This window comes from Pseudarthrobacter sp. B4EP4b, assembly GCF_006680095.1.
Classification (GTDB): domain Bacteria; phylum Actinomycetota; class Actinomycetes; order Actinomycetales; family Micrococcaceae; genus Arthrobacter.
In genome coordinates this window covers 28,472-83,243 of record NZ_VHIJ01000009.1, presented here as the reverse complement: position 1 = coordinate 83,243, position 54,772 = coordinate 28,472, and the positions used below count along the sequence as shown (strand labels likewise).

Here is a 54,772-nt window from a genome sequence, read left to right as displayed (position 1 = left end):
GATGTCACCCGAGGAGAAGCCTGATATGTCGGTCCTGAATGAGTTCGTCGATCAATTAGGACGGGCTGAGGGGCTTAAGGAAGTGGCAGACTCGTTGCGCACCACACAGTTTGCCAGCCGGCGGCCGAGTGTCCCACTGGCGCGGCTTTCGGAAGAGTCCATTCGCCAAGCCTTCATTGCCTTGAGTGTGATCACCAGCTAATGGCCTAGTTGTAAAGGCAACTGCTGGGACACGGACCAAGCGGAGAACCAGGACACCCCGATCAACCCGCCTTCCCGCCGTCGAGCAACTCGACGGAGAGCAGGTCCCCGGTAGCGGTGCCGGGCAGGGCATGGACGGCGAACACGAGCGCCCCGGACGCTTCAGTCCGTGCCTCTGCCGGAACGGCGTACTCGATAACCTCGGCGACCTGCTCGACGCGGGAGCGCAAAGCCTCGGTCAGGGGCACACCGTTGAGGCTGATCCGTTGCCCGCTTCCGCTGTCGGGCCGCATCCTGACCCGCACGGCGGCGGCACTGCCGCTGGGATCCCTGAGGACATAGGAGAACCAGCCCGTTGCGTTGCGCCAGTGCACACCGTCCTGACCGCCCGCCCGGGTGGCTTCGCCGGCGAAGAAGTGGTCAGACTCGGGCTGCTGCTCACCGGCGGTCACGGCGTCGATCACACCACCCCTCGTGGCCGCGGCAGCATCAGCTGCGGCAAGCTCGGCCGTCCGCACCTCGGCGGATGCACCCGTGGGCCAGTACACGGTGTAGCGCTCGTCGTGGATCCCCACGAACGGCTCGAGCGTGAGCCGCACGGTTGCGCCGTCCCGGACGGCCGTCAGTTCCGCGGTGATGGCCGCCCGGTTGGACAGTTCGACGGCGGCCACCGGGTCTGCTGCAACCACCACCGGGGTACCGGCCAAGGGATCCTGGGGACCGGAGGCAACATGGCCCATGCGCTCATCCGGCGCCTCGAAAGATCCCACACCGGCGGTTCCCTCCCGCGCGGCGAGGACCACGGGCCCGTAGAGGAAGGAAACCCAGGGAGAGCCGTCAGGCAGGGCTTCGGCCGTGATGTCGGCCTGCAGCCGGACGGAGACGGTGGTGGTTCCCTCCCACACGCGATGGAGGAAGCCAGCGTCCCCCTCCACTGCCTGTGCCTGCGGCCGTCCGCCGGCAGCGTCTTGGACACGAGTCTCCATGGCCGTCGCCCATTCCGGGCGGCGGAGCCGCAGGGTGAAGGCAGTGGGGTTGTCCGCGGTGACGGTCAGCCGGACGGTGTCCGAGTGCGGGAAATCCGTCTCCATCCGGACCGTCACGCCGCGTATGGCCCAGTCGAGCTCGGAGGCGATGTAGAGGTTCACCGCCAGGTCGCCGCCGCTGTGGCTGTAGATCAGTTCCCCGTAGCGGGCATGGTTTTCCAGGCCGGAGCCCACACAGCACCACATGGACTCATGGACGGTGGAGTACACCCGGTAGTGGGACGGGCGCATCGGTGTGAAGTACACGAACCCGCCGCGCTCCGGGTGCTGGGAGGAGAGGATGTGGTTGAAGGTGGCCCGTTCGTAGAACGCTACCGCTGCGGGGTCGCCAGTCCGCCCGAAGCGCAGCTTGGCGAGCTTCAGCATGTTGTAGGTGTTGCAGGTCTCCGGCCCCTGGACGTCCAGGATCATGGGCCTGAAATCGCGCGACGGGTGGAAATGCTCCCGGACGCTGTTGCCCCCGATCGATACAGTGCGCTCAAGGGTGACGGTGTCCCAGAAGTAGTCGGCAGCCTTGAGGTGCTCACCGCTGCCCGTGGCCTGCGCGTACCGTTCGTACCCCACCACCTTGGGTATCTGCGTGTTCGCGTGCAGCCCGTCCAGCCGGTCCTGTCCCTCGGCCAGGGGCTTCAGGATGGCGCGGTGCGAAAAACGGTCAGCCTCGCGCAGGTAGTCCTCCCGCCCCGTCAGCTGGGCAAGGGACGTCAGGGTGTCGTTCATGCCGCCGAACTCAGTGGTAAGGACTTCCTCGAACAAGGCGTCGTCCAGGCCGGCCGAAACCGTAAGCCACCAGTCCGCCAAGCGGGTCAGCATCCGCAGGGCGGATGCCGCCCCGGCATACGTATAGGCATCGAGAAGCCCGGCAAAGGTCTTGTGCAGGTTGTACAGCGGGACCCAGCGCCCGTTCAGCGTGAAAATGTCCGCATCAATGTCTCCTGCCCGGAGTTCGTCGCCGAGGCGCCGGCCGCCGGGAACCCCGCCCAGGTACCCGGTGCCGGCCGCGGCCTGGCACTGTTCGAACACGTCCAGGACGTATTGCAGCCGCTTGAGCAAACGAGCATCGCCCGTTGCCGCAAACAGCTGCGAGCAGGCAGAGAGGTAGTGCCCGCCGATGTGTCCTCCCATGCCGTCGGATTCCCACCCGCCGTAAGCAGCCGCCGTCGTCGCAAGTCCTGCTTCCCTCCGGTAGGGCGCACAGAGGCGGTCGGCGTCCAGTGCCAGGACATAGCGGATGCTGGTGTCCTGCGCGGCCTTGAAGTCGCCTGGCAGCAGCCGGACGCTGCTCAAGGAAAAGGACGACGGCGGCAGAGTAGTTTCCGCGAAGGCGGTGGTGGGGTGCATGGGAAGTGCGGCTTTCTTGGCTTGGGTGTGTGAGGAGCGGGACGGCGGGTTCTTAGCCCTTGACGGCCCCCGCGACGAGGCCCCGCACGTAGTAGCGCTGGACGGCTGCGTAGAGGATGAGGCAGGGGAGCATCAGCAACACCGCGCCTGCGATGACGTAGCCGTAATTCACCGTTCCGAACGCGCCGGAGGCCACATTCTCCACCGCCACGGGCAGGGTGAAGAGTTCCTGCCGGGTGAGGAAAGTCAGCGCACCCAGGAAGTCTCCCCAGGCGCCGAGGAACGCGAAGAGGAATACGGTCACGGCCCCGGGGACAATCATTGGCCTCAGCACGGAGAACAGGATCCGGAGGGGACCGGCGCCGTCGATCCGTGCCGCTTCCACAACCTCTGCCGGAATCTGCGCGAAGGAGTTCCTCATCAGGAAGACGCCGAAGGGGAGGTTGAAGGTGAGGTGGAAAACGATGATCCCGGCCAGCGAGTCCGTCAGGCCCAGGGCGTTCATCTCCAGGAAGAGCGGCGTCAGAATGGCCTGGAAGGGGACCATCATGGTCAGCAGGATGAGCGCGAACGCCAGGTTCGAGCCACGGAACGGGTAGTTGACGAGGGCGTACGCGGCAAGTGTAGTGATGACCACGCTCAGCACAGCGGAGCCAAGCGCAATGGTCAGGCTGTTCCAGATATAGGAGCCGGCGCCGATGTTGTTGATGAGGCCGATGTAGTTGTCCAGGGACAGGTCTGTGAACGACTGCCCCGCCGCCGGGCCCGCAATCTGGTCTCCGGGCTGAAGGGAACGGAGGATTGACCAGAGGACCGGGGCAACGAAGAGTAGCGAAACCACGGTGCCGATCACGGCGTACAGCACCGTCCTGAACCGTGCCGATGCAGTGGCTTTTTTGGCGTGTGGGGCGTTAGGGGGAGTGCCGGCCAGCCGCGATGTAACCCGCGGCGGCGCTTGGATGGAAGTTGTCACGATATCTCCTTTGATCGGACCCGGACGAAGAGTGTGTTTGTCAGTCCTCGCGCATGACGCGGAACTGGATCAGCGTGAGGCCTGCTGCGATGACGACGACGACGAAGGACAGGGCGGTTGCGTAACCCACCTGCAGGTCGCCGAAGGCCTTGTTGTAGACGTAGAGCATGGTGGTGAGGGTGTCTGTCCCCGGGCCTCCGCCGGTGATGATGAAGAACTGGGTGAAAGCGAGGATGGCGCCGATGAAGCCCATCACTGTCAGCAACCCGAGGTACCGCTTGAGCAGCGGCATAGTGACCAGCAATTCCTGCTTCCACCGTCCGGCGCCGTCTATCTGGGCGGACTCGTAGAGTTCGTCCGGGATGCTCTGCATGCCCGACATGAGGATGATCATGGTGAAGCCGGAGCCTACGTAGGCGCCTAGGAGGACTATCAGCACTGTGGCGCTCGTGCCGTCCAGGAGCCAGGCGGTGGGCGCCGAGGTGATGCCGAGGTTAAGGAGCAGTTGGTCCAGCGCGCCGCTGTCCGGCCGGAACTCCAGGATGGCCACGAAGCTTAAGGAGGTGATGCCGATGACGTAGGGCAGGAACACTGCAGTGCGGATGAGCCCGGCGCCCCGGCGGTTGGAGCGGACAAGCATGGCGAGCAGGTAGCCCACGGTGATCCCTAAAGCCGTGGCGACCACGGCGAAACCCAGCGTGTAGAGGATGGATCCCCAGAACACTGTGTCGGCGAACGCGGTGACGTAGTTTTCGATCCCGTTGAACTCCACTTGGCCCACAAGCGGCCAGTTGGTCAGGGAGATGACCACGGCAAACACCAGCGGAACGATGACGAAAACAGCTACGAGGAGCACGGCCGGGGCGAGCATCAGCATGCCGGTGTAGGATGCGCGCCGGGGTGCCTTCGTCCCAGTCCGGGGTTGGGTCTGGTACGGGGTTGCGGTTGTCATGCCTGATTCACCTTCAGAACTCGGGCAGTCTCTTCGTGCGCTCGCTGTAGAACGTCGTCGAGGGCGTCGTTGCTGAAGACTGCTTCGCGGAACATCGCAAGCCAAGGCGACTGCACGGTGTTGGTGAGCTGTGTGTAGAGCGTGGTGGGAGCGGCGAAGCCTTCGTTCATGCGCTCCATGCCCGGGACCATAAGTGGGAATTTCTCGGCGAAGCCTGTTCTGAGTATGTCGCTGCGGACCGGATACCAGCCCAAGGCGGCCAGTTCCTGCTGCTGTTCGTGCTCGCCCACGAAGCGGATGAAATCCCAGGCGGCACCCGGATTCGCGGCGCCGCGGGGGATGGACAACACCGCTCCGCCGGAAAACTGGGAAAAGTTTCCGTCAGGTCCCGGGAAGGCGCTGACACCGAGCTTGTCCAGAAAATCCGGTGTTGCACCTCCTACCACCAGATCGTAGGACCCCGGAAAGAGCCCGACGGTTCCTTTCAGGAAGTCTTTCCCCCAAGCCGCACCGGAATCTGCCTCGGCCCCTGGCTGGGCAAGTCCTTCCGTGTAAAAGTTGCGGTACAGCTCAAGCGTCCTGCGGAGCGGCTCGTTGCCCAGCACCGCCGCCTGCTGGCGGCCCAGCGGCCCCTTGTAGAACGGGCTCTGGTCTGCCCAGAAATGCGGCTGAATCACGTAGCCAAGGATCCCGGCGGAGTTACCGGTGAAGGTCACCCCGGAAACCCCGTTTATGGACTGAACCGCCGCGGCGTGCTCCAGGTATTCCGTGTAGTTGCTGGGGCCCTTCTCCGGGTCCAGCCCAGCTTTTTCGTAAAGTTCCTTGTTCCAGAACAGTTGGGAGACGTTGGAAAGGGCCGGGAGCCCGTAGATTTTGCCGTCGAAGGAGGCAACGTCAAGGAGCGGCTTGTTCAGGTACTCGGCGTAGGGGAGCCCGTTGATCAGCGGGGTGAGGTCCGTGAAGGCGTCCCGGGTGGTGAAAACGGGAGTTGTCACCGAGTCAGGGGCTACGACGTCCGGCACGGAGCCGCCCCGGATCGCGGTGGCGAGCTTTGTGGTCATCTGGCCCTCCGGCAGGACGGTGAGCTGTATCCTCACTGCCTGCTGGGCCCGGTGGTATTTGTCCACGATGAGCTGGGCGGGCTTGAAGGCTGTGGCTCGGCACCAGAAGCGGATGGTGCCCGACGGGTTCTTCCCGAAGTTCACTGCAGCCACATCGGTTTCGGGCAGGACAGCCGAGCATCCTGACAGGCCGAACGCCGCTGCCGCGGCTGCGGCTCCGAACGTAAGTACTGAGCGGCGGCTGAAGTCCCGGCTGCCGCCGTCGGGGGAATTTTGGGCGCGGCGAAGGCCGGCCGGTGGGGAGTGCATCATTGGTCCCTCGTGGTCGTTGACGTTGGTGGAGCGGATGGGGGTTTAGGTGGAATCGCGGACGATGAGCTGGCAGGGCTGTGCGTCCACGCCGGGCCTGCTGTTTCCGCCGATGGCTTCAAGGACGCGGGTTCCTGCGGCGCGTCCCAGTTCCTCAAGGTTCATGTCGATGGTTGTCAGGGAGGGCCTGCAGTTCACGGCCGCTGCTGCCCAGTTGTCGAAGCCGATGATCGCGACGTCATGAGGCACCACAATGTTTGCCTCCCGGAGTCCGTCGGCTACGCCACGGGCGATTTCGTCACTGCCGCACAGCACGATGTCCACAGGTTCCACCCGCTGGCGCAGCATCTGTGCGGCTTGCCTGCCCCAGGCCTCGGACCAGTTCCCGTAGAGGGGACGGTCGCCCACCAGGGTCAGTCCGAAGGTTCCGGCATGTTCCTGTACGGCCTGGGCGCGGATGCGGGCCGAGTAGTCCTGGCGCGGCCCCGCTACGTAGGCGACGTTCTGGTGGCCCAGGTTGGCGGCATGCTCGAGGGCCAGGAGCATTCCCTGCACTTGGTCAACCACCACGGACATGTCTTCGGGGTCTGAAGAATGTCCCATGACATAGACGATCGGAACTGATGTCGGGGGCAGGGGGGTGCGCGGGCCGGTGAGGTTTGTCATCACTACGATTGCATCGACATTGCGGGAAGCCAGCGTCTCCACGCAGTGGCGCTCGCGGACCAGATCGCCCCGGGAGTTGCTGATAAGCACCGATGCATGGTCCGGGCCGAACGAGTCCTCCAGCCCGTACATCACGGGAATGCTGAAGCGCCCAATGTCGTCCGAGGTCACCAGGCCGATAGTGAGCACATCATTGCTGTTGCCTTCCGCTGCAGGGGCCTCGAAACCGAGTTCCCTTGCTGCGGCGAGGACACGGTCCCGCGTATCTTCACGCAACTGGCCCCGCTTGTTGAGCGCCTTGGAGACCGTGCCGATGGAAACGCCGGAAGCGTTGGCGACGTCGGCCATGGTGACCCTGCGGGACGTGAAGCTCACGGATCCTCCTGGAAGTGATGAGATGTGCAACACACTCACCATAGGTTCCGGAAACTTTTCCTGTCAATAGGAAACTTTTCTGCAAGCACTTTTCCTGGCGTATGTCTGCCCTCTTATGGCTGGTGCACTCGTAGGGGCGGGACGACGGCGGGAGGTGGTCCCGCCGTCGTCCGCACTGCCACGCGGAAGTACGATGGCGGCGCTCGCCGCCCGTGCGGCGGCTGCGGGACATGAGGGTATTTCCCCCTATCCAGCACGTGCCCGTGCACGGAAGATGACCGTATGAAAAAACTCGTGCTGGCCGGTCTCACCGCTCTTGTTATGGTTGTTGGCACCCTGCTGGGCGCCGTCGTCCCGGGCAATGCCACGCCCGGCCCCTCGATCACGGCGGGGCAGATCATCGTAAAGTTCCGCGACAACGCCGCGGCCCCGGGAGTCCTCCGCCCGCACGGGCTCAGTGACGGGCCCGGTGTCGGCAGCACGGGCGCGCACCTCATCACGGTGCCGGCCGGAAAGGAGCTGCAGCTCGTTGAAGCACTCAGCCGGAACCCGGCCATTGAATATGCGGAACCGGACTATGTGGTCACTCCGGCCACAAACGACACCTACTTTGACCGTCAGTATGCCCTGGAAAACACTGCCCAATCGTTCCAGAACACAGACCGCAAGATCACGATAGACGCTGGCACGAAGGATGCCGATGTGGACGCCGTCGAAGCTTGGAACGTCACGAGGGGCGGCGGGATCAAAGTTGCCGTCCTCGATTCCGGCGTCGCAACCGACAACCCCGACATCAACCCGAAGGTGGTTGCACGGGCCAACTTCACCACATCGAGAAACAACGAGGACAACTACGGCCACGGCACGCACGTCGCCGGCATCGTCGCTGCCTTCGCCGAGAACGGCATCGGCGTTGCCGGTGTGTGCCGGGAATGCACCATCCTGGCTGGAAAAATCCTCAGCGACACGGGGATGGGATCCAGCGCAGGACTGGCGAACGGCATCAACTGGGCAGTCCAGAATGGTGCGCGGGTCATCAACATGAGCTTGGTCGTTGGGGCGTCAACCACCCTGGAAACTGCGGTGAACAACGCCTGGAATGCTGGCGTGGTGCTCGTTGCTGCAGCCGGCAACGGTGGAAACACCAGCATGAATTACCCCGCCGCCTACGCCAACGTCATTGCCGTGGGGGCAACGGACAACAACGACAACAAAGCATCGTTCTCCAGTTATGGCCCCTGGGTAGATGTCGCAGCGCCAGGGGTCAGCGTCTACTCCACCTTCCCCAACCACAGATTTGTCCTGGCGAGGGAGTACAACCGTTCCCAAGGGTATGACATCGGCAGCGGCACGTCGATGTCCTCACCAATCGTCGCCGCCGCCGTTGCGCTCGCCTGGAGTGCCAACCCCACCGCGAGCAATTCGGCAGTCCGCGCCAAGGTCGAAGCGAGCACAAACACCATTGAGGGCGTCGGGACTTTTTGGACGCATGGCCGGGTGAACGCAGACCTCGCCGTCCATTGGTGAGAAGGCACGCTCTGTTACAGTCGGGCACCATGACCGAACTTAGACCCGATGCCGCCGGTAAGGTCGGCTTCCTCCACACGGCGGAGGTCCACGTGGCGACATTCGACGCCCTCTCCCGAAAGCATCTGCCGTCCGCCTCCACGGTCCACCGTGTGGATCCTGAAGCCCTGGAGCTTGCCCGGCAGGACGGGATGGCGGAGAGGGTACGTGCCGTCGTCGCCGCCCATCTGGCGGAACTTCGAGACGCAGGATGCGGAGTCGTCTTGTGCACCTGCTCCACGCTGGGCAAGGTAGCGGAGGACCTGTCGGGTGACGGACTGGCCGTTATCAGGATCGACCGGCCGATGCTTCGCCGTGCCGTGACCCTCGGCCCGCGAATCGGAGTCCTCGTCGCTCTCACGAGCACCATCGAGCCAACCACGCGTGTCCTCGCCGAGGAGGCCGCGGACGCGGGAACTGACATCACCGTTGAGGTCAGCGTGGTGGACGATGCCTGGGATGCCTTCCTGGCCGGCGACGCGGAGGCTTACCACTCAAGCATCGCCCAGGCGGCACGTGTGCTCGCAAGCCGCTGCGACGTCGTCGTCCTCGCCCAGGCGAGCATGGAACCTGCTGCCGCCCAGCTGGCCGGCCTCGAAACACCTGTCCTCACCAGCCCCCGCTCCGCCGTCGAAGCCGTCGCGGCAGTACAACGTGGCTTCAAGAATGACCCGGCAGGGCACCTGCCCAAGGAAGCGGCTGCCGTTCGCCGGCACTGACGGAGGACGACGGCGGAACGTAGTCCCGCCGTCGTCGTTCCATCCGTTGCTGCTGGCCCCGGGAGGGAATCCCGGCTACCGGCCTTCCTCCGAGTGGCTCGGGGTCTGTTGCTGGCTGCTGGTCCACTTCGCGTGTTCCTGGGAGATCAGGCCCTCGATCCGCTCTGCCAGCTGCTGGTGCCGGTCCGACCGCAGATACGGCCCCGCCTTGGCAAGGTACAGGTAGCGTTCGTGTTTGAGGGCCTCAGCGGTGGAACGGTAGGTAATCCAGCGCTCCTGGAACTGGTAGAGGTGCTGGGCGCCCTCCAGGACCACGATGACGGCGGCCAGTGCGCCAGTCACCAGGACAGGACTGCCGATGCCGGCCACCACGGGCAGCACCGCGGCGACCGCGAGTTCCAGCAGCTTGAGCCACTTGTATTGGCGCTGGTTGTCCGCGCTCTTGCCGTCATACCAGCTGATTTGGTCCTCCAGCCGGTCCCATGTGGCATCCTCAGCGGCGGGAGTGCGTACGGCCGTGATAGGCCGTGCGGGTTCCTGTTCATCCTCGCGGCGGGCCATGGGCTTTCCCTTCCCTTGAAGTCAGCTACTCGGCCAGGACAAAGAACACCTGCCATTTATCGGGGCAGAAGCGGTCCCCGGTCAGCACGTAGCAGGGCCACATCTCCCAGCTGCCGGCGCTGGTAATCAGGACCCTGCCCTGGGCGGTGATGGTTTCTCCGGGCTCGAGGGCTTTTCCTTCGTTCATGTCCTCGGCATCGTGGTGTTCCCCTTCCGCATCCCGGGCTCCAACAAACGTGTACTCCAGTTGCAGGGGCTGGTCCGTGGTGTTGGTCAAGGAGTAGCTCACCGTGATGGTGTCGCCGACGCGGGGAGGATCGGGGTCCCGCCGGCTGGCCGCCTGCAGCTCCGCCAGCTCAATCCCGTCTTCACTGGTGACGGGGGAGGAGTCGACGTCGATTCCGCCGCCTCCCTGGACAGGCCCCTGCCGGTCAACAGGGTTGGCATTCGGCGACGTCCTCGTCTGGAGATTGGCGACCAAGAGAACCACCAGCAGGATTACGACGGCGGCGGCGGCCCCGCCTAGAAGAAGCATCCGCTTGGAGAGTCGTTGGTGGCGCGATGTTTCGGTGCTGCCATTTTGCTGGGCGCGGAGGGGCGTGCGGTCCGGTGCACGGGCTGGAGGAGGTGCTGCCGCTGCCGGGATCCCGCCGTCGTCCTGGGTTCTCCGCACCTCGGCGAGGGTGTTGTCCAGGACCTTAAAGAGCCGGCTGGTGTCGAACTCGAAGCGGGCCGGGCTGAATTCCAGGGCCTGCCGGCGCACCAGCCTGACCAGGCTCTCGGGCAATTCGTCGGCGCGGGGCATCCTGGCCGTGTCCACCAGGATGGGGATGACCCTGACGTTCCGGGTCAGGGCAGCCTGGACCTCAAGGCGTACAAAGTCGTCAGGGTCGTCAAGCCGGCGCCGGCCATGCTCGTCAGCGATGGTCAGCCACTCATCGCCTATCAGCACGAGCACCACGTCGCACGAGCCCACGGCCCTGGTGATGGATTCAACAAAGTCGTCGCCCAGTTGGATCGAGTCCACGTCCTTGAAGACCTGGCCGCCGCCGTAACGGTCCGCGAGCCGGTCGTACAGCCAGCCGGCCGGGTAGGCGGTCTCTTCCCGCCGGTAACTGATGAAGATCCGGCCCGTAGCGTTCGGGAGGGAACTAGTCATTGCCCACGACCTTTTGCGACCGAGCCCAGACCCTGCGGGCATTACACCCCCGGAGGCGTTACTGGCGCGTTACTGCCGAGGGGAACGGTCTGTCGATGAAACAGGTAGTTCCAAGCGAAAGGACCTAGGGAAGCGGCTGCCGTTCGCCGACACTGACGGAGGACGACGACGGAACGTAGTCCCGCCGTCGTCGTTCCATCCGTTGCTTCTGGGCTGGCGACGGGATCCTGGCACGCTTGGCGCGGTTGCACCGGGCGCACGCGGCGACGAAGTTCTGCAGGCTGGTGGAACCGCCCTTGGACCAGGGGTAGAAGTGGTCGCCGTGCTCGGCCAGGCGGCCACAGCGCCTCCCGAAGCCGGCTTCCAGCTCGCACAAGCCACCGGCGCGGGCCATTCCTTCGCGCCGCTGCTGGCGGGTGAAGCGGCGGACCGGGTCGCGGCGCCGGACGTCCCGGTTCGTCATGACGGCGGCGGCAATGCCGAGCACGACGGCGGCCACGCCGGGGAGAGTTACCGCGGCGACGACGCCATCGAACAGGCCGCGCAACACCCCGGCGGCGGCGGATGGACCCGCTCCGGCAGCCGGTGTTGCCTTCGCCATGAGCGCTGACATCACCGCGACAGCGAGCCAGATCAGCACCGCCGAGTAGGCGAGGCGAAGGCCTTGTCGTGTCCAATAGATGCGGCCCAGTTCCTGCATCAATTCCCCCATTTACTTGCGCCGAACGATCACGGCCCCGGATGTCCAGGGAAATCGTATAGTCGGGCCGCAGGCTGCTGTCCAAGGTTTAGCTCAGTTTCTGCCGAGGTTCCGGGCCCCCTTTGCAGGCCAGGTCTGGATATGCGGCTCCCCTCTGGGCAGCCTCGCCCGCGATTACCCCTCGCTGGGTGAAGCGGCTGGAGCACGCGCGGGGCTGGTGCGGGAATAAGGGACCGGGGCCGCCATGTTGGTCTCCGGTGTGAAGAACATCGGATTTTTGTCCTTTGGTCATTGGACTGACCACCCCCAGTCCGGCACGCGGAGTGCATCGGACGCGCTGTTGCAAGCGATCGAACTTGCAGTCGCAGCAGAGGAACTGGGTGCGGACGGTGCCTACTTCCGCGTACACCACTTTGCGCAGCAATACGCGTCCCCCTTCCCGTTGCTTGCTGCGATCGGAGCACGGACAAACCGCATTGAGATCGGTACCGGCGTGATCGACATGCGCTATGAGAACCCGCTCTACATGGCCGAGGACGCGGGCGCGGCCGACCTGATCTCAGGTGGCCGGCTTCAGCTGGGCATCAGCAGGGGTTCACCCGAACAGGTGGTCGACGGGTGGCGCCACTTCGGCTTCGTCCCCGCCGAGGGCGAGTCGGATGCGGACATGGGCCGCAGGCACACCGAGCGCCTGCTTGAGGTGCTCACCGGCGAGGGGTTCGCGCAACCGAGCCCGCGCCCGATGTTCCCGAACCCTCCGGGCCTGCTGCGCATCGAGCCTCACTCCGAGGGCTTGCGCGACCGCATCTGGTGGGGTTCCGGCTCCAACGCCACGGCTGTCTGGGCGGCCAAGCTCGGCATGAACCTGCAAAGCTCCACGCTCAAGGACGACGAGAGCGGCAAGCCGTTCCACGTCCAGCAGGCCGAGCAGATTGAGCTCTACCGGCAGGCGTGGAAGGAAGCAGGGCACCAGCGGGAGCCGCGCGTTTCGGTCAGCCGCAGCATCTTCGCCCTGACGGACGAGCGCGACTGGCAATACTTCGGCCGCGACCGCTACAGCTCAGACCAGGTAGGCAACATTGACGAGAAAACGCGTGCCGTTTTTGGCCGGTCCTACGCGGGTGCCCCGGACGAGCTGGCTGCCAAGCTGGCCGAGGACGAGGCAATCGCCGCGGCAGACACCCTGCTGCTCACGGTCCCGAACCAGCTGGGCGTTGACTACAACGCGCACGTTATCGAGTCGATCCTGAAGGATGTGGCCCCGCAGCTCGGCTGGCGCTGATCGCGCCTGCCGACTTTATCTGTCCGGTAAGAGGTTCGCCGCCAATGTCCTGGCCATGAACGTCCCGAAGCGCTCCGCCCTCCAGCCGCGCTTGAGGACCAGGGTCTCGTAGAGCTCGGGCGAGGTGCACATGAAGAAGACGTCGGCCACCTCCTCCACCGTCAGGCCCGGCCGCAGGAATCCCCTTCCGAGCACCTGGCGCGCGTTGTGCAGCATGCGCTGGTACCGCTCGTCATCCACGTCACGCAGGAGCCCGAGCATATCCTGGTCCCCGCTCGCCGCGGCGTCCCTGATGAGGAGGTAGACGGGCGAGCCCAGCGGGCTGATCTCTGCGATGAACCGGCCGAATTGCTCCATGAGTTCGCGGGGATCGGTGGCCGTGGCCTGCGCATGGTCCGACCGCTCTTCCGCCGGCGGGCCCCCGGCTCCAAGCAGGCTTTGCTCGAAGATCGCACGGACCAGCCCGGGCTTCCCACCGAACCCCTTGTAGATAAATTCCTTGGAGACGCCGGCCGCGTGGGCGATGGCGGCGATGGTGGTCCGGCCGTACCCGCGGGCCAGGAACAGCGCGCGCGAGGAGGCGAGCACCCGCTTCCTGGCCTCCTCGGCCGCCTCCTGCCGGCCCCGGGCGTCGTAGCTGCGGGAGCGGGGTGGCGCACCGTTGACCGCGGGTCCCATCGGGCTTAAGCTCCTTGTATCAGTTTGATACAGCTCACTGTATCAGATACGGCTTACCAGCCACTCCGCCTCCCGGGACGGAGGCTAAGGAGCACATCATGGACGCTTCAGGAATCGAGCGCGTCCCCGAAGGCCCGGTGCGGCGCATGCTGGCTGCGGCCAACCGCCATGACCTTGAGGCACTGGTGTCCGAGTTCGCGGAGGACTACAGGAACACCACCCCCGTCCACCCGGCCCGCAGTTTCACGGGCTCGGCGCAGGTCCGGAAGAACTGGACGGCGCTCTTCGCCGGCCTGCCGGACCTCACCCTTACCGTCCACGACGCGGCCACCGGCCCGAACGGCAAACTCTGGATGGAATGGAGCAACCGGGGCACCCGGCCGGACGGATCCGTCCAGCGCGCCGCAGGGGTGGCCATCTTCACGCTCCGCGACGACAAAATCGGCGCGGCCCAGTTCTACCTCGAACCCGTGGATCACGACTCCGGTGACGTGAACGAAGCCGTCCGGGAGGCAGTCCAGGGGGCAGCCGGAGGTGACCGGCCATGATCCTGGTGGTCGGCGGCACAGGCCGCCTGGGCCGCGCGGTGGTTCCCCTGCTCCTCGCCGCCGGGCACCAGGTCCGCATCATGGCCCGGGGCAAGTCCCAGCCTTTCCCCCAAAAGATGGGCGACGGCGTCGAACTCCTCCGCGGGGACCTCGGTTCCGACGCAGACTGCCGGCAAGCGGTGGCCGGCTGCACGGAAGTGGTGTTCACGGCCTCGGGATTTGGGATCAAGGACTCCAACCCGCGGGCGGTTGACCGCGACGGCGCCATCCGGCTGGTCCGCGCCGCAGCCGCCGCCGGAGTGCGGCACGTGGTGATGATGTCCATGCCCGGTGCCGCCGCGGACGGGCCCATTGATTTTCTGCGCTGCAAGGCGGCGGCGGAGGACGCGGTCCGCTCATCCGGCATGGACTGGACGATTGTCCGGATCGGCGCGCTCCTGGAACAGCGGCTGGAGATCATGAGGCCGCCGCTTGAGTCGAAGGGCAAGCTGCCCGTGTTTGGCTCGGGGTCCGCCGCGGTGACCTATACCTCGGTCCGGGACGCGGCCGCCATCGTGGTCCGTGCCCTCCGAGACCCGGCGCTGCGGAACCGCGTCATCGAGTGGGGTTCGCAGACGCTCACTGCAAATGAGGTGACGGAGGCTCTGCTCGCCCAGGCCGGCCACGGATCCGTTCAACGCATTCCAGTCGCCGCCATTTGGTTGTTGTCCGTGGCCGCGCGCCCGGTTTCGCCGTTCCTTGCCAGGATTGCAGGGGCGGCCGTCTGGGAAGACTCGGGGGCAGCCGCGTTCCAGTTTGGGCCGGGGCGCGCAGAGTTCCCGGACATGCCCATCACCGGGCTGCAGCAGGTCCTTGAGGCGTCCGGCGCATCGGGGCGTCCGGCATAGAGGATGGGCAGGATCAGGGCCAGAGCCACCATCCCGACGCCGAGCAGCAGGTGCAGGATGTTGCCGAAGCCGTTCAGCCGTTTGCTTCTATGCGGCGGGAGTGCCAGCTTCCACCGACGCCCAGTGCCGCCGGAGCCCCTCTGCCAGCCGGTCGGGCTCGATCCGGTGCGGCGGATCGAAATGGTGGCGGTGGGGAAACACCTCCAGGTGGAAGTCCGGGAAGAAGACCCTGGCCAGCCGGGCTGCAATTTCCCCGTAGTCGTCCGGATGGCTCAAGCCGCCCAGGGCGAAGAACACCGGCCGGTCGAAAGCGGCCAGCCGTGCCCTGTCCAGGTCATATTCTTTGAAGCTGCGCAGGAACGCCCTGATCCCAGCGGGCCGCTTGGCCATCCACGGCGGCGGCGGACCGGGCTCCTGCGGCGGAAGGACGACGTCGGGCCTCACCTGCAGACGCATGAAGGCGGGCATGAACTGCTCGGGAGGAAGGGCCTCCAGCTCCTGGTACTGCTTCCAGTGGCGCGTGTACGCAGGGCTCCAGTCCCAGTTGCCCGCCCAGGCGGGCTCCAGCAGGGCCAGGCTTTGCAGCCTATCGGGATGTTTGGCGGCGAACGCAAGTGCGACGGCGCCGCCACCGGAGTAGCCGACGAGGTGGAATGTTTGCCAGCCCCGTTCGTCGGCTTCGCGCTGGACGCCGTCCACCTCGGTGTCCAGGGTCCAGTCCGCAGGCGGCTCATCGGTCTTGTAGAGCTCGAGGTCTTTGGCGACGGCCTGCACCTCCGGTCCCAGGGCTTGAATCAGGGCTCTATAAGCCAAGTCCGCGGGGAGCACTGAGCCGGGAAGCAGGATGACCCGATACGGTTCCATGGCAGTACCCTACGCCCGAACTGTACAGGCACAAGGGGGAGTGGAGCACCCCTCCTGGCTCGCCGTCGGCTGTGCCTTCGGGATGGTCATCTGCCGCCGCAAGATCAGGTGTGGCGGGCTGGACTTAGGGGCGAACGGGTGCGGCCGCTTCGTTTCCGAGCACTGTTGTCCATGGGCGGGCGGTCCACGAGGTCACGACGCCGTTGATCACGTAGGGGTCAGCGGCTGCAAAAGCTTGGGCGGCCTCGACTGGGTTCTCGCCGGTGAAGATGAGCAGCCCGGTGAAGGGACCTTCGCCAACTGCCCCGCCCAGCAGAAGCTCGCCGCGTTCGACTGCTTCCCACCCTGCCCTGAGGTGGTCCGGGCGGTATTGTTCGCGGGACTCAAGGTAGTTGTCTGCGTAGGTGTATTCGAGCACGGCGTGCAAGCGCGTCTCCATTCTGGTTGGGGGTTTCAATCGTTGTAGCAGCAGCGTACCCAGTGGCTCTGGTTTCGCTCCCCGCCCGCGCCCTAACCTCGCAAGCTCGGACAGGGACCCTGCGGGCGTATGCCCAAGCTCAACCACCGACGGAGGCCACCTCAACCTGTACGCCGGCCTCACGGAACTTCTGCACCTGGGCGGGGTCGGCGCCGTCGTCCGTCACCAGGGTCCAGGGGAGTGCCAGCCGTGCCCACGCGTGGAAGGGCCGGAGCCCAAGCTTCGACGAGTCCGCCAGCACGTACACGTCCCGGCCGCGGCGGGCCATGAGCTCCTTGAGGCGGGTCTGGGCGTGGTCGGCCTCGCAGATGCCGTCCTCTGCGGTGACGGCGTCGGCGCCGAGGAACACCCGGTCGAAGCTCATCCGCTCCAGCGCCACCTCGGCAAGGGGTCCGACAAAACTCTGCGAAACACTGCGCAGCCGGCCGCCCAGGCAGTCCACCTCGATGCCCTCAGACTCGGCCAGCTCCTGCATCGTATTGATGCCCGGCGTCGTTACGGACAGCTTCTCAAACCCGCGCAGTTCGTGGGCCAGGGCACCCACGGTGGAGCCGGCGTCGAGCAGGATGTTCTCCCCGGGGCGGATCACGGACGCCGCCCACCGGGCGATCGCGTGCTTCTGCTCGAACGCCTCACCGGTGCGCTGCCGCAGGGACGCCTCCGGGTGCGCGCCCAGGGCCATGGCGCCGCCGTAGGTGCGGGCCAGCCGGCCCTGCCCGTTCAGCAACGCGAGATCGCGGCGGATGGTGGAAGCTGTCACTTCGAACCGGGCGGAGAGCTCCTCCACGGAAGCCAAACCGGTGGTGACGGCAAGGTGGTAAATCTCCTCGCGCCGCGCGTTTGCGCTCAGCATTCCCGGTCTCCTTCCCGTGGGCATGGCGGTGGCAGTGGTACCCATGCTAGTTCCGGCTTGGGGTTTCGACGTGTTTGGTTTCGACAAGCTCAACCAACGGCAACGGCCGGTCAGCAATACTACGCTGACCGGCCGTTTTGTCTCTTGCAGGGTGGTTAGAGTGCCTCGTCCCGGGCCGGCGCCAGGTCTACTGCCTGCCGCAGTGCCTCAAGGAGCGACTCGTGGTCGGCGATGTTCTTGCCGGCGATGTCGAAGGCGGTGCCGTGGTCCACGGACGTGCGCACCACGGGCAGGCCCACGGTGATGTTCACGCCGTTTTCCAGGCCCAGGACCTTCACCGGGCCGTGGCCCTGGTCGTGGTACTGGGCCACCACCAGGTCGAAGTCGCCGCGGCCGGCGAGGAAGAACAGGGTATCCGCCGGGAGCGGGCCGAAGGCGTTGATGCCATCAGCCTGGGCCTTCTCGATGCCCGGCTGGATCTTCTCGGCTTCTTCGCCATAGCCGAACAGTCCGTTTTCGCCGGCGTGCGGGTTGATGGCGCACACGGCGATCTTCGGGTTTTCGATGCCGGAGGCCTGCAGCAGCTCGTGTCCGCGCTTGATGGTCCGGTACACAAGGTCACCGTTGATCTTTGCGATCGCATCGATCAGGCCGATGTGGGTGGTCACGTGGATGACGCGCATCTTCGGGGCGGTCAGCATCATGGAAACTTCCTCGGTGCCGGTCAGTTCGGCGAGGAGTTCGGTGTGGCCCGGGTACTTGTGGCCGGCGGCGTGCAGGGCGGCCTTGTTCAGCGGGCCCGTGCAGATCGCATCCACCTTCTTGTGCATGGCCAGCTGAACGGCCTTCTCAATGAACAGGTAGGAGCCGTGGCCGGCCGCGGCGGACAGCTCGCCCCACGCGAGGTCCTCCGGGATGCAGTCGATATCCAGCACGTCGATGGTGCCCTCGTCGAACAGGGCCTCCGACGGTTCGGCGACCTTGCGCAGGGTCAGCGGGCTGGCGACGATATCCGCGGCAAGCTGCAGCCGGCGGAGGTCGCCGATGACGAGCATGCGGGCCTTTGACCGCAGTTCGTTGTCAGCCAGGGCCTTGACGATGATCTCCGGACCGATGCCGGCCGCATCGCCCATGGTGATGGCAACAATCGGGCGTCCCATTATTTGATACTCATTTCAGTCGTTGTGCCAGTAAGGAATTGTTTGGTCCGGGCCAGCGTACCGGCGTCCCCGAATGCGCCGGCCTTAGTGACCAGCAAGGGGAGTGGCTCGGGCAGCTCGCTCATGACGACGCCGGGTTCGATCTCCCCGACGACCGTGAAGCTGCCGGCGCCGAGGGCCTTCAGGACAGCGGTGGCGGTTTCCCCGCCGGTCATGACGAGGGCGTCGCAGTGCCCGATGCCGGCAGCGGTGGCGCGGGCCAGAGCTTCTGCCACCACAAGAGCCTGCGACTTGTCCACGGTGCCCATCGGATCCGGCGTCAGCACCACGTCCGTGCGGGCCATCGCCTGGGCAACGAGGCGGGGGATTGCCGTATCGTCCAGCGCGGCGTGGTCCAGCGTGATGTGTTCCGCGCCGGCCTCCACGAGTGCCTGGGTTTGCTGCCGGGCAAGGCTGGAGTAGCTGCCGATCACCGTTAGGGTGCGGCTTATGTGCCGTTCCTGCGCATTCCGCGCAGCCGTTCCGCCCTCACGCGCAGCAATGTGCCCCGCCAGTCCGCCGGAGCCCACGAGGAGCGTCCGGAAGTCGAGCAGTTCCGCAGCCGCCGCGATCGTTTTCAGGTCGTCATCGGAAGCCGCGTCCAGTACGACGGCGTCAGTCCCGCGTTCCTGCACCTCGCGGAGGTGCCGCGCCAGTTCCTCGGGGTTGCGTCCGGCCACGCCGGTTGCCTCGACGGTCAACCCACCGGCAGCCAGTGCTCCGGCGACGTCACCGCCAAAGTTCCCTTCGGAGTTCCGGACGCCGTTGACGTGGACCACGCCGCCCTGGGTGGTTCTTCCCGTGCCCGGGAAGGCGGGAGCTACAACGGCGAGGCCAATGCCCCGACGACCGGTCAGCTGCGCCAGTGTTGCCGCGACTTCCACACCCACATTGCCCCGCAGCAGGGAGTCGATCTTCTTGAAGACCTGGCGCTGCTGCCCAAGGGCCCGCCGTGCCGCCGTCGTGACGGCCGCGGCGGCTTCCGCGGGAGCCAGGTAACGGCTCTCGGTATTGATTGAAAGGATCTCAGCGTCGGGCCAGGCAGACTCGACGTCCAGGATGACGCAACTGCTGTGCGTGGTACCGTAGGCGGCGGCCGCATCGGCCGCCCCCGTCAGGTCATCGGCGATGATTGCCCACCGCGTGGCTGCGTTGGTGTTCATACTGCGTGTGAAACCTCTTTTGATGCTGCGGCTTCCTTGTTCTTGAGGCGCTTGGCGTACCAGGCAACCACAAGGGGGCAGCCGATGGCCGTGACCACCACGGAGGCGGCAACCAGCACGGTGGCAGGTCCGGCGGCGGGAGCGTAGGCAGGGTTGGCTGCCGCTACCAGCATGGGAACCGTGGCGGCGTTGCCCGCGGTGGTGGCCGCTGCCAGGCCGGCAATGCCGGAGCCTCCCGTCAGCTTGTCAGCGAAGAAGAGGACAGCTCCGCCGGCGATCAGCACGAACAGGCCAAGTGCGACACCCAGCAGCCCTGCGTTGACTACCTGTCCCAGGTTCAGGCCGAAGCCCAATGCGAGGGCGAAGAACGGAATCAGGACCGGGGCCGCGGAGGAGAGGAACTTGCGCATGGCCGGGTCAAGCGCGCCAAGGATGGCTCCGAGGAGCAGGGGGATGATGGCACCCACCAGGGCCTGCCACGGGAAGGCAGAGAGGCCGGCGACGCCGAGGGTGACCATGGTCAGGAAGGGGCCCGATTCCAGTGTCATGACGGAGTAGGCGGCCACGTCCTTGGGCTTGCCGTACTGGCCCATGAGGGCCATGTACATGCCGCCGTTGGTGTCATTCAGGGCGGCCAGGATGGCCAGGACCGACAGGCCGCTGAGGATTCCGCCGTCGATGGGAAGTTCACCCATGAACCGGCCGGCGATGACGCCGATGATGACGGCGAACAGGACCTTGCTGCCGAACAGGACGCCGCCCTTTTTCAGGATGTACGGGGTGGCCTTGATGTCGATGCTGGCACCCATGCAGACGTAGAACACGGCCAGGATAGTGGTGCCGCCGGTGAACAGCGCGCCGGTGAACGAGCCGAAGAATTTGGCGGAGTCCGGTGCGAAGGTGCCCAGGATGGCACCGATGAGCAGGGGGATCAACATCATGCCGCCGGGGACTTTTTCCATGGTGGCCTTGATGGGGACAGACATGTTGCAACCTCATTGTTGTTGGGGGAGAGGGGTCGAGCGCTCGGCTCGAAGCATGATTAAGATCATAAACAGTGATGCGCGTTTAGCGCAAGCCTCAATGCGCACAACGCGCAGAGAGTTTGTGAAGGCGCCCGATGTCCTGAGCGGCCCGACGGCGTGTCGGAAGCCCGGCGGAAGCTTCCAAGCGGGTGCTTTTTCATTGCTTCGTGCGGCCCATTTCTTTCGCAACCAACCGATGTTGACGGTGCAGGTAGGCGAGCGTAAAACAACGAATAGGGGCAGCTTCGGCCGGAAATCCGCCCGGGAATCAGTCGATGCGCCGAGCAAAGCCGAGGAGGAAATCGTGGTCAAGTCCTCAGAAACGGTCATTCTTGCCCGGAAGCCGCAGGAGGTGTTCCGGTTCGTCGCGGACCTCCGGAATGAACCCAAGTGGCACACGGACGTTGACTCCGTGCCCCAGGGGACGGATCCTGTTCCGGTGGTGGGCAAGACGTATCCGCTCAAGTTCAAGCCGTTCATGGGAACCACTGACGGAACCTTGACCGCGATTGACGTCCAGCAGGATGCGCGCGTGGTGTACCGGGGCGAATTCGGGGGACTTCAGCCAACCATCTCCTACAACATCGAGCCTGCCGGGGAAGGGACCAGGTTCACGCGTTCCGTTGAGTTGCATCCCGCCGGACTGAAGATACTGATGGCGCCGGTGATGGCTTTTATGGTGCCGCGGAACAACAAAGAGGTTGTCGGGAACCTCAAACGACAGCTCGAGGCCTGAAATTCGAGGATGTCATGGAACGTTTCACTGACCTCGATACCTCCAGTGCGCGTGGGCGCGCCAAAGTTAAAAGGCCCCAGGCCACACCCGGGGTTAGCTCGGCGATGCGGAAAGCCAGTTCGCTCATCGTCCGATAAGCCGAGGAAGCCTGGCAAGTGTGGCCGGTTCCGGAGACTCAGATAAGTGCCGGCGCTTGTACGGTTGCTGCTGCTCGGACCGTGCCCTACTCCCGGAAGTTCAGCGAGTCGAACTGCTCCTGCCACAGGGACTTCTCTTGGTCCACGTACCGCCTATACGACGCAGTCCATTTGGGCCAGATGTCCGTTCCGGCGTGGGTATCGGCAGCCGGCCGGTCTGGGACCTGGGCAACGCTCCGCTGAACTGGCGCGTGGGGCACGTTCGGCCTCTGCCGGACGGGCGGCTGCGACGGCGCGTTCAGTCGGTTTATTGGCCCGGAAGGCAGTGGTTTCAGGTCCATCAGCCAGAGGACGATCTTGGATACCGTCCAGATAATGCCGAACAGGACCATGGCGGCGAAAAGGAAAACTACCCACAGTAGGAGCCCGATGAACACCATGACCCATTTTACCTAGCTGGTGCCCGTTTTGGGGTGCGGATTCGGGTTTGGACAGGCTCGGTTTCGACAAGCTCACGCACCGAGGTTTCGCTCCCCACCCACCCCCTAACCTCGCAAGCTCGGCCAGGGAACCCTGCGGGCGTGGGGCCGGCTCAACCACCGGGTTACAGCTCGAGTGTGAACACCCACAGCAGCACGTCCTCGCCGGGCACGTACCAGTCCCGCTCCGGTGCGCGCCGGAAGCCGAACGACTCATACAGCCTGTGGGCGCGCTCCATAAACGTGGCGCTGGTAATGCTGATGGCCTCGACGCCGGGCAGTTGCCTGGCGTGCTCCACCACCTTGCCCACCACTGCGCGGCCCAGGCCATTGCCCTGGCAGGCCGGGTCCACGGCCAGCATCCGGAACTCCAGCTCACCGTCCAGGGCGATCTCGCTGTACGGCTCGCCGGCAAACGTCAGCGTCACCGCAGCAACCACCCGCCCGGCGGCTTCCGCCACCCACACCTGCGCATGCTCGGCCCGGTGCTCCACGTCCTCCAGCACGCTCATGTACGGATGGTCCGTCGCGAAGTGACCAGCCGCCAGGTACGCGTCGCGGGTGATGCGTCGGACCTCCGGCAAGTCCGACGGCGCCGCCAGCCTGAATGCGATGCTCACCGCGCGCCTGCGGTCGCGGCAGTCCGCTCGACATAGTGACCCAGCCGTGCCAGTCCCGGCTGTGACGAGGGATCGCCCACTGCGTCCCCGCCCACCGCGTTGGCCACAGCCAGTGCCCGGGCGTAGTCCAGTCCCTGCTGCAGCGCCAGGACCAGGGCGGCGCAGAACGCATCACCGGCGCCGATGGTGTTGGCTACCGCCACTGACGCCGACGGTGCCTCGGCTACCTTCCTGCCGTGCTCAAACATGGCCGAGCCTTCGCCGCCGTACGTCACCGCCACCAGCTTCGCCGTCGCGAGGGCGGGGATCAGGGCGTACTCGCTTTCGTTCACGATCACCAGGTCGCAGCGCTCCAGCAGCTCCGCCGGCAGGTCCATGGCAGGCGCGGCGTTCAGCACAAAGTAGCCCGTCGACCGGCGGGCAGCCTCCAGCACCACCGGCAGGCCCACTTCCAGCTGGCACAGCACCGCCTCGTCCGGGCCGAACTCGACGCCTTCCAACGACAGATGGGAGTTGGCGCCCGGGCACACCACGATCTGGTTCTCGCCGTCGCGGTCCACCACAATGAGGGCCGTCCCCGTCGGCTGGGGCAGGACGGCCACGTCGGCAGTGTCGACGCCGGCGTTCGCCAGGGCGTCCAGCATCAGCCGGCCGTGTGCATCGCTGCCCACCGCGCCGACCATGCGTGCGCTGCCGCCCAGCCGGGCGGCGGCTGCGGCCTGGTTGGCCCCCTTGCCGCCGGGCTGCTCGGACAGGACGGCATCGCCGATGGTTTCGCCAGCGGTGGGGAGCCGCTGGGCGGTGGCGATCAGGTCCAGGTTGATGCTGCCCACAACGGTGAGGGCAGGAAGTTGGTTGCTCATGAGATTCCTTACGGGGGAGGAGCCGGAAGCGGCCGGATTAGGAAATAGTGTACGGCACTGTTGTACTTGTCAGTCATACATGGTTGTATAACAACTCACATCCACAAGGCAGTAAGCCCAAAACAAAGGAGTTTGATGTGAACACCCCAACCCCCGCGGCAGCCGCGCCTCCCGCCCAAGCCGCCGACGCCGCCGTCGTCCATGAAACGAATGCCCCCACATTCCAGGGCCGCCGCGCAGCCCTGCTGATCTCAACCCTCCTGCTCGGCGTGCTGTCCTTCCAGCTCAACGCCAGCATGGTCACCCCTGCACTGCCGCAGATCGCCGCCGAATTCGGCCAGGGCGCGGACAGCGCCGCCCCCGTCCAGTCCATGTTCTTCCTGGCCGGCGCCATCGCCGGGCCCGTGATCGGCCGGTGGAGCGACTTCATCGGCCGCCGCGCCGCGCTGCTCCTGGTCCTCGGCATCATGGGTGCCGGGACCATTCTCTGCATCACCGCCCCCACCCTGCCGCTGCTGATCACCGGCCGGTTCCTGCAGGGCGTCTCCAGCGCCGTCTTCGCGCTCGCCTATATCGTGCTCAGCGAGAACCTCCAGGCCAAGGTCTTCGGCACCTCCGTGGGCATCATCGCGGCCATCAACGGCGGAATCGGCGGCGTGGACGGCTACGTGGGCGGGCTGATGGCCGAGACGCTCGGCTTCCGGTCCATCTTCGGCGTCGTCCTGGTCCTCACCGCCATCGCGGCCGCGTGCATCATCAAAATGGTGCCCAAGGGCCGTCCCGCAGGTGTCCGCGGCGCCATGGACTGGTGGGGCGCCGGGTCCCTCTCGCTGTTCCTGGTGTTCATCACCTACTTCGTCTCCGGGGGTTCGGCAGCAGGCTGGACCGCACCCTCCACCCTGATCCTGCTGGCCGGCACCATCGCGTCCTTCGCCGCCTTCTGGCTGATCGAGAAGCGCCGCAGCAACCCGCTGATCGCCGTCCACCACCTGCGCTCACGCCAGGTGTGGCCGGTCATCGCCACCACCGTCCTCACCCTGGCCGGCATCTTCGCCATCATCAACTTCACCGTGGTGCTGCTCAGCCAGGATCCCGACGGCGGATTCGGGCTGACCGCGTCCGTCTCGGCTTTGCTGTTCCTCACCCCGGCCGCGCTCATCGGCGTTTTCGCCGCACCTTTGGCCGGCTGGCTGGCCGACCGTCGCGGCTGGATCAAGACCCTCCGGTTTGGCACGGGGCTCAGCCTCGCCTGCGCCATCGCTGCCGCCACCTTCTCCACCAACCAGACGGCGGTGCTGATCGCCGTCGCAGCCCTGGGCATCTTCTACAACGGACTGTTCCTCACCGCCATCAACGGACTCTCGGTGCTCCTCTCACCCAAGGAAGCCCCGGCCGCCCTGCCCGGCATCAACGGTGCGTCCTTCGGCATCGGGGCGAGCCTCGGCGTCGTCCTCGTGGCGCCCTTCGCCGCCCAGGCCACGGCCGCCGGGTATGCCAGCGCCCTCTGGATCTCGGTGGCCATCACCGCCGCCGCGTTCATCGTCAGCCTCTTCGTCGCCGCCCCCAAGGGCGAGACCGTCTAACCCGCTTCAACCGAAAGAGAACCACCATCATGACCGCCACCTCCCCGTTCTACCTGGACTGCGACACCGGAATCGACGACGCCCTCGCCCTGGCCTACCTGCTGGCCGCCCCCGCCGCCGATGTGGTGGGCATCGGGACCGTCAGCGGCAACGTCAGTGCCGCCGTCGGCGCCCGCAACACCCTGGACCTGCTCCAGCTCGCCGGCCACGCCCACATCCCTGTGGCGCTCGGCGCGCATGACCCCCTCGCCGGTTCGTTCGGCGGCGGGGCGCCGTGGGTGCACGGTGGGAACGGGATCGGCGAGGTGGCGCTGACGACGGCGGCCGCTTCCGTTGCGGGGGAGTCCGCGGCGGAGATGCTGGTGCGGCTTGCCCGTTTGTACCCTGGCACGTTGAAGGTCCTGGCGATCGGCCCGCTGACCAACATCGCCGAGGCCCTCCGGCTGGAGCCTTCCCTGCCGTCCCTGGTGGAGTCCATCACGGTGATGGGCGGGGCCGCCCTGGCTCCCGGCAACATCACGCCGGTGGCTGAGGCCAACATCCACAACGACCCCGAAGCCGCCGCCCTGGTGCTGGCCGCCGACTGGGACATCACTCTGGTGCCGCTGGACGTGACCATGGCCTCTGTCCTGGAGGAAACGCACCGGCAGGAGCTGCTGGCATCTTCTTCCCCGGTGGCTCAGGCGCTGGGGGAGATGCTGGGCTACTACTTCCGGTTCTACGAGGGCATCTATGGCCGGCCTTGCTCCGCCATGCACGATCCGCTGGCGGCGGCGCTCGCGGTAGGCGGGGCCCACGCCGCGGTGGCACCCGTGGTGCGGGCCGCCGTCGACACCTCTTCCGGTCCCGGCCGCGGGCAGACCATCTGCGACATGCGCGGCCTGTACGCCGGCTATCCGAAGGTGCGCGGCGCGCGCTGCCGCGTGGTGCTCTCGCTCGAGGAGGACTTCGCCCCGCACCTGGTCGAGACGCTGTTGACCTACTTCCCGGCGGTTGTGCCTGGACCCCCGGTGGCTGAGCCTGTACCCCCGGTGGTTGAGCCTGTCGAAACCACGACGGCGGCACTCGCCTCAGCGGGATCGGCCGTCTAAAGCGTCTCGGGGACCGGGCGGCCGGGGAAGAGCGTGGCGTACTGTTTCCGGTACAGCCTGCGCCCGAAGAGACGGTAGGCGAGGCGGACCGGCGGGGGAATTTCCTTAAACATTTCCCTCCGGTCCGCGGGCGGATTCGTGGCCAGCACCATCCCGAGGTATCCCACCAGGAACTTCTTGTCGAGCTGGTCGATCCCGTGCTGCGCGGCGGTCTTCATCTCCTTCTCCGTCAGCACCCTGTCCACCACCGGCATCACCTCGGTGACTTCGCGGCGTAGGTGGATGTTGAGGACGGCCTTCAGGTCTTCGTAGCGTGCAGCGAGTTCTGAGCCGGTTTCGGCGTCTGCCGTCTGCATCCAGCGCAGGCGGAGCGGCTCGATGGCCTCGAGGCGTTGGGTGACCTGCCGGTGCTGCTCGAGCATCTGCGCCACGTGGAGCGCGCAGGCCGGTGCCCGCTCCTTCATCGGCGGGTACATGAGCAGGTCCTCGCCTTCGTGATGGATGTGGAGCACCTTGTCGAAGTTTCCCAGCACGTCGCCCACGTAGGCTGCGCGGGCAGTGTCTCCGGCTGCGGCGGAGCGCACCAGCCCGGGCGCCTCCTCATAGGCCCACAGGAAAAAGCGGTGAATGCGCCGCATGCCGGCGGTCCCGCCGCACAGGATGGGTCCGGCTGGCAGCGGAGCTGCTGTCTCGCCGGGCTGCATGGTGAAGAAGTCGGTCATTGGTGGGCCCCTTTGCGCTCGTTATGGCAGACCAGGCCCTCTCCCCGCCAGCATCGTAGCCGCTGCCCGCAATGGGACACAATGGGCTCCGGTTTGCTGGGGGCGTAAGTACATTTCACCGCCCGGTACAGGGATTTAGTCACTCCCAGGAATTGGGTATAGGGGATTGATTGCGCACCTTTTAGCACCCGGCCTACGCTTTGCATACCTGGCATGTGGCGGTGGTTGTTTCTGGGCCGGCCATCGCTTTGTCAGTTCGATGCATAAGTCCCCAGTAGAAACAGCGATCAAAATGAATGCTCCGTCCGCTGGCTTCGCAAACCCCCTGCCTTGGGGTCTGAGACGATCTTCAGCCTTGTCAGGCGGCGGGTTGACGTTCCGGCGTAGATGCCTGGCCATAGCCTCCTCCCTTTGTCTGCTGGCTGGGTTCGCCATCATGGCACCCACAACGGCAAATGCGGCAACAATCACCTCGGTGGCCACCATGGACACCTACACTCAGCGGGACAGGCCGGCGACGAACTTCGGGACCAGCGCCCGCTTGTCTACCGAGGGCCGCGCGGGCATCTGGCGGCACACGTTCCTGCGGTTCAACGTTCAGGTTCCTGCCGGCCAGCACGTTGTTTCGGCCAAACTGCGGGCGTATTCGGAGGCGTCTGCCACGTCCACCCAGTTCGTGGATGTCTCCACCACGTCCGGGGGCTGGACCGAACGTGGGCTCACCTGGAATAACGCACCTGCGGCCGGGACATGGCTGGGGAGAGCCGGAGGCTTCCGCACGGGCTCCTGGGTTGAATGGGATGTGACCCAGGGCGTCAGCGCAAATGGAGGCGAACAGAACTTCAAGCTGGAAAGCGGAGCGCAGAAGTGGATCGGGTTCAAATCAAAGGAATCCCCTAGTTCCACCCTCCGGCCCCGGCTGGTGGTGACCACCGCGCCGGACGCGGGTTCCTCTACCGAGGCCGCTGTGCTCCATGGCTGGGGCGCCCCTGTTGCCGGCGACGAGTTCAATTATGCAGGTGCCCCGGACGCCACGAAGTGGAACGTCTACAACAGCCTGGGGCACGGAGGCAACGGTATCCGGAGTCCGCAGCAGGCTGCCGTGAATGGTTCCACGATGGTCATCACCGGGACACCGGACGGAACTACCGCCGGCATGTCCGCCAAGTTCGCACGCCAGAAGTATGGGCGGTGGGAGATCCGTGCGGCGGGGTCCGGTGACAACGAATACCGTTTGGTGTCCCTTCTGTGGCCGGACAGTGGAAACTGGCCATGTGAAGGGGAAATCGACTACGCGGAAACCACCGGTGACTGGAACCTGATCAAGTTCTTCCACCACTATGGATGCACGAACTCGCAGACGTCAGGGTCCATGGTCCTGGACATTTCCCAGTTCCACAACTACGCGGTTGACTGGTCGCCGAATGGAATGGTCGGCTACATCGACGGCGTGAAGTGGTTTGAGGACACCGACCCCGCGCACCAGCCTCCGGCGTCAATGCACCAGACACTGCAACTGGACTGGTTCCCGGACGGGACTCCCGACGGCCCCGGCGAGATGCGGGTGGACTGGGTCCGTGTGTATGCGGCTGGAACCTAGGGGCAGTTCGGCCGCCGATAAGCCCCCGGGCAAAAGACCCGGACGCCGGTGCCCGTCAGGACTGGAGGGACTGCATCACGGAAAGGTGCCCGGCCCGTGCGGCCACCAGGCATTTGGCCAGGTAAAAGGGCTGGTTGCCGTACCTGACGTACTGGGTGAGGACCAGCACAGGATCGGACGGGCGGAGGTCCAGCAGCTTGGCGCGGCTGGGCCCCACCTGGCTCAGGCTGATCTGGCACTCGCCCGGACCGGGAAGCCGGCCCAGCTGTTTGTTGAGGGAGGCAAGCAAAGTACTTCCGCCGTCGTCCTCTATGTCCAAAGGGGCGGCAGGGCCGGTGCCGAGGCTGACCGGCTGGGCGGAAATGTTTTCCTGCAGGTGGGCGATGGCCTCGCCGTCGCGGATCAGGACGGATTCCCAGAGCCAGCAGTCGGTGCCCGGCTCGACGCCGACGCCCGGCGCGGCGAACTCGGACGCGGGCTGGCGCACAACCTGGACGCGCTTGACCTCGAGCTGTTGTCCGGCAGTGCCGAGGACTTCCTCGAAGGGGCGGATGCGTTCGATGCCGATGCGGGGGAGGGTGTCCGAGACGAAACGGCCGACGCCGCGCCTCGCCCTGATGAGCCCGTCCTCCTCCAGCAGCATTAGGGCTTCGCGGACCACTGTGCGGCTGACTTTCATGTCCGCCCCGAGTTCGGTTTCGGTGGGGATCATGGAGCCGGGCGTGAGGAGGCCGTTGCGGATGGCTTCGGCGATCCGGGAGTACACCGCCACGCGGAGGGGGGAGCCGGGCTGGGCGGCCACCGGCTGGGACAGGAACCGGGCGGCGTCCTGGTGCACGTTATGCCTCGCTTCGTGGGTCTGGGATTTCCAGCCTACCGGTGTGACGGGTTTGTTGGACAACAGGACAGCGAAGGATCCAGTCGCCGGTCAGCCGCCTGAATCCAATGGAGTCACGCAGCGCCCGCCACGACTGACGCCAACTGCAAGGATCCGACCGCGAAGGCGGCCGCGACCGCTATGCCCGTGACGACGGCGTTGTAGTAGCTCCTTCCTGCGGGCCGAAGTGAGGCCCAACTGTAGGCGGCGCTCATGAAGCAGCCGTTGAGGCTGTCGAGCAGCATCATGCCGGCGGCAAAAAGAACCGGCAGCACCAGGCCCGCGTAGGGGGCGGTCAACAGCAGTCCTCCTGCCGTAACGCAAAGGAAGGCGACCTCCAGGGCTGTGTCCAGCCCCAGTCCAAAAAGCATTCCCACCAGGAATATTCCGCCGGGCTTGTCCACCACCCAGGACGTTCGGGACAGCAGCATGCTTACCGGCGTTCTGACTGCGGGAAATGTTCCCTCGCCATGGCTTGCCCGGGGAGGGGCCTGCCTTCTGAAGGCGCCAAGCAGCGCTTTGAGATTGGCGAGGCCGATGACGTAGAGGAACAGGCCTGTCACCAGCGCCCCTGCCGGCCCAAACGCCTGGGGGACGGCCCCCTCCAGGGATGGAGCGGCGGCAAAGCTGTGGATTCCCAGCGTTATCAGTCCGGACAACACAAAGACCAATGAGCAGTGGCCCAGGGAGAACCAGTATCCGACAGATGCGGCGGGGCGGCCCTGTTGAATCAGTGTGCGCGTTACCCCGTCGATCGCGGCGATGTGGTCGGCATCGAAAGCGTGGCGGAGTCCCAACAGGTATGCCGTCAGCCCAAGCCCGGCCAAGGTGAACCCTGGTCCGGACTTTGGGGGCGGAGCGAGCAGTAGGACGCCGCCCCATCCAAGGACGTGCAGAAACACAATGAACGCCGTGGCCATTCCGCCTGGGAAGAGCCAGCCCGGCGCTTTTACGTTGGCGGATACCATGCGCCGCATCCGGAGCCGGTGACCGAGGGCTTGCGCCTGCATTGCCCGGGCTCTTTAGCGGGGCGGGGTCAGGTTGTAGCGCGAAATGATGTCGGGCAGCCATGGTGCCTCGGCGAACTGGAGCCCGAAATCGGCAGCAAGTTTTTCGATGAGCCCGGGATCCGGGGGGCCGGCCTCGAGGTGATCGGCGAGGCCCCAGAAAAAGTGTTCAAAACCCGCAGGGCTGATGATCTCGATCATGCGGGCGGGTACTTTGCCGGCATTCCACATGGTGTGCAGTTCATTCCGAGGTTTGGTGATGTATCCGCCCGCACCCAGAACGGCCTGCCGCTCACCGGACCGGAATCCGATTTCCCCTTCGAGAACGATGGAGTATTCATCCTCACGCGTGTGGATGTGGGGAGGCACCAAAGCCCCCACGGGGAAGGGATGCTCCACGATGGATAGCTGTTCATGGGTGTCTGCGCCGAAGAGTTTAAATACGACGCCGATGGTTCCCAGCGGTGCTTCGCGTCCCTGCCCCGGCTCCACGACAGTCAGCCGTGGAGCCTCATCTTGTTCCATGACGGATCCCTTTCACAATTGGTGGGCGCCAGTTTGGATATACACTGGTGTATATCGAATTATCCGCAGGGGAAAGGGCTGAGTCAATACTTTGAGTGAACAGCAGCGTTCAGCCAAAGCCCGGCAATATCAGATGCGCAAGCGCGCGGACCAGATGGACAGCACGCGCCAACGCATTGTCGAGGCCACCTCCCGCCTCCACGCCACCATCGGCCCGGCACGCACCACGATTGCCGGGATTGCCGAGCAGGCGGGAGTAACCCGGTTGACCGTTTACAAGCACTTCCCGGACGAGGCTGATCTCTACAACGCCTGTTCGGCTCACTGGCGGTCCAATCAACAACTCCCGGACCCCGCGGCATGGTCGAAGACCGCAGACCCGGACTGCCGCCTGCGCCTGGGCCTGTCCGATATATACCGTTTCTACCGCGACGGCGCAGACATGCTCCTGCGGCTCTATCGGGACAAGGAAGTGCTGCCCGAGGGGCTGCGCCGCAGCCTGCAGGACCGTGATGAGCATTTTCGGGACGTACTGTCAGAGCCCTTTACGGACCACCGGGACAGCCAGACCCTGCGGGCCCTTGTTGGCCACGCTGTCTCTTTCTGGACCTGGCACTCCCTCTGCCAAAGCAACGGGCTTGCCGAAGAAGCCGCAGTGGAAGCGATGGCGGCGTTGGTAGCCGCGGCCCCGGTAGTAGCGTTACCCAAGCCCGGCGCGCCTTGACAGCCAGTCCGTGCATGGGAATGCCGCCTGAGGAATACTGAAGGTGCCGGGCCTTGCCTGTGGTTCACGCGCCAGGCCTCGGTTCGGCTTCTCGAAGGGGGTATCGGTTGGAGTCAGCAGTCCCTCGCCGCAGATCCCTCCGGGGCGCGGCGGCAATCTTCGCAGCCCTTCTGGCGTTCTCCGCCGCCGGGTGCACGGGCACTCCCAAACCGCCCGCGTCTCCTGTGCCTGATGTCCACATCGCCGCTGTGGGCGACATGAACGACGCCGGGAATGTTGACCCGGACAGCCCGTCAGGCCGGAACGCTGCGGAGATCACCCGGCTCGTGGAGAACAACGAGATTGACGCTTTCCTGGGGCTCGGGGACTTTCAGTACAGCACCGCGCGGTGCAAAGACTACGTGGACTACTGGAAGACGCTGTGGGGCGGCACCCTGCCCAAGTTGTACTGGGTGTCGGCCCCTAACCACGACTGGGAACCCGGACGCAATGCAGACCTGGACAACTTCATGGATGGCCGGTGCCCTGGGTCACCGGAGAAGGCTGCGATCAACCAGGAGCGTGGTTCGATCTCGAACGGGGAACCGTACTCGAAGGACTTCGGGAACTGGCATTTCGCGTTCCTGTCCTCCGCACAGTGGAAGTACAACCCCAAGCGGGCCCGGGAGCTGACCACCTGGCTGGACCAGGACCTCGCCGCTGCCAAGGAGGCTGGCAAGCACCTGGCCGTGGTGTACCACGAACCGTATTTCACCTCGAACACGGACCAACATGAGCGGGCCGCCGACCACAAGCCCTGGGTCGACGTGATGTGGAAGTACCGGGTCCGGCTGACCCTGTCAGCGTCACAACACAACTACGAGCGGTCATGCCCGGTGAATAACTCTGACGACTGCGTCGATGACGGGATGACCGCGTTCCAGGTTTCGACGGGCGGCACCAGCCTCCGGTCCTTTATCAGCAGTCCGCGGTACATCGAGAAGCGGTTCAGCGACACCCACGGGTTCCTTAGGCTGACGCTGCACGGGGACGGGTCCTTCGACTGGAACTTCGTGCCAACAACCGGGACAAGCACGGACTCGGGTACGCGTTCCAAACCGTAGAAAGTCCCATTCCGGCTATGCGGCTAGGCCCTCCGCCCGCTCCCAGTGCTCCCGCAACAACGCTGCCACCCGGTCCGGCTCGATCCGGTGCGGCGGGTCGAAGTGGTGCCGCTGCGGAAATACTTCAAGCCGGAAGTCCGGGAAGACCTTGGCGAGACGCTCCGCATTGTCGGCGTAGTCGTCAGGGTTGCTCAGCCCGCCAAGGATAAAGAGCACCGGCCTGGTGAAAGCGGCCAGCCGCGAACGGTCAAGATCATAGGACTTGAAGGTTTCCACGAACGCCCTGATGCCGGCGGGGCGCTTTGCCATCCACGGCGGCGGGGGACCCGGCGGCGGTGGCGGCAGGACGACGTCGTGCTTAACTCCCAGCCGCATAAACGCGGGCATAAACTGCTGTGGCGGCAGCGCGTCCAGCTGGTCATACTGCTTCCACAGCTGCGCATGGGCGGGACTCCAGTCCCAGCTCCCTGCCCACGCCGGCTCCAGCAGGGCCAGGCTGAGCAGGCGCCCGCCGTGCTTCGCGGTGAAGGCCAAAGCGGCCGATCCGCCGCCCGAATACCCCACCAGGTGGAACGTGTCCCAGCCCCGCGCATCCGCTTCGTGCAGGACGCCGTCGATCTCGGTGTCCGGGCTCCATCCGGGCGGGGGAGTGTCACCTGCGTAGAGTTCCAGGTCCTTCGCGGCGGCCTGGACTTCCGGCCCCAAAGCCTCGATCAGCGCGCCGTACGCCGGCTGGGCGGGCAGCACGCTCCCGGGAAGAAGAATTGCCCGAACTGGTTCCATGGGGAGGATGCTACGCCCGCCATGACACGTCCGGAACGTGAAGAGCCCCGGCGGCAGCGGAAGCTGCGGCCGGGGCCATCAACTGTGCGGATGCGGCGGATTGCCGCGGGGACGTCTAGGCGCGTGAGGTGTTGCGGCCCTTGGTGAGGATCACGGCAAGGGCGATCATCCCCACGCCGAGCAGCAGGTGCAGGATGTTGTCGAAGCCGTTGAGGGGCACGAAGTTGCCGGCGGAATCCTGGGGGACCACCAGGCCGTAGATGAACAGGACCAAGTAGATGACCCCGCCGTAGAGCAGGAATGAGCGGGCGCCGGCGGCGCTCCTGGCCAGTGCGATGCCCGCTGCGCCGAAGAGCAGGTGGACGATGTTGTGCAGGGCCGAGACCTGGAAGAGGCCCAGCAGCATGGCTTCGGAGTGGTGGCCGGCGATGTGCAGCTGGTCGAAGTTGCTGGTGATGCCCGGAACGAAGCCCAGGACGCCAACCAGCAGGAACACTGCCCCCACAACGATCGATGCCTTCTGGACGTTGGTGCGTGCTGCCATGCCGGTGCTGGTGTGTGTTGCCATGGTGAACTCCTGAATGCGATCTATGTGTATGGATCAGCCCGTCCTGCCGATCCATGTGCTTATGCCAGCAATTCGCGGTCCAGCGCACCCGGGATGGGTTGTTGCCAGAAGATTTTTGGGGCCGGATGATGCTGCTCCCTGGCCATCAAAACTTCCCCGGCTCAATCCCCGCCACATGCGTCCCCGGAGTGCTATACCTAGCTCAAGGCAACTAATTCGGCGGTTTGCTGAGGGGCGCTAAGACCACCGGGTGAGCACCGGAGGCTGGAGGCGCGCAGTGCTGAGGGGACCAGTGCTGAAGGGGCGATTGACGTGCGCCGCCTGCCTCACCGTGCTGGCAGTCCTCGCCGGCTGCGGCGGGGCAAGCAGCACCATCTCCACCGCCGTCGAGGACAGCCACTCCGCCATGGCCACCGCGCAGCTCGCAGTCCGGCTGGACTCCGCGGGCAAGCTCACCAAAGCCGCCACCGCCACCGCATTGGACGACGCGCTCAAAGAACTGCAGACCAGCCGGAACTCAGTGCTCCGGCTGGCGTCCGGCAGCGCAGAAGAAAGGGAGTCAGTCCAGGAGGCGCTTTCCGTCCTGGATGGCTGCACCGCCAGCCTCACTACCGCCCGGGACGCCGTAGCGTCGGACGACGGCGGTCCCTCCCTTCCCGACGGCGATCGGGCGCTGGCCGCAGCGGCGGACCGGCTGTCCGCGCTGATGGCGAAGGGCGGCGGAAAATGAAGCGGCTCCTCGGCGTCGCGCTTGGCATCCTGACGGCGATCGGCGGATTTGTGGACATCGGCGACCTGGTGACCAACGCCGTCGTGGGCTCCCGCTTTGGCCTGTCACTGGTATGGGTGGTGGGAGTGGGCGTGCTGGGCATCTGCCTGTTCGCCAACATGTCCGGGCGGGTGGCTGCGGCGTCGGGCCGGGCCACATTCGAGGTGATCCGTGAACGGCTGGGGCCGCGGGCGGGGCTGGCCAACCTCTCGGCGTCGTTCCTGATCAATCTGATGACCGTGACGGCGGAAATCGGCGGCGTGGCCCTGGCCCTCCAGCTGGCCAGCAGCGTCTACTACCTGCTGTGGATCCCGGTGGCGGCGCTCGCCGTGTGGCTGGTGGTGTGGCGGGTCAAGTTCTCCATCATGGAGAACGTCACCGGGCTGCTGGGCCTGACCCTGATCGTGTTTGCAGTGGCACTGTTCCTGCTCAAACCTGACTGGGGGAGCCTCGCCGGGCAGGCCCTGGCGCCCGCCGTACCCGCCGAGGAAACGGCGCCCACCTACTGGTATTACGCCATTGCCCTGTTCGGCGCGGCCATGACACCGTACGAGGTGTTCTTTTTCTCCTCCGGAGCGGTGGAGGAGGGGTGGTCCATCAGGGACCTGGTGCAGTCGCGAGTCAACGTGCTGGTGGGCTTTCCGCTGGGCGGGCTGCTGTCCGTGGCAATCGCCGGCTGCGCCGCCGTGGTGCTCCTTCCGGCCGGGATCGCCGTGACGTCACTGTCCCAGGTGGTCCTCCCGGTGGCCGAAGGCGCAGGCAAGGTGGGATTGGCATTTGTGCTGGTGGGCCTGGTGGCCGCCACCTTTGGCGCGGCCCTCGAAACCACCCTGTCCAGCGGGTACACCCTGGCCCAGTTCTTCGGCTGGTCCTGGGGCAAGTTCCGCCGCCCGGCGCAGGCCGCCCGCTTCCACCTGGCCATGATCATCTGCCTGTTCATTGGGCTGGCGGTCCTGGCTACCGGCGTGGACCCGGTGCTGGTCACCGAATACTCGGTGGTCTTTTCCGCAATCGCCCTTCCGTTGACATACCTCCCCATCCTGATTGTGGCCAACGATCCGCAATACATGGGCCAACATGTCAACGGCCGCCCGGTCAACGTGCTGGCCATGGTCTACCTGGTGATCATCCTGGCGGCCTCCCTGGCGGCGATTCCCCTGATGATCATGACGGGAGCCGGATCGTGAAGCCCCGCCGGCTCGCGCCTGCTCCGCCCGTGGCGGGCCGCCTCCTGGATGCGCAGCTGCATCTGCTGGACCGGCAGGTCCTGGATAACGACGGCGTCCCGGTCACCACCGTGGACGACCTTGAGTTAAGCGGGCCTGCTTTGGACGTGGAGCTGGCACCGGGCACACCCGCGCCGGTCCTGACGGCGCTGCTGACCGGGCCGGTGCTGGGGACGCGCATCTTTGGCGGCAGGCCGCCGTCGTCCCGGCTGATCCGCATTCCCTGGAAGGACGTGTCCGACGTCGGCGTCGTGCTGAAACTGGGCGTCAGCGGCGAGCACCTGGACGCCGGCTGGGTGGAGCGCTGGATCCGGGACAAGATCATCGCACGGATCCCGGGAGGCCGCCATGATCCTCGGTGACCTGCTGGGCATGGATGTCCATGACGACGGCGGCGCTCGCCTGGGCAGGGTGGCCGACGCGCGGTTTGTGGTGGACGGCGGGCCGGGGCAGCTTCTGGCCGAGGCGCGCCTGCTCGGTCTCGTGGTCAGCCCGCACAGTGCGGCTTCGTTCCTGGGCTACGAGCGGACGGTCCTGCGGCAGCCCTGGCCGCTGCCGTCCCTGCTGAGGTGGCGGCACCGGGGTTCGTTCCTGGTGCTGTGGGATGACATTTTGATGATTGGTTCCTCCGGGGTCCGGCTGCGGGAGGGGTTCACCGCATACTCGCCGGCGCTGGATTAGGAGGCAGCGCTGCTTCAGACCGCGCTACTGACGACCAGGACTTCATCGAGCAGATATCGGAAGACTGGCCGGAGTGAATCGTGGCGAGCTTTGGACGGTCTCGGGAGGCACCTATGCCCAAAAGCCCCGTCCTGCGCTGATCATCCAGGACGACCTGTTTGCGGAGTCGGAGTCCGTCACCCTTTTGCCGCTGACGTCACAGTTGACGGACGCTCCCTTGCTGCGGTTGACCGTAGAGCCCGGGCGCCTGAGCGGCCTTCAGCAGGTCAGCCAAATCATGGTGGATAAGCTGGCCACGGTACGGCGCTCCAACCTCGGAGAGCGGATTGGAAGGATTGATTCCAGGACCATGCGCGCTGTTGAGCAGTCCCTTGTGGTCTTTCTCGGGCTTGGCCGATAAAGGATTTACATCCGCTCAACGATGGAGTTTCCGAAGCGCCCAGTCCCAGCTGATCAGCTCCTGCTCCAGCCTGATGGAGGCGCCGAAAGCGTCGTTGGCCAGCGCCGTATAGAGGGCAGACTCTTCCGCCGTCAGCCGGCCCAACGGCGCCTTGGACGGCGACGGCTCCGTGCCCCACACATCTCGATGCGCCAGGAGGGTGGCTTCGTCCATCAACAGGCTCACTACGTGCGGGTGGACTGCCCGGAGCTGGTCGAGGATACGGAAACCATGGGTGTCCAGGTCACCCCAGTAGAGGATTTCGCAGTCCCGCAGCCAGGCAGCATCCCGCAGCGAGGAAAAGCCATATCCGCCGCCGTAGATGGCCACGGTGCCCGGTTGATCGGGCAGAGCCAGGAAGTTCACCAAGTTCTCGGTGATCAGCACACTGGCAACGGGTAGTTCCAGTGTGTTGAACGCCTCCGCGGTGACGGTTATGTCCCGTGCCCCGCCCAGGAGCAGCGAGCCTGGATCCAACAACCGGAACCTGACCAGTTCCGGGGGGTGCAGGAAACCATGTCTGGCGGCGAAGCGGGCAGCGGGAGTGCGTGCGGCAGGCTGACCCAGCAACGAGCCGGGTTGTGCTTGGACATCGGGGAACGGGGCACCGCCGGCATCATCGTCGTCGACCCCCGAAGCGGTCCGCAGCGCCAGGGTTTCGACCAGTTCGTCGATCACCCGCCGGTGGTTTTCGACAAACTTCGTGTGCACTCCCGGCAGGCTGAGCTGCCGGACGAAGACCCCTGGCCGGGGGTTGTCCTGCAGCCATAGGGCAACGCGGGCGGCAGTCAGTGCATCTGCACCGAGTTCAACCAGCTTCAACGGCCGCCGCAGAGCCCATGCGCGGAAGGCGGGGTCCAGCGCTGACAGCCCGTCGGTCAGCTCCACAAACCGGGCGGCATCCTTGGCCTTGCCCGCGAACGCAATCTCATCCTTGGGCGAGGCGAAGACCACCGCTGCAGGCAGCTGGTTGGAACCGATTGTGGTGCGGCCTACCTCAGCCGTCTCCAAAGTAAAGGGGCCGACGGCGGCAAACAACTCGGCTGCCCACGCACGGGCCGCCGCGTAATCGCCCAGGAGGGCAGCCGCCGTCGGACGTTTCAGGGCACGGCGGCGGGGGTAGGCGCCGCTCGGATCCAACAACTCGCGGAGCAGCACTCCGCTGTTCCAGACCTTCAGCGACTGCGCCCGCAGGTCAGCGAGCGTGGTCCACGCTTCAGCCACGCTTGTCTTTCTCCTCGCTGTACTCCTGGATGGTCATGTTCCGCAGCTGGGAATCGTCCCCTTTGGTGTTGGCCACGAAGCCCACATGCGAGACGAACGGCTCAATCACGTGGATTTTCTGCAAGGGTGTGACGATCAGCAGCTGCAGCTTCATCCGCTGGAACAGCTCCAGCCCGTACCGCGCCGATTCGTCCGAGCCGCGGCCGAACGCCTCGTCAATGACCACAAACCGGAAGCTTCGCCCGCTGCCCGAATTCCGGCCGGCCCCCTTCCCGGATCCGAGCCCGAACTGGAAAGCAAGGGCCGCGGCGAGGATGGTGTACGCCAGCTTCTCCTTCTGCCCGCCCGACTTGCCGCCGGAATCCGTGAAGTGCTCGTACTCCTCACCGTTTTCTGTCCATTTCTCCGACGCCGAAAACGTGAACCAGTTCCGCACATCGGTGACCTTGCCGGTCCATTTGCGGTCGAGGTCGGTGAGCCCTTCCCGGCCGCGGAACCGCTCGATCAGCCGCTCCACCTGCAAGTACTTCTGCTCCGAGTACTGATCCTCATCGCCAATGGTTCCCGCGGAGCAGGCCCTCAGGTCGCTGCCGAACTCGCGCACGTCCTGGTCTGAGGTGGCCTGGTGCTCAAGTTGGATATGCCGGCCGGTGTTGTAGGGAATCCCCGCCAGCGACTGGTTGATTTCGCCGATCCGGTTGATGATGTCCTGCCGCCGGCTGTCCAGGAATGCGTTGAATGCCACCACCTCGTGAATGGTGTTCTGGTTCAGCGACTCCTTGAACCGGGCCTCAAACCTTGGCAGGTCGTTGCCTGCCAGCTGGTCCAGCAGCCGGTTATAGTCTGTGGCGGCGTCCAGCGAGGCATCGAAATCGGTGGTTTCACTCGGGTACTTGTTGTGGAAGTCGGCCATCTGCCGGATGGTGCTCTCAGCCGCCCGCGCGATCCGTTTGGAAAGGGCATCGATGGTGTCCGTCAGTCCGGAGCGCACGGTGCTTTCCACCGTGGCCGTATTCCGGTACGTCAGCGGTTTGTCCCCGAGCGCCCCGGCGGTGAGGTCTTCGACGGCGGCCAGTACCTCGCCGTCGTCCGTCACCGGTGTCCCGGCCAGGATGTCCCGGCATTCCCGAATGGCCTCTGCGATGTCGCCCGCATCCTTCTCATTGGCACCCAGCCGCTGCTGCAGCTTCCCGGCTTTGTCTTCCAGCCGTTCCAGCTGGGCGGTCACCTCGGTTTTCTTGGCCATGAGCTGCTGCAGGACATCGCTGGTGGTCTCCAGCGCGCGTTTTTCCGCTTTCAGGTCCTCGATGCCGCGGGCTGTGGCTTGCCAGTTGATCTCGCCAAACTCGGTCACCGAGCGGACAAGTCCCAGCTGCTGGTTGGACCGGCCAAGCGCGCCGAGTTCCGCGTTGACTCTGTCCAGCTGGCCCGCCAGTACTTTGAGCCGGCCCTGGATCTCGTCCTGTTCTGCGCGGAACCGGGCAATCTTGTCATGGTTGTCCCAGCCCAGCACATAATTTCGCCGGTCAGTCAGGTCTTTGCGGTCGTCCTTTTCATGCCGGCCGCGCCCGCCCTTGAGCTGCCCGTTCGCCGTCAACGCCTTGGGGTAACGGCGGAAGTCCGCCAGGTCCTCGCAGCAGAAGTAGTCGAACCGGCTGCTGAGTTCTTCCTCGAGGAACTCCCTGAAAGGTGTTCCTTGTTTGATGGCGATCTTTGCTGCCAGCGTTCCCGGTTCGGGTTGCCGCTGGTTCACCCTGTCGAATCCCGTGGTTGGTTCCCCAATCCGCAGGTATACCAGCCGGCCGCGGAGGTTGTTGGCGTCCACCCAGGCGCTGACGGCGGGGTAGTGCTCGGCGGGGACCAGGAGCGAGAGGGCGAAACCGTGAAGCGTGCGCTCCGCGGCACCCTCCCACGCCGATTCGCCGTCACGGACCTTGAGGAGCTCACCCACGTAGGGCAGATCAGCCTCCGGAATCCCGGTTCCTTGGCAAAGCCGGCGGCGGATATCCAGCTGGGGGAGCGGGATCAGGTTCCGGCGGCCCTGCAGGCTGGTGAGCTCTGCTGTGATCTCAGCGGTCTTCGCTTTTAGTTCAACCTGCAACATGGACAGGGCGGTGCGCTGTTCCTGGAGAGCATCCGACCGGTCCGCCAGCGCCTGCTCCACCTCGGCAAGGCGCGCCCGATTGGCATCAAACAGCACGCGGTCCTCCGGCGCCTGCAGGCCGAGATCCACGGCGGCGGAGGAGTAAGCCTCAAACCGCTGCCGCTGTTCTGTGGACTTGGTTTCGAGGTTGGACAGCTCGGCGTCGATGGCGGCGAGCCGGCCTCCCCCGTTGGTACGGATGTCCTCCTCCAGCCCTGCGAGGTCCCGGCGCAGCTGCTTGATGTCGCCATTCAGCCGGACCGAGTCCTCCTGGAGTCTGAGGCCTGTCCGCTCCAGCTCGGTTTGGTGCTCCAGGCTGAGCTTAAGCTTTCGGTCCGTGAACCAGGGATGCAGCTGGTCGCGTTGCCGGCGCGCCATCGAGTCGTCAGCGCTGAGCTTCGCGTGCTGATCGGCGCCGGCCTTGATGGGCGTGAGCAAGGAGATCTGGTCCTTGGCCCGCAGGACGGCGTCATGGGCCTTCTTCAGATCATCAAAGTGGTGGATGAGATTGCTGATCCGGGTGGCAACGTCGTCCTCCTCCAGCATGTTGTTCCGCACGAACGAGGTGATGTTGTCCACCTGCTTCATGGATACCGTACGGTGGAACAGTTCCATTGCCTGGTTCCCGCTGATGCCGAACTGCCGTTTGAACGCCGCCGCATATGGATCGAAGGTGTCATGGACAGCCACCCCTGCCGCCCGCAGCTTCTTCTTGAGCTTCATCGGGTCCTGGCCGAAATTGGCGAAGTCCACGGCAACGGACTGCTCCGCCTCGGCCAGGGAGTAGAACCGGCTGGGCTGTCCTGCCTCCTGGGTGGCCCAAAGCGTGATTCCGAGTGTGACGGACTTGCCAAGCACGGCATTGTGGAAGATTCCCAGCACCACCGTCAGCTGCCCTGTACCGCGGAGGGCTACTGGTTTGGAATACTCGCCGCCGGTACTCCGGGCGCTTTTGTGGAAGCCCCTCACGTACGACATCAGGGACCGTTCCTTCTTCTGCGCCCCGGCCGCCTTGTTGTATTCGATCTTGTGGGCGGGAAGCAGCAGCGTTGTGATCGCATCCACCACAGTGGACTTGCCTGAACCGATGTCCCCGGTGAGCAGGCTGTTCGCTCCATCCAGCCGGAACGTGCGCACTCCCTGGTGGAACGTGCCCCAGTTGAGCAGCTCCAGGCGTTTCAGCCTGAAGCCAGGGGGAGTGCCGCCGCTCTCGGCCGCGTCGTCGAGGCTGAACAGGCTCTCCTGGAAGTCGGCCGCAAAGTCGGTCGTCATTTGCCCTCCTCCGATGCCTCAACCATGCGCCCCGCGGCGACGCTTCCTGTGCCGGGCGGCTCTCCGGCGAGCGTCGCCCGGTAGTCGGCCAGCCGCGCGTCGAACTCTTCCAGCCACTGCGCATCCACGTAGGCCTTGAGGATGCGCGCCACCTCGTAGGTGTCTGCCTGCCCTTTGAGCTTGCGGAGGAAGTCGAGCTCCTGGACTTTTTTGATGTCCGCGGCAAGCCGGTCCAGGATCTTTGCTTCGTTGCTGGACTCAGGCAGGAACACCGACACCATGTCCGCGATGTCCTGCTCAGTCATGATGAGCCGGAGCTCGCTGCTGTTCGTGTCGAATTCGAGCATGCGGCCACGCAGCAGGGCGAGGAGCAGGCTGACGTTGAACGTCAAGCTCCGACGGGCGATGAGCCTCGGCAGTGTTCCATCCGGATCGTCCTTGGACCGGAGGAACGCGTAGCCCTCCGACTCGTCGAGGATCAGGTCCAGTCCGAGCACGGAGACGTAGTCGCGCACATGGGAGGTCAGGCCGAGCAGGGACTGCCAGACTTTCTCATCGTTCTCCGCGTAGAGCACGCCTTTGAAAAGACGGGTGACGACGGCGGGAAGCTCCTCGGGTGTGCGGGCTTCTGTTTCCGCGGTGGTGGGGTTGAAGGGGTTCATGCGGGCCTTCCGAAAATGATCTGTTCAACAGTGGCTTCCCGGACGCGGCCGTCCGGCAGTTGCCACGCCAGGTGCTGCGACTGCTCCGGATTGATAGTGGCCCAGTTCGATTCGGTGGCCAACTGGTAGTAGCCGACGATTTCCGCCAGGCCCTGGGAGAGCGGGTAAGCGGCCGTGACTTCGGCCAGGGTGGCCTGCTCCGCCTCGGCGAGGACGGCGTCGATGTTTGCCTTCAGGCGTTCCTTATCCACGTGGAACTGGCTGAACAGCGCATCGGCGTCAACGTCGGAGTCGTCCGCGGTTTCCACGGAATCCTCCACCATCACCTTCCTGCTGGGCTCATAAAGCGGCCGCTCAAACGGCAGCACTACGTCCACGGACGGTGCGTCAATCTCCATAAAAACGCCCGACGGCGGTGCCTCCCGGGTGGCCAGGGCGCCGGATTCGACGCTTCGGATCAGCTGCATGATCCGCTTGTTTTCCAGGAACACTTTGTCGTCGAGGAGCCGGCGCATTTGTTGGGAGAGCTGGCGGACCGTGGCCTGTGTCTGCTCGACGGCGGGAAGCCAGTCCTGGTGGAGGTTCGCCACCGCGTCCAGGCTGTCGGTGTTGGCGAGGGCCTCGATCCGGGTGGCCCGCTGGAGCAGGTCCTGCAGTTCGCTTCGTAGCCGCGGAGACATCAGGTAATCCCAGAAGCCCTGGAAGGTGCGGCCCTGGAGTGAGCTGCTGATGTCCTGCTGGTTGGTGAAGATCGCATCCAGGAGTTCGCCCTGGCTCCCGTCCCATGTGGCGATCTGCTCCCGTACCTGGCGGTCCAGCCTGCGGAAGTTCTGCTCGACTTCACGGAAGTCGGCCAGCAAGTCCCTTGCCAGGGCGGTCAACTGCTGGAGGTGGTCCAGCGCTTCCGGACCTGTCATGACACGGATGTTGCCTTCGCGGATCCGCTGCATCTCGACGTCGATCCCGTCCCGCTGCCGCTGGAGCTCCGCCAGCCGAACTTCGGGGTCCGTTTCGGACTGCTGCACCAGCTGTTTCAGGACAGCGAAGATACTGGTGAGCCTGGACTGCGTGGCTACGAAATCCCGTCCGCGCAGGTTCTCCACCCACCGGACCACATCCTCGGCTGCCGCGGTCAGGTCGTAATGCGGCTCATCCTCGCCCGGCACATAGTACTTCCGCAGCCATTTGCGCTCGTCTGCAGCCCAGTCGTCCAGGTATTCGCCGGCGGGGCGCGGGAACTTGTCCTGGCCTTCGCTGTCCCGCAGCCCGAACAGGACGTCGTCGAGCACGTCGATGAGCTCCTGGCGGCCCAGGTTCCGTTGATTGGGGCCGGTGAACGCCGCCATTAAGAAGGTCAAGGCCAGCGGCGCGTTCTGCGCACGAAGCAGGGACCATCCGGGGTGGTTCTCACGGAGGGAATTGATGGCGTAGTAGTCCATGGCGTCCTCTGGACGGGAGAAAGGCGGCAGGATGAACGGTGAGGCCTAAGTTACACGTTGCCCCAGACAATTTCCGACGAACAGGGTGGATTGCCAAAGCATCAGTGCTCAGGCTGATGCGTAGGTGAGGCGACGTCAAGGCCAGCCTCGACGGCTGCGGCCAACAGTTCTGTGTCATACGCAACGAGCAGATCGGCTTGCAGCCGGATAGCGGTGGCCAGATGGATGGCGTCTGCACTGCGCAAATGTCCCGGCATCGCTGCCGCAAACATAAGGTCAGATCTCGCCAGGTCAACGAGGTTGATCCCGGCCAAGACGTCGTTGACCAGTCCGGCAGGGATCCTTCGACGGTGCCCTGCGCAATGTAGTTCGGTATAGAGGAGCATCGATGCGACGAGGCTATCCCCTCTGGCCGCGGCCTCGGAGAGGTAATCTGCAACACTGGCGGATTCTTCTTCCGCCACCACCAGCTTTAGAACGGCTGAGGTGTCGACATAGATCAACGGTCCCCTCGAAGGTCGTCCAGGATCTCCGCTGTGCCCACCTTCGATGTGATTCGGGGCAGGGTCCGGAAGTCAACGCGGCCTGGCCTTGCCGGCCTGACCTGACCGGCCAGCAAGAGACGTTCAAAGGGGGAGATTGACGGCGGAATCATTGTCGCTGCGATTTCGCCATTGTTCGTAACGTCGATCGTTTCGCCGTTCTTCACGCGCTCCAGGATCTTGCTGCTCTGGTTACGCAGTTCGCGATGGGGAATTGTTGTCATGGCCAGCCTCCGTAGCAATTGTAGCAACCCGAGACGGCGCGCGTCAGCCCGAAAAAGCTAGAGGTAGTCCCCGGCCCGTTCGCGGGCAACCTCAAGCAGCGTCGAGTGGAAGGCGACCTCGGCCGGGGCGTAGACCTTGTCCTGGCGCTGGGCCAGCAGGATCCGCCGCAGGGGTGCCGCGGCGCCCAGGCTGAGCACCCTCACGTCGGGATGCTGGAGTGATACGGCGGTTTTGGGAACCATGGCCACGCCCATGCCCACGCTCACCATCGCCTGGGCTTCCTGGTAGTCATTGGCCAGGAAACCAATGGTTGGTTCAAAGCCGGCGTCGTGGGCGGAACGCTGCAGGACTTCCACCACCGGGTGGGCCTCTGCCCGGACGATCCAGGACTCGTTGCGCAGGTCCTCCATGCTCACCTGGTCCCGTCCTGCCAGCTTGTGGCCGCGCGCCACCAGGATCACGGTGCTCTCCTGGAAGACCTCGGTGACCCGGATGGACTCGTCCTCGAAACGGTTCCAGGGGTAGTCCCACAACAGGCACAAGCCCGTGACGCCGGACTCCAGGTCTGCCACGAGTTCGTCGAAGCGGGCGCTGCGGAGTGAAAGGCCGATTGCCGGGTAACGCTTCTTGAAGGTCCGGATGACGATGGGCAGGAAGGAGCCGGCAAGGGTGGGAAAGGTACCCACCGTCAGGGATCCGCGCTTCAGTCCGGCGATCTGGCCCAGGTCCGACTGTGCCGCCTTCATCTGGTGGACGATCTTGCGGGCATGCCCGGCCAGTACCTGCCCGGCCTCGGTAGGCACCACCCCGCGGGAACGGCGGTTGAGCAGGGGCTGCCCCACTTCCTGTTCCAGCTTGCGCAGCTGCTGGGAGACCGCCGAGGGCGTGTACATCATCAGCTCGGCCGCGGCAGTGATGGATCCTTGCTCCACCACCTCCAGGAGCAGGGCCAGCCGCCGGATATCGAACAGAGGCTGCTCCTCTTCGTTAAGCATCCGTTCGCCTCTCTGTGCTTTTCGTTAATTCACTGCAATGTGTCCGGGATTCCGCGTGCTTCCCCGCGCTACATCGACGTTCGGGACGGTCGATCCCGTGCCCGACGCCCTTTAGTGTCACTGAATGAAGTAACTCTACATCCCCATTCAACTATCCAACATTGTCCTTAAGTGTGATCTGGCTCAACCTCTTATCAGGCCCTCAACAGTTTTGAGGCGAAGGAGAGGTGGAAGTCGATGAAGATCGAAGCGGAATGGATGCGCGGAGGCACCAGCAAGTGCTGGGTGTTCGAAGCGGAGCATCTTCAGGAGGGAGGTGCCAGCCTCGATGAGCTGCTGCCCCGGCTGTTCGGAAGTCCGGACCCCCGCCAGATAGACGGCGTGGGCGGAGCCACTTCCACCACCAGCAAGGCAATCATTCTGCACCGGCCCACGGACGGCGATATCGACGTCGAATACACCTTCGCGCAGGTGGGCATCGAAGAAGCCGGCGTGGACTGGGGAAGCAACTGCGGGAACGGCTCCGCAGTGGTGGGCCTGTACGCGATCGAGAAGGGCTGGGTTGTACCTACCGGGGACATCACCCGGATTGTCACCCGCAACACCAACACCAACCAGGTCATCGTCCAGCGCGTGCCCACCCCGGACGGTGCCCTGCCGGTCATCCCGGAAGGACAGATGCCCGGCGTCCCGTTCCCTGGATACCCCGTGGGCCTGGGCTTCCAGGACCCCGCCGGCAAAACCACCGGGGCACTGCTTCCCACCGGCGCGGCAACGGACACCATCACCGCCGGCGGGACCAACTGGACCGTTTCAATGGTCGACGCCGGAGCGCCGGTGGTGATGGTCCGCGCCGAGGAGCTGGGCCTGGACACCGCCCGCTACGAGACGTGGCGCGCAGGTGTGGAACTGCAACTGGACACCCTGGAACAGATCCGGCGCCAGGCGGCCGTGCGGATGGGGCTGGCTCCCACTCCCGCCGAAGCTGCCCGGGCCATCCCCAAGCTCGCCATCGTTGCCGCCCCTGCAGACGCCGAAGCAAGCGCCGACGTCAACGTCATGATGCTCTCCATGGGCAGGCCCCACCCGGCCCTGGCCATCACCGGAAGCATCGCCCTGACCCTGGCCGCCCGGACACCGGGCACCGTGCTGCACACCATCACGGGCGGTACGCAGGGCGACACCCTGCGGCTGCGGACCCCCGCCGGGGTGATTGAAACCTGGAGCGAGGACCACGCCGGAAGCCTGCTCGTCGGCGTCGACCGCACCGCCCGCACCATCGCCACCACCATCATCCACCTCCCCGAGGTTTCCGGCAGTGCTGCACCTGCCGTCCTCGCGGGAGCCACTCAATGAGGAGTAAGCCATGACCAAAACAGCGCAACGCCCCACTGACATTCTCGAGGAGACCCGGGACCAACAGTCACCGCGTCCCAACCGCCGCCGCCGTATCCTACTGATGGTGGTGGCCGGACTCGCAATCCTGGGCCTGGCTGCCCTCGTGCTGGGGGGTGGCTTCCTCAACCAGGGGGCCGCCACGGACCCGGAGCACACCATGACAGCCGTACAGATCATCCCGCTCGTCATCCTCGTGGTGATGTTCGTCGTGGCCACCAAGTGGCCGCTGAACATCGGCGTGATGGGGCTGGTAGCCTCCTTCGGCGTCGGCTACTTCATGCTCGGGATGACGGACAAGCAGATCCTGGAGGAATTCCCGGCCAGCATCGTCCTGACCATCATTGGCGTCACTTATTTCTTCAGCATGGCCCAGCGGAACGGCACCATCAACATCATCGTCCAGACCTGCGTCCGCCTGGTCAGGGGCAAAACCATGCTGCTGCCCTGGGTCTTCTTCCTGATTGCAGCCGCGCTCACCTCGCTGGGCACCTTCTCGCCGGCCGCCGTCGCCCTGCTGGCACCGGCAGCCCTTGGTTTCGCCTACGAATCCCGCATCCACCCTGTGGTTATGGGCGCGTTCATCATCAACGGCGCCCACGCCGGCGGCTTTTCCCCGCTGTCCGTGGCCGGCGTCCTGGTGCACAACATCGCCGTTGAAAACGGCTTCCCCATCTCGCAGGGCGCCCTCTTCATTGCCAGCTTCGCCCTGAATCTGATCCTTTCCGTCCTGACCATTGTGCTGTTCAGCCTCCTGGGCAAACTGCGCGACGGCGAAGGCGGCCAGCTTGCCGACGTGGACACCACCAGCACCGGCCGTCCCCACGGCCAGCAGATCCTAACCCTGGTCCTGATCGGCGCGATGCTTGTCTGCACCCTGGGCTTCCATATGCCCATCGGCTTCGTGGCCCTGTCCGCCGGGCTCCTGCTCGCCTTCATCAACATCAAGGAACACCAGACGTTCATCGGCGGTGTCTCCTGGTCCACCGTCCTGCTGGTGGCCGGCATGATCACCTACGTCTCGCTGCTGCAGCACGTCGGCGTCATCGACACCCTCGCCGAACAGGCTCTGGCACTCGGTGCGCCCCTGCTCGTGGCCCTGGTCCTCTGCTACGTGATTGGCGTGGGCTCAGCCTTTGCTTCCTCCACCGCACTGTTGACAGCGTTCATCCCGCTCGCCGGCCCTCTGCTCGCCAGCAGTACCCTGAGCGCCTCCGGCACCGTCGCTGCCCTGGCCATTGCGGCCACCGTGGTGGATGTTTCGCCCTTCTCCACCGACGGCGCCCTGGTGGTCGCGAACGCCCGCGACGACGACCGGCAGCGCGTCTACAAGCAGCTCATGATGTACGCCGGCGGCGTGGTGCTGGTTGCACCGGCCCTGGCCTGGGCACTGCTGGTACCCACCGGCATCATGTAGCCGGCCCTTCACCCGAGATGGCACTTCGCGGCAATGTTTCCCCACAACATTGCCGCGAAGTGCCATTTCGCGTGGCGGCTTGGAGTGGGTTTAGGCGTGCCGGGCGGCGATCTGCTCCGCCACGTACCCGGCGTCCTCGCCCACCAGGCCAAGCGTTGCCGAGGCATGCCTCGTCAGCCAGGGCAGCCCGACGGCGAAGAGGCCCGGCACTTCGGTGACGCCCCGGTTGTGCCGGGGGTAGTTCCATTGATCAAGCACAGGGAAGTCCAGGAAGCTGAAGTCCATGCTGTAGCCGGTGGCCCAGATAATGGACCGGATGTCCTCCGCGGCCAGGTCCAGCCGCGCCCCGGGCTCCGGGGGAAGCCAGGGATCGTCCGGGACCGGATCCGCGGCCGGTGCATCAATGCCGAGGGCCTCGATGTAGGCATCGGCCAGCCGCAGGCGCGGGCTGAACCCGGCCTCCACCAGCGCGAGACGTTCGGGGAGGTCGTCGCTGAAGGTGAGGACGCCGTCGTCCGCTCCCTCGAAGCGGCCGTGCAGGCGCACGCCGCGGCGCCCCAACTCCCGCACGTGGATGCTGTGGCCGCCGTCGTTGCCGGAGATCAGCGGGTTGCACAGGAAACGGCCGGCGGGGGAGGGGAGGTTGGCAACCTGGAAGCCGTTGATGCCGTACTCGGAGCCGTGCAGGTTCAGCTCGAGGATCCAGTGGAGGAGGTCCCGGCCGCGGTAACGGCGGGGCGCTTCCGGGCACGATGAAACAGACAGGTGCACCTGGCGGCCGGCGGCCAGCAGGTCCTCGGTGATCTGGCCGCCGGACTGGCCGGTGCCCACCACCAGGACGGCGCCGTCGGGCAGTTGCGTGGCGTTGCGGTAGTCGTGGCTGTGCAGCTGCTTGATACGGGCGGGGATGTCCGCCGACGCCGTGGGGATACGCGGTCGCTGGAACGCGCCGTTGGCGAGGACTACGTTTGCCGCGGCCAGCTGTCCCCTCGTCGTTTCCACCGTGAAGGCGCCCGCCGCCCCGCTGATCCGGGTGGCGGACGTTCCCAGTTGCACCGGCGCGGCGATTCGCCGGGCGTAGTCGCGGAAAAGGTCGACGACGGCATTGCGGGGGATGAAAGCGTCCGGCTCGGAGCCCTCGTACCCAAGCCCGGGGAGTCTGCAGAAAAAGTTGGGGGTGTTCAGGTAGAACGAGTCCCACCTGTCCTGCCACGCCCCGCCGATCCCGTCCCTCCGCTCCAGCACCAGATGCTCCACGCCGAGCTGGGTGAGCCAGTAACTGGTGGCCAGCCCGGCCTGTCCGGCCCCAATGACCAGGGTGTCCACCCGCCCCGGCAATCCGGAAGCGCGGCGATCACGGTGGGCGCTGGACGACGTCGTTGTGTCCATGGGGTGCTCCAAGTGGTCCGGAGGGAGTGGATCTGTTCGCAGAATACTCCGGTCCGGCCGCTGTGGTAATCCGTCTGCCAAAACTCCTGTACTGTTGATCCTGTTGTTGTGTTTATGCAGTTGGTAGTTCAGGCAGTACGCGCGGTCGAAAGTCCGCGTTCTTCTGAAGTAGCGGTTTTGAACACCCCACACCGGAGGACCCGAAAGTCGGGACTTTTCCTCCACCTTCACGAAGGACAAAAATAATGGCTACTGGTACCGTCAAATGGTTTAACGCTGAAAAGGGCTTCGGCTTCATTTCCCCCGATGACTCTTCACAGGATGTTTTCGCACACTACTCTGCGATCAACTCCAACGGCTTCCGCTCCCTCGAAGAGAACCAGAAGGTTTCCTTCGAAACCGAGCAGGGCCCCAAGGGTCCCCAGGCCACCAACATCCAGGCTCTCTAATTTCTTAGAGAAACTGGGGCCTCAGGGTTTCAATTTTTGAGCAGGGCCGGTCACTGACCGGCCCTGCTTTTGCTTAACCCGGGCGTGCTACGCAGGGCCTGACGCCGCGTCCGGCGGTTCCCTCTGGAAAGATGGCCCCTATGCATTCAGCCGGCACTGTCCCCGCTTTCGACCTCCGCATTACCATCGAGGAATCTGAGCCGCTGATCTGGCGGCGGCTGCGTGCTCCCGCTGCCCTGACCATCCAGCAGTTCCACCTGGCGGTGCAGGCAGTCTTCGGCTGGGAGGACCGGCACCTGTACGGCGTCCGCGCCGTGGATCCCGCCGGGCAACCACGCGTTGTTATGGGTCCCGACGGCGCAACGGCGGATTCTGACGCCGAGTCGCCTGCCGCCGTCGTGCTTTCAGATCTGCTGGACCCGCAGAAGCCGGGCACGGTGTTCGAGTACGAGTATGACTTTGGTGACGGCTGGACCCACCGCACGGAACTGGTGGGGCCCGCTGAACTGGAGCGCGGCCAACTCCTGTGCCTGGACGGCGCCAACCGCGGACCCGTGGAGGACTCCGGCGGGCCGCCCGGGTACGCCCGCCTGGTGCAGATCCTGGCCGACCAGCAGCACCCGGAACACGAGGATGCGTCGCGATGGGTTTTCGAGACGGCCGGCGAATTCGGCGAGCGCTTCGACGCCACCCGCTTCGACGTGCAGGCCGCGAACCGCAAACTGCGGATTCTCGCGCTCCAGTGGTGGCCCGAGCCCGTCACGGAGGAGGAGCGGGACGACGTACTCAAGCCGGTAATGTGGCTCCTGCGAAACGCCGCGGGCGACGGCCTGGAACTGACCAAGGACGGCTACCTGAAGCCCGTCCTGGTCAAGAAGGCAGTGGAGGAGATCGGCTGGGACGGCATTGTCTTCGGCAAGGGGAACCGCGAAGCCCATGTGTTGCCGGTCCGCGAACTCAGGGAGCACGCACTTGCATGGAAGCTGGTCCGGAAACTCAAGGGCAGGCTGGTGCTCGCGCCGCGCGGCCGGCGTGCGATCGAACATCCCGGCTACTTGTGGGACCTCTTGGTGGACACCATCGCCAATCCCGGGCACGACGCCGTCCGGCTCGTCACGCACCTTTACGCGAACTGGTACCTCACGTGCATTGCGCCGCCTTGGAACCTGGAAAGGGATGTCATCCGGCTGGCACTGGAGGAAACGGGATTTGTTACCCGCTCCGGCCATCCCATTCCGGAAGAGTGGATCACGGACATCTACCGGACCGTCTCGTGGACCCTGATGTGCCTGTGCCTGAAGACTCCCAAGGCCACCTTCGCTGACCGTGCACTTCTTACCGACGGCGGAGTGAAGTTCTTCCTGGCTGTCCGGGAAGCAGAGCGGCTGTCCCGGAAGGGGTAGCGGCGGCCTGGTCCTGGCGGCATGAGCGGCCGTGGCCCGCTGGGACGGTGCTGGCCAACACCGTTTATGCGGGCGAGGGCCGTCCATGCTGGGGTTTCGACACGCTCAACCGACGGTCAGTGCAGTCCCATGGCGTTGCGCACCTCATCCAGGATGTGGTGCATCGCTGTTTCTGCAGCTACCGCGTCCCCGCCAGCCACGGCGGCAGCCACATCCTCGTGCGCCTGCAGCGCTTCATTCCGCGGTTTGAACGGCATCAGCCCCTGTTTGGTCCGGCTTGTCAGCACCTCGGCCACCATGCCTTCCAGGGCAAGGAACATCTCGTTGCCGCAGCTTTCCAGCAGCAGGCAGTGGAACTCGATGTCCGCAGCAAGGAATGCCTCGAGCTCACCGGCTTCGCCCAGGCGGCGCAGATCGGCGGCCAGGGATGTCAGTTTGGCCCGTTCGGCGGCGCTCGCCCGTCGGGCCGCCCCCGCTGCGGCAATAGGTTCGACGGCGATGCGCAGCTCTGTGAGGCTGCTGTACTGGATGTCCCGCCGGTCCGAGGCAAGCCGCCAGCGCACCAGTTTGGGATCGAAGACATTCCAGAACCGTCGCTCCTGCACCACAATGCCCACCCGCCGCCGCGAGTAGACGAGGTTCATGGATTCCAGGACCTTCATGGTGTCCCGGGCCACGGTGCGCGAAATCCCGTACTCCTGCTGAAGGCCTTCCAGGGTGAGCCGGCTTCCGGGCGGCAGGTCGCCGGATGCGATGGCTACGCCAAGCGCCTCAACCACTCGTCCCTGCAGGGCGGGGGAGGCCCCGCCGTCGTCCGCGGTGTCCTGGTCCTGTGGTGTCGCCGTCGACATCTTCCTGCCTTCCTCTGCGCGCCTGCGCGGTACCAGCCTACCGAAAAAAGACGCAAAGGTATGACTTATGACACGCAAAGATAGTATCTGTGCTCACAAAAGGTGATACCTTATCTCCAGCGCATTTCCTCATCGGAAGTGCAAATGAGCTTTCTTCCCTAAGCCAACGGCGTCTTCTTCGGAGGTAAAACATGCAGTATCCCGCCACGCACCTGGTGGTCATGGGCGTTGCCGGTTCCGGCAAATCCACCATCGCGGCAGCACTTTCGCAGCAGCTTGGCTGGGCCTGCGCCGAAGCAGACGAGTTCCACCCGCAGGCCAACATCCAGAAGATGAGCCAGGGCACGCCGCTGCAGGACGAGGACCGCTGGCCGTGGCTGCAGGAAATCCAAAACTGGATGACCGCCCAGGCCAAGGCCGGCAAGAGTACAGTGCTCACCTGCTCGGCCCTCAAACAGAGCTACCGCCAGCTGCTGTCCCAGGCCGAGGGCCGCGTTCTCTTCCTTCACCTTCACGGCGAAGCGGACCTGATCGGCCAGCGCATGCAGGGCCGCGAAGGCCACTTCATGCCGCCCACGCTCCTGCCCAGCCAGCTGGCCACACTGGAGCCGCTGACCGACGAGGAGCTTGCCGCCGGAAGCCTCCGGCTGGACATCTCCAAGTCCCCGGAAGAGCTCGTCAAAACCATCATTGCCGCACTGCAGCTCCCCGCAGACCAGGCATCCTAAGCATCCCCAAACCCCAACAATCCTGTTTCAAAGGAGAACCATGACCATCGAAGGATGGACCCAAACGATGGGCGCAGGCCCCCTGCTGCTCATCGCTGCGGCGGCGATCGTCGCCCTGCTGTTCCTGATCATCAAGCTGCGGATGCACGCGTTGCTGGCCCTGATCGTCATCAGCCTCGCCACGGCCTTCGCCACCGGCATTCCCGCCAACCAGGTGGTGCCGGTCCTGATCAACGGCTTCGGGACAACCCTTGGCACCGTGGCCCTGCTCGTTGGCCTGGGCGCCATGCTGGGGCGGATCGTGGAAACCAGCGGCGGCGCCAAGGTCCTGGCCGACTACCTGATCGGCATTTTCGGCGAGAAACGCGCCCCCTTCGCCCTGGGCCTGGCCTCGCTGATCTTCGGGTTCCCCATCTTCTTCGATGCCGGCCTGGTGGTTATGCTGCCCGTGGTCTTCGCCGTAGCCCACCGCCTGGGCGGCGGAGTGCTCCGCTACGGACTCCCCGCCGCCGGCGCATTCTCCGTGATGCACATCTTCCTGCCGCCGCACCCGGGCCCGGTGTCCGCCGCGGCCTTCTTTGAGGCCAACGTGGGCCTGGTGATGATCGCGGGCCTGATCACCGCCATCCCCACCTGGTACGTCACCGCCTACCTGTACGGCCTGTACACCGGTAAGAAGCTGGTCCTGCCCGTCCCGGAACTCCTGGGGCACGCCACGGCCGAAGCCGAGTCCCACCCGCCGCGCTTCCGCACCATCGTGGGGCTGCTGCTCCTGCCGCTGGTCCTGATCTTCATGAACACCGGCCTGAACACCCTGGCCTCGTCCGGCGTTCTCTCCGCGGACGTTAAGAAGGAGCAGTGGTTCCAGGTCCTGCGCACCATCGGCGAAACTCCGGTGGCCCTGCTGATCGCCGTGATTGTGGCCATGTTCGTCCTGGGTGCCAAGCGGGGCAAGGACGCAGGCGCGCTGGAGAAACTGCTCGAATCCTCGCTTGGCCCGGTCTGCTCAGTCATCCTGATCACCGGTGCCGGCGGTATGTTCGGCGGCGTCCTGCGCACCTCCGGCATCGGCGCCGCACTGGCTGATGTCCTGGGCAACCTGGGCATCCCGCTGATCCTGGCCGGCTTCCTGATCTCCGCTATCCTGCGCATCGCCCAGGGTTCTGCCACCGTGGCACTGACCACCACCGCCGGCCTCATCGCTCCGGCCGTTGCTGCTGCGGGACTGAACGGCATGCAGATCGCCGCCCTCGTGATCGCCGTTGCCGCTGGGTCCGTGGTGGTCTCGCACGTCAACGACTCCGGCTTCTGGCTGGTGGGCCGCTTCTTCGGCATGGACGTCAAGACCACGCTGAAGACCTGGACCGTGATGGAGACGCTCATCGGCGTGATGGGCTTCGCCATCGCGGCGGCAATCTTCCTGGTGGCTGGCCTGGCGGGTTAGCTTCCCCCCCAAACTGGGTAGCGCCAAGTGCCGTTTTGAATGCTCAAAACGGCAC

56 protein-coding genes (1 of these 56 only partly in view) are annotated in these 54,772 nt (G+C 65.3%); 23 read left to right on the top strand and 33 right to left on the bottom strand.

Features of this window, described 5'->3' with window-relative positions; all coding sequences use genetic code 11:
- Positions 1-202, top strand: the end of a protein-coding gene (locus tag FNL14_RS03640) for a hypothetical protein (RefSeq protein WP_142057704.1). 881 nt of this gene lie to the left of the window's left edge; 202 of the gene's 1,083 nt are visible here — the last part of the coding sequence; its start codon lies off the left edge, out of view; the stop codon is at positions 200-202.
- Positions 203-263: 61 nt separating this feature from the next.
- Here the strand turns inward: FNL14_RS03640 and FNL14_RS03635 are convergent, their stop codons facing one another.
- From FNL14_RS03635 to FNL14_RS03615, 5 genes are read right to left on the bottom strand one after another with little or no spacing between them, the layout of a single operon-like run.
- Positions 264-2,588 carry a beta-L-arabinofuranosidase domain-containing protein gene (locus FNL14_RS03635; protein WP_142057702.1) on the bottom strand — a complete coding sequence of 775 codons (2,325 nt, stop codon included), beginning with the start codon at positions 2,586-2,588 and terminating at the stop codon, positions 264-266.
- A gap of 52 nt (positions 2,589-2,640) precedes the next feature.
- The gene (locus FNL14_RS03630; protein ID WP_255470690.1) at positions 2,641-3,561 is read right to left on the bottom strand and encodes a carbohydrate ABC transporter permease; all 921 of its coding nucleotides are present in this window, start codon (positions 3,559-3,561) and stop codon (positions 2,641-2,643) included.
- A gap of 40 nt (positions 3,562-3,601) precedes the next feature.
- Positions 3,602-4,513, bottom strand: a complete 912-nt coding sequence (locus FNL14_RS03625) for a carbohydrate ABC transporter permease (RefSeq protein ID WP_142057700.1) — start codon at positions 4,511-4,513, stop codon at positions 3,602-3,604.
- The gene (locus tag FNL14_RS03620; RefSeq protein WP_142057698.1) at positions 4,510-5,886 is read right to left on the bottom strand and encodes an ABC transporter substrate-binding protein; all 1,377 of its coding nucleotides are present in this window, start codon (positions 5,884-5,886) and stop codon (positions 4,510-4,512) included. The genes FNL14_RS03625 and FNL14_RS03620 overlap by 4 nt, the downstream gene beginning before the upstream one ends.
- Before the next feature lie 42 nt (positions 5,887-5,928).
- Positions 5,929-6,924, bottom strand: a complete 996-nt coding sequence (locus tag FNL14_RS03615) for a LacI family DNA-binding transcriptional regulator (protein WP_181762532.1) — start codon at positions 6,922-6,924, stop codon at positions 5,929-5,931.
- Between the two features lie 282 nt (positions 6,925-7,206).
- Between FNL14_RS03615 and FNL14_RS03610 the strand changes: the two genes are divergently transcribed.
- A complete protein-coding gene (locus FNL14_RS03610; protein WP_142057694.1) occupies positions 7,207-8,451 on the top strand; it encodes a S8 family serine peptidase in 1,245 nt (414 codons plus the stop codon).
- Positions 8,452-8,480: 29 nt separating this feature from the next.
- Positions 8,481-9,209, top strand: coding sequence for an aspartate/glutamate racemase family protein (locus FNL14_RS03605; protein WP_181762531.1), 729 nt, complete (start codon positions 8,481-8,483; stop codon positions 9,207-9,209).
- A gap of 75 nt (positions 9,210-9,284) precedes the next feature.
- Here FNL14_RS03605 and FNL14_RS03595 read toward each other — a convergent pair whose 3' ends face one another.
- From FNL14_RS03595 to FNL14_RS03585, 3 genes are all read right to left on the bottom strand, one after another.
- Positions 9,285-9,770 (bottom strand): DUF4231 domain-containing protein, encoded by a 486-nt coding sequence (locus FNL14_RS03595; RefSeq protein WP_142057692.1) that lies wholly within the window; start codon positions 9,768-9,770, stop codon positions 9,285-9,287.
- A 25-nt stretch (positions 9,771-9,795) separates the two neighbouring features.
- Entirely contained in the window at positions 9,796-10,929 is a 1,134-nt protein-coding gene (locus tag FNL14_RS03590; RefSeq protein WP_181762530.1) for a toll/interleukin-1 receptor domain-containing protein, read from the bottom strand.
- Between the two features lie 124 nt (positions 10,930-11,053).
- Complete coding sequence (locus FNL14_RS03585; protein ID WP_142057688.1) at positions 11,054-11,629, bottom strand: HNH endonuclease; 576 nt, start codon at positions 11,627-11,629, stop codon at positions 11,054-11,056.
- Between the two features lie 259 nt (positions 11,630-11,888).
- Here FNL14_RS03585 and FNL14_RS03580 point away from each other — a divergent pair, with 259 nt between their 5' ends.
- Complete coding sequence (locus FNL14_RS03580; RefSeq protein ID WP_142057868.1) at positions 11,889-12,911, top strand: LLM class flavin-dependent oxidoreductase; 1,023 nt, start codon at positions 11,889-11,891, stop codon at positions 12,909-12,911.
- Between the two features lie 15 nt (positions 12,912-12,926).
- Here FNL14_RS03580 and FNL14_RS03575 read toward each other — a convergent pair whose 3' ends face one another.
- Positions 12,927-13,589, bottom strand: a complete 663-nt coding sequence (locus FNL14_RS03575) for a TetR/AcrR family transcriptional regulator (RefSeq protein ID WP_142057686.1) — start codon at positions 13,587-13,589, stop codon at positions 12,927-12,929.
- Between the two features lie 98 nt (positions 13,590-13,687).
- Between FNL14_RS03575 and FNL14_RS03570 the strand changes: the two genes are divergently transcribed.
- Positions 13,688-14,137: a nuclear transport factor 2 family protein gene (locus tag FNL14_RS03570; RefSeq protein ID WP_142057684.1), complete on the top strand. Its 450-nt coding sequence runs from the start codon at positions 13,688-13,690 to the stop codon at positions 14,135-14,137.
- Positions 14,134-15,024 carry an NAD(P)H-binding protein gene (locus tag FNL14_RS03565; RefSeq protein ID WP_142057682.1) on the top strand — a complete coding sequence of 297 codons (891 nt, stop codon included), beginning with the start codon at positions 14,134-14,136 and terminating at the stop codon, positions 15,022-15,024. The genes FNL14_RS03570 and FNL14_RS03565 overlap by 4 nt, the downstream gene beginning before the upstream one ends.
- Positions 15,025-15,111: 87 nt before the next feature.
- On the opposite strand, the gene FNL14_RS03555 is transcribed toward FNL14_RS03565, so the two are convergent.
- The 6 genes from FNL14_RS03555 to FNL14_RS03530 all read right to left on the bottom strand — a co-directional run bounded on the left by FNL14_RS03555 (position 15,112) and on the right by FNL14_RS03530 (position 20,567).
- The gene (locus FNL14_RS03555; RefSeq protein WP_142057680.1) at positions 15,112-15,888 is read right to left on the bottom strand and encodes an alpha/beta fold hydrolase; all 777 of its coding nucleotides are present in this window, start codon (positions 15,886-15,888) and stop codon (positions 15,112-15,114) included.
- 124 nt (positions 15,889-16,012) lie between these two features.
- On the bottom strand, positions 16,013-16,315 hold the full coding sequence (locus FNL14_RS03550) for a YciI-like protein (protein ID WP_142057678.1): 303 nt from the start codon (positions 16,313-16,315) through the stop codon (positions 16,013-16,015).
- 130 nt (positions 16,316-16,445) lie between these two features.
- Positions 16,446-17,219: a DeoR/GlpR family DNA-binding transcription regulator gene (locus FNL14_RS03545; protein ID WP_142057676.1), complete on the bottom strand. Its 774-nt coding sequence runs from the start codon at positions 17,217-17,219 to the stop codon at positions 16,446-16,448.
- 155 nt (positions 17,220-17,374) lie between these two features.
- Positions 17,375-18,379: a 4-hydroxythreonine-4-phosphate dehydrogenase PdxA gene (gene pdxA / locus FNL14_RS03540; protein WP_142057674.1), complete on the bottom strand. Its 1,005-nt coding sequence runs from the start codon at positions 18,377-18,379 to the stop codon at positions 17,375-17,377.
- Positions 18,379-19,581 (bottom strand): four-carbon acid sugar kinase family protein, encoded by a 1,203-nt coding sequence (locus tag FNL14_RS03535; RefSeq protein ID WP_142057672.1) that lies wholly within the window; start codon positions 19,579-19,581, stop codon positions 18,379-18,381. The genes pdxA and FNL14_RS03535 overlap by 1 nt, the downstream gene beginning before the upstream one ends.
- Positions 19,578-20,567: a 2-keto-3-deoxygluconate permease gene (locus tag FNL14_RS03530; protein WP_091417814.1), complete on the bottom strand. Its 990-nt coding sequence runs from the start codon at positions 20,565-20,567 to the stop codon at positions 19,578-19,580. The genes FNL14_RS03535 and FNL14_RS03530 overlap by 4 nt, the downstream gene beginning before the upstream one ends.
- 343 nt (positions 20,568-20,910) lie before the next feature.
- Between FNL14_RS03530 and FNL14_RS23215 the strand changes: the two genes are divergently transcribed.
- Entirely contained in the window at positions 20,911-21,342 is a 432-nt protein-coding gene (locus FNL14_RS23215) for an SRPBCC family protein (protein WP_181762529.1), read from the top strand.
- Between the two features lie 223 nt (positions 21,343-21,565).
- Here the strand turns inward: FNL14_RS23215 and FNL14_RS03520 are convergent, their stop codons facing one another.
- The 3 genes from FNL14_RS03520 to FNL14_RS03510 all read right to left on the bottom strand — a co-directional run bounded on the left by FNL14_RS03520 (position 21,566) and on the right by FNL14_RS03510 (position 23,441).
- Complete coding sequence (locus FNL14_RS03520) at positions 21,566-21,919, bottom strand: hypothetical protein (RefSeq protein WP_142057667.1); 354 nt, start codon at positions 21,917-21,919, stop codon at positions 21,566-21,568.
- 164 nt (positions 21,920-22,083) lie between these two features.
- Positions 22,084-22,578, bottom strand: coding sequence for a GNAT family N-acetyltransferase (locus FNL14_RS03515; RefSeq protein WP_142057665.1), 495 nt, complete (start codon positions 22,576-22,578; stop codon positions 22,084-22,086).
- Entirely contained in the window at positions 22,575-23,441 is an 867-nt protein-coding gene (locus tag FNL14_RS03510; RefSeq protein WP_142057663.1) for a ribokinase, read from the bottom strand. The genes FNL14_RS03515 and FNL14_RS03510 overlap by 4 nt, the downstream gene beginning before the upstream one ends.
- A gap of 137 nt (positions 23,442-23,578) precedes the next feature.
- Here FNL14_RS03510 and FNL14_RS03505 point away from each other — a divergent pair, with 137 nt between their 5' ends.
- A complete protein-coding gene (locus tag FNL14_RS03505; RefSeq protein WP_142057661.1) occupies positions 23,579-25,024 on the top strand; it encodes an MFS transporter in 1,446 nt (481 codons plus the stop codon).
- Positions 25,025-25,053: 29 nt separating this feature from the next.
- Complete coding sequence (locus tag FNL14_RS03500) at positions 25,054-26,115, top strand: nucleoside hydrolase (protein WP_142057659.1); 1,062 nt, start codon at positions 25,054-25,056, stop codon at positions 26,113-26,115.
- Here FNL14_RS03500 and FNL14_RS03495 read toward each other — a convergent pair.
- Entirely contained in the window at positions 26,112-26,837 is a 726-nt protein-coding gene (locus FNL14_RS03495) for a hemerythrin domain-containing protein (RefSeq protein ID WP_142057656.1), read from the bottom strand. The two genes, FNL14_RS03500 and FNL14_RS03495, sit on opposite strands and share 4 nt — an antisense overlap.
- A 436-nt stretch (positions 26,838-27,273) precedes the next feature.
- On the opposite strand from FNL14_RS03495, the gene FNL14_RS03490 reads away from it, so the two are divergent.
- On the top strand, positions 27,274-28,437 hold the full coding sequence (locus FNL14_RS03490) for a DNRLRE domain-containing protein (protein WP_142057654.1): 1,164 nt from the start codon (positions 27,274-27,276) through the stop codon (positions 28,435-28,437).
- A gap of 55 nt (positions 28,438-28,492) precedes the next feature.
- Here FNL14_RS03490 and FNL14_RS03485 read toward each other — a convergent pair whose 3' ends face one another.
- From FNL14_RS03485 to FNL14_RS03475, 3 genes are all read right to left on the bottom strand, one after another.
- Entirely contained in the window at positions 28,493-29,275 is a 783-nt protein-coding gene (locus tag FNL14_RS03485; protein WP_142057866.1) for a GntR family transcriptional regulator, read from the bottom strand.
- A gap of 113 nt (positions 29,276-29,388) precedes the next feature.
- Positions 29,389-30,324 (bottom strand): HoxN/HupN/NixA family nickel/cobalt transporter, encoded by a 936-nt coding sequence (locus tag FNL14_RS03480; protein ID WP_142057652.1) that lies wholly within the window; start codon positions 30,322-30,324, stop codon positions 29,389-29,391.
- A 12-nt stretch (positions 30,325-30,336) separates the two neighbouring features.
- The gene (locus tag FNL14_RS03475; protein WP_091417842.1) at positions 30,337-30,846 is read right to left on the bottom strand and encodes a cupin domain-containing protein; all 510 of its coding nucleotides are present in this window, start codon (positions 30,844-30,846) and stop codon (positions 30,337-30,339) included.
- Between the two features lie 91 nt (positions 30,847-30,937).
- Between FNL14_RS03475 and FNL14_RS03470 the strand changes: the two genes are divergently transcribed.
- Together FNL14_RS03470 and FNL14_RS03465 are read left to right on the top strand one after the other, a co-directional pair.
- Complete coding sequence (locus FNL14_RS03470) at positions 30,938-31,570, top strand: TetR/AcrR family transcriptional regulator (RefSeq protein ID WP_220126146.1); 633 nt, start codon at positions 30,938-30,940, stop codon at positions 31,568-31,570.
- 107 nt (positions 31,571-31,677) lie between these two features.
- Positions 31,678-32,673, top strand: coding sequence for a hypothetical protein (locus FNL14_RS03465; RefSeq protein WP_142057650.1), 996 nt, complete (start codon positions 31,678-31,680; stop codon positions 32,671-32,673).
- A 15-nt stretch (positions 32,674-32,688) separates the two neighbouring features.
- Here the strand turns inward: FNL14_RS03465 and FNL14_RS03460 are convergent, their stop codons facing one another.
- The gene (locus FNL14_RS03460) at positions 32,689-33,456 is read right to left on the bottom strand and encodes an alpha/beta fold hydrolase (protein WP_142057648.1); all 768 of its coding nucleotides are present in this window, start codon (positions 33,454-33,456) and stop codon (positions 32,689-32,691) included.
- A 115-nt stretch (positions 33,457-33,571) separates the two neighbouring features.
- A complete protein-coding gene (locus FNL14_RS03455; RefSeq protein WP_142057646.1) occupies positions 33,572-34,024 on the bottom strand; it encodes a DUF4383 domain-containing protein in 453 nt (150 codons plus the stop codon).
- A 292-nt stretch (positions 34,025-34,316) separates the two neighbouring features.
- Here FNL14_RS03455 and FNL14_RS03450 point away from each other — a divergent pair, with 292 nt between their 5' ends.
- The 5 genes from FNL14_RS03450 to FNL14_RS03430 all read left to right on the top strand — a co-directional run bounded on the left by FNL14_RS03450 (position 34,317) and on the right by FNL14_RS03430 (position 37,100).
- Positions 34,317-34,754: a hypothetical protein gene (locus FNL14_RS03450; RefSeq protein WP_142057644.1), complete on the top strand. Its 438-nt coding sequence runs from the start codon at positions 34,317-34,319 to the stop codon at positions 34,752-34,754.
- The gene (locus tag FNL14_RS03445; protein WP_142057642.1) at positions 34,751-35,980 is read left to right on the top strand and encodes an Nramp family divalent metal transporter; all 1,230 of its coding nucleotides are present in this window, start codon (positions 34,751-34,753) and stop codon (positions 35,978-35,980) included. Before FNL14_RS03450 ends, FNL14_RS03445 begins: the two co-directional genes overlap by 4 nt.
- Positions 35,977-36,381, top strand: a complete 405-nt coding sequence (locus tag FNL14_RS03440; protein ID WP_350224014.1) for a hypothetical protein — start codon at positions 35,977-35,979, stop codon at positions 36,379-36,381. Before FNL14_RS03445 ends, FNL14_RS03440 begins: the two co-directional genes overlap by 4 nt.
- Positions 36,368-36,700, top strand: coding sequence for a PRC-barrel domain-containing protein (locus FNL14_RS03435; RefSeq protein ID WP_142057640.1), 333 nt, complete (start codon positions 36,368-36,370; stop codon positions 36,698-36,700). Before FNL14_RS03440 ends, FNL14_RS03435 begins: the two co-directional genes overlap by 14 nt.
- 73 nt (positions 36,701-36,773) lie before the next feature.
- Positions 36,774-37,100, top strand: a complete 327-nt coding sequence (locus FNL14_RS03430; protein ID WP_142057638.1) for a type II toxin-antitoxin system PemK/MazF family toxin — start codon at positions 36,774-36,776, stop codon at positions 37,098-37,100.
- A 15-nt stretch (positions 37,101-37,115) separates the two neighbouring features.
- Here the strand turns inward: FNL14_RS03430 and FNL14_RS03425 are convergent, their stop codons facing one another.
- The 7 genes from FNL14_RS03425 to FNL14_RS03395 form a co-directional block, all read right to left on the bottom strand.
- On the bottom strand, positions 37,116-38,363 hold the full coding sequence (locus FNL14_RS03425; protein WP_142057636.1) for a Wadjet anti-phage system protein JetD domain-containing protein: 1,248 nt from the start codon (positions 38,361-38,363) through the stop codon (positions 37,116-37,118).
- A complete protein-coding gene (locus tag FNL14_RS03420; protein ID WP_142057634.1) occupies positions 38,356-41,778 on the bottom strand; it encodes an ATP-binding protein in 3,423 nt (1,140 codons plus the stop codon). The genes FNL14_RS03425 and FNL14_RS03420 overlap by 8 nt, the downstream gene beginning before the upstream one ends.
- Positions 41,775-42,440, bottom strand: a complete 666-nt coding sequence (locus FNL14_RS03415) for a DUF4194 domain-containing protein (protein WP_142057632.1) — start codon at positions 42,438-42,440, stop codon at positions 41,775-41,777. The genes FNL14_RS03420 and FNL14_RS03415 overlap by 4 nt, the downstream gene beginning before the upstream one ends.
- Positions 42,437-43,879 carry a DUF3375 domain-containing protein gene (locus FNL14_RS03410; protein WP_142057630.1) on the bottom strand — a complete coding sequence of 481 codons (1,443 nt, stop codon included), beginning with the start codon at positions 43,877-43,879 and terminating at the stop codon, positions 42,437-42,439. The genes FNL14_RS03415 and FNL14_RS03410 overlap by 4 nt, the downstream gene beginning before the upstream one ends.
- 101 nt (positions 43,880-43,980) lie before the next feature.
- The gene (locus FNL14_RS03405; RefSeq protein WP_142057628.1) at positions 43,981-44,382 is read right to left on the bottom strand and encodes a type II toxin-antitoxin system VapC family toxin; all 402 of its coding nucleotides are present in this window, start codon (positions 44,380-44,382) and stop codon (positions 43,981-43,983) included.
- The gene (locus tag FNL14_RS03400) at positions 44,379-44,645 is read right to left on the bottom strand and encodes a type II toxin-antitoxin system Phd/YefM family antitoxin (protein WP_091417877.1); all 267 of its coding nucleotides are present in this window, start codon (positions 44,643-44,645) and stop codon (positions 44,379-44,381) included. Before FNL14_RS03400 ends, FNL14_RS03405 begins: the two co-directional genes overlap by 4 nt.
- A gap of 57 nt (positions 44,646-44,702) precedes the next feature.
- On the bottom strand, positions 44,703-45,641 hold the full coding sequence (locus FNL14_RS03395) for a LysR family transcriptional regulator (protein ID WP_091417880.1): 939 nt from the start codon (positions 45,639-45,641) through the stop codon (positions 44,703-44,705).
- 237 nt (positions 45,642-45,878) lie between these two features.
- Here FNL14_RS03395 and FNL14_RS03390 point away from each other — a divergent pair, with 237 nt between their 5' ends.
- Complete coding sequence (locus FNL14_RS03390) at positions 45,879-46,997, top strand: PrpF domain-containing protein (RefSeq protein ID WP_142057626.1); 1,119 nt, start codon at positions 45,879-45,881, stop codon at positions 46,995-46,997.
- Positions 46,998-47,007: 10 nt separating this feature from the next.
- A complete protein-coding gene (locus FNL14_RS03385; RefSeq protein WP_142057624.1) occupies positions 47,008-48,453 on the top strand; it encodes an SLC13 family permease in 1,446 nt (481 codons plus the stop codon).
- 90 nt (positions 48,454-48,543) lie between these two features.
- On the opposite strand, the gene FNL14_RS03380 is transcribed toward FNL14_RS03385, so the two are convergent.
- Complete coding sequence (locus FNL14_RS03380) at positions 48,544-49,842, bottom strand: NAD(P)/FAD-dependent oxidoreductase (protein WP_142057622.1); 1,299 nt, start codon at positions 49,840-49,842, stop codon at positions 48,544-48,546.
- A gap of 245 nt (positions 49,843-50,087) precedes the next feature.
- Here FNL14_RS03380 and FNL14_RS03375 point away from each other — a divergent pair, with 245 nt between their 5' ends.
- Both FNL14_RS03375 and FNL14_RS03370 read left to right on the top strand, forming a co-directional pair.
- Positions 50,088-50,291: a cold-shock protein gene (locus tag FNL14_RS03375; protein WP_050056011.1), complete on the top strand. Its 204-nt coding sequence runs from the start codon at positions 50,088-50,090 to the stop codon at positions 50,289-50,291.
- Between the two features lie 140 nt (positions 50,292-50,431).
- Complete coding sequence (locus FNL14_RS03370; RefSeq protein ID WP_181762528.1) at positions 50,432-51,694, top strand: plasmid pRiA4b ORF-3 family protein; 1,263 nt, start codon at positions 50,432-50,434, stop codon at positions 51,692-51,694.
- Positions 51,695-51,810: 116 nt separating this feature from the next.
- On the opposite strand, the gene FNL14_RS03365 is transcribed toward FNL14_RS03370, so the two are convergent.
- The gene (locus FNL14_RS03365) at positions 51,811-52,545 is read right to left on the bottom strand and encodes a FadR/GntR family transcriptional regulator (protein ID WP_142057618.1); all 735 of its coding nucleotides are present in this window, start codon (positions 52,543-52,545) and stop codon (positions 51,811-51,813) included.
- A gap of 191 nt (positions 52,546-52,736) precedes the next feature.
- Between FNL14_RS03365 and FNL14_RS03360 the strand changes: the two genes are divergently transcribed.
- Positions 52,737-53,273, top strand: coding sequence for a gluconokinase (locus FNL14_RS03360; protein WP_142057616.1), 537 nt, complete (start codon positions 52,737-52,739; stop codon positions 53,271-53,273).
- A 40-nt stretch (positions 53,274-53,313) separates the two neighbouring features.
- On the top strand, positions 53,314-54,717 hold the full coding sequence (locus FNL14_RS03355; protein ID WP_142057614.1) for a GntP family permease: 1,404 nt from the start codon (positions 53,314-53,316) through the stop codon (positions 54,715-54,717).
- The last annotated feature ends 55 nt before the right edge of the window (positions 54,718-54,772 follow it).

Excerpts from the sequence above, each read along its gene's own strand:
- FNL14_RS03635 (WP_142057702.1), bottom strand. The coding sequence starts at position 2,588 with ATGCACCCCACCACCGCCTTCGCGGAAACTACTCTGCCGCCGTCGTCC.
- FNL14_RS03625 (WP_142057700.1), bottom strand. The coding sequence starts at position 4,513 with ATGACAACCGCAACCCCGTACCAGACCCAACCCCGGACTGGGACGAAG.
- FNL14_RS03620 (WP_142057698.1), bottom strand. The coding sequence starts at position 5,886 with ATGATGCACTCCCCACCGGCCGGCCTTCGCCGCGCCCAAAATTCCCCC.
- FNL14_RS03610 (WP_142057694.1), top strand. The coding sequence starts at position 7,207 with ATGAAAAAACTCGTGCTGGCCGGTCTCACCGCTCTTGTTATGGTTGTT.
- FNL14_RS03605 (WP_181762531.1), top strand. The coding sequence starts at position 8,481 with ATGACCGAACTTAGACCCGATGCCGCCGGTAAGGTCGGCTTCCTCCAC.
- FNL14_RS03595 (WP_142057692.1), bottom strand. The coding sequence starts at position 9,770 with ATGGCCCGCCGCGAGGATGAACAGGAACCCGCACGGCCTATCACGGCC.
- FNL14_RS03590 (WP_181762530.1), bottom strand. The coding sequence starts at position 10,929 with ATGACTAGTTCCCTCCCGAACGCTACGGGCCGGATCTTCATCAGTTAC.
- FNL14_RS03585 (WP_142057688.1), bottom strand. The coding sequence starts at position 11,629 with ATGCAGGAACTGGGCCGCATCTATTGGACACGACAAGGCCTTCGCCTC.
- FNL14_RS03575 (WP_142057686.1), bottom strand. The coding sequence starts at position 13,589 with ATGGGACCCGCGGTCAACGGTGCGCCACCCCGCTCCCGCAGCTACGAC.
- FNL14_RS03570 (WP_142057684.1), top strand. The coding sequence starts at position 13,688 with ATGGACGCTTCAGGAATCGAGCGCGTCCCCGAAGGCCCGGTGCGGCGC.
- FNL14_RS03565 (WP_142057682.1), top strand. The coding sequence starts at position 14,134 with ATGATCCTGGTGGTCGGCGGCACAGGCCGCCTGGGCCGCGCGGTGGTT.
- FNL14_RS03555 (WP_142057680.1), bottom strand. The coding sequence starts at position 15,888 with ATGGAACCGTATCGGGTCATCCTGCTTCCCGGCTCAGTGCTCCCCGCG.
- FNL14_RS03545 (WP_142057676.1), bottom strand. The coding sequence starts at position 17,219 with ATGCTGAGCGCAAACGCGCGGCGCGAGGAGATTTACCACCTTGCCGTC.
- pdxA (WP_142057674.1), bottom strand. The coding sequence starts at position 18,379 with ATGGGACGCCCGATTGTTGCCATCACCATGGGCGATGCGGCCGGCATC.
- FNL14_RS03535 (WP_142057672.1), bottom strand. The coding sequence starts at position 19,581 with ATGAACACCAACGCAGCCACGCGGTGGGCAATCATCGCCGATGACCTG.
- FNL14_RS03530 (WP_091417814.1), bottom strand. The coding sequence starts at position 20,567 with ATGTCTGTCCCCATCAAGGCCACCATGGAAAAAGTCCCCGGCGGCATG.
- FNL14_RS03520 (WP_142057667.1), bottom strand. The coding sequence starts at position 21,919 with ATGGTGTTCATCGGGCTCCTACTGTGGGTAGTTTTCCTTTTCGCCGCC.
- FNL14_RS03510 (WP_142057663.1), bottom strand. The coding sequence starts at position 23,441 with ATGAGCAACCAACTTCCTGCCCTCACCGTTGTGGGCAGCATCAACCTG.
- FNL14_RS03500 (WP_142057659.1), top strand. The coding sequence starts at position 25,054 with ATGACCGCCACCTCCCCGTTCTACCTGGACTGCGACACCGGAATCGAC.
- FNL14_RS03495 (WP_142057656.1), bottom strand. The coding sequence starts at position 26,837 with ATGACCGACTTCTTCACCATGCAGCCCGGCGAGACAGCAGCTCCGCTG.
- FNL14_RS03490 (WP_142057654.1), top strand. The coding sequence starts at position 27,274 with ATGGCACCCACAACGGCAAATGCGGCAACAATCACCTCGGTGGCCACC.
- FNL14_RS03480 (WP_142057652.1), bottom strand. The coding sequence starts at position 30,324 with ATGCAGGCGCAAGCCCTCGGTCACCGGCTCCGGATGCGGCGCATGGTA.
- FNL14_RS03475 (WP_091417842.1), bottom strand. The coding sequence starts at position 30,846 with ATGGAACAAGATGAGGCTCCACGGCTGACTGTCGTGGAGCCGGGGCAG.
- FNL14_RS03460 (WP_142057648.1), bottom strand. The coding sequence starts at position 33,456 with ATGGAACCAGTTCGGGCAATTCTTCTTCCCGGGAGCGTGCTGCCCGCC.
- FNL14_RS03455 (WP_142057646.1), bottom strand. The coding sequence starts at position 34,024 with ATGGCAACACACACCAGCACCGGCATGGCAGCACGCACCAACGTCCAG.
- FNL14_RS03445 (WP_142057642.1), top strand. The coding sequence starts at position 34,751 with ATGAAGCGGCTCCTCGGCGTCGCGCTTGGCATCCTGACGGCGATCGGC.
- FNL14_RS03435 (WP_142057640.1), top strand. The coding sequence starts at position 36,368 with ATGATCCTCGGTGACCTGCTGGGCATGGATGTCCATGACGACGGCGGC.
- FNL14_RS03420 (WP_142057634.1), bottom strand. The coding sequence starts at position 41,778 with ATGACGACCGACTTTGCGGCCGACTTCCAGGAGAGCCTGTTCAGCCTC.
- FNL14_RS03415 (WP_142057632.1), bottom strand. The coding sequence starts at position 42,440 with ATGAACCCCTTCAACCCCACCACCGCGGAAACAGAAGCCCGCACACCC.
- FNL14_RS03410 (WP_142057630.1), bottom strand. The coding sequence starts at position 43,879 with ATGGACTACTACGCCATCAATTCCCTCCGTGAGAACCACCCCGGATGG.
- FNL14_RS03400 (WP_091417877.1), bottom strand. The coding sequence starts at position 44,645 with ATGACAACAATTCCCCATCGCGAACTGCGTAACCAGAGCAGCAAGATC.
- FNL14_RS03395 (WP_091417880.1), bottom strand. The coding sequence starts at position 45,641 with ATGCTTAACGAAGAGGAGCAGCCTCTGTTCGATATCCGGCGGCTGGCC.
- FNL14_RS03390 (WP_142057626.1), top strand. The coding sequence starts at position 45,879 with ATGAAGATCGAAGCGGAATGGATGCGCGGAGGCACCAGCAAGTGCTGG.
- FNL14_RS03385 (WP_142057624.1), top strand. The coding sequence starts at position 47,008 with ATGACCAAAACAGCGCAACGCCCCACTGACATTCTCGAGGAGACCCGG.
- FNL14_RS03380 (WP_142057622.1), bottom strand. The coding sequence starts at position 49,842 with ATGGACACAACGACGTCGTCCAGCGCCCACCGTGATCGCCGCGCTTCC.
- FNL14_RS03375 (WP_050056011.1), top strand. The coding sequence starts at position 50,088 with ATGGCTACTGGTACCGTCAAATGGTTTAACGCTGAAAAGGGCTTCGGC.
- FNL14_RS03370 (WP_181762528.1), top strand. The coding sequence starts at position 50,432 with ATGCATTCAGCCGGCACTGTCCCCGCTTTCGACCTCCGCATTACCATC.
- FNL14_RS03365 (WP_142057618.1), bottom strand. The coding sequence starts at position 52,545 with ATGTCGACGGCGACACCACAGGACCAGGACACCGCGGACGACGGCGGG.
- FNL14_RS03360 (WP_142057616.1), top strand. The coding sequence starts at position 52,737 with ATGCAGTATCCCGCCACGCACCTGGTGGTCATGGGCGTTGCCGGTTCC.
- FNL14_RS03355 (WP_142057614.1), top strand. The coding sequence starts at position 53,314 with ATGACCATCGAAGGATGGACCCAAACGATGGGCGCAGGCCCCCTGCTG.